Genomic DNA, 57,671 nt, shown 5'->3' on the forward strand with positions numbered 1-57,671 from the left:
ACGCTTACCAAGCTTTCTTCTTGTAATACTATTTGAAAGAAGAAAAATCAGTTTGATAAACCAAAGGAGATGACGACCGGTTTTTAGAATCTGTCAGTAGTAGCGCAGCGAAGAATCTTTTTTAAATCGAATTCCGAGATCATATTACAGGAAGATTGTTCAACCCTTTAATCTCTGCGCCTTCCTCTCCGTGCCCTTTGTAGTTAAGAGAAAATCACAAATATTAAGAACCAATTCTGCTTATTACTGTTAAAAGAAAAGTCAACAAATTAAATATGGATACACCGCAACCAAAATTATATATGCTTTTATTAGGATCGAAAGCACCGAAAAGAAATGTAGAACAGCACGATTATTTCTTCGGCATTGCCCATTCGCTTAATGCACTTGTTCCCGAAATTAAAGCATTTTGGCCCGAAGCAGGAAGCAGTATCCATATAGACGGCTGGCGGGAAGTGAAGAAGGTCGACAATTATGAAATCAACATTAAATTAAGAGATAGTAAAACGCCCAATTCTACTGATAAATTGTTTTTCATTAACCTTGGTGGTTACCAATCCAACCAATTATACGAACAACATTATATTGTTTTATCTGTGCATAGTGAACGGGCCAAGGCGATACAGGAGGCCAAGAAAACGGCATTTTTTAAAACCAATTCAATAAAAGGTGCCAATGCCCATATCGATGAAAAGTATGGCATTGATGTAGACGATATTTATAAAATTGAAGATATTTTAAGCGAAGAATCGAAACAAAAATACCATATCGAAATAAAAACATCTTCAGGCGATCTACCTGAAGATGAAATTCATTTGGGTTATCTTAAACTAGATAAACTTTAATGCCGTTATTTTTTCGACAGTTTTTTTAACCACGCCACTACATCAGCAGCCGCTTTATCATTTTCGAAACCCATTTCTTTTGGTAAACGTCCGTTAACATATTCGTCATACAACCATGGGTCGGCAATAGCAATTACGGTTCCTTTACCATATTTAGCCGAGGCGATTACTGTTGCATTAGCTGCATTTTTTAAAACTGGTTTTGCACTATTCTTGGTTTCAATAGCGCAAACATCTTTCATAAATATTTTTTGTGCAGTTTTAAATACAGGGTTATTTTTGGTAGAAATAGCACCGTCTTCAAAATGTTTATCATCAATAACATGATTTTGCATTTCATTGCTAAAGTGCATACCAAATACATTGGCTAGTTTATTAAAGTGAGGCAATTCTACGTTTGCACTATCATTAGCAAACATCACCAATACGCCTCCTTGTTTTACCCATGCAGAAATTTCAGTAATATCTGCCGCCTGTATATAATTTGGTTTTGGGTTTTCTTTTGGCCGGTCAGGATCTACAATTATATATACATCAGTTCCTTTGAGCTTGGCTGCAGTTGGAGCCGTTTCTAAAGAGTCTAACTTAAAGCCTTGTTTCTTAAAGATATTCCCTAAAATAAAGAAATTTCCATAATCGCTTTTGCCCCATAAATAATGAAAACGCTCTACCTCCCCCGCTTTATTTTTTCGGGTTTCGCGATTAAAAAAATAATCTAAGGTAACGGTTTGTGCACTTGCCAGAACAGATGAGCAGATTAAAATAGAAAGTGTGCAAACTCTAAAAAGCATTTTCATAAAATATATCGGGTTAAATTATAATTATCAATAACCCAAAAGTATAAAATTTAACTATAATCAAATTGCTATAATCAACCGCTATGGGTATAATTAACTGCAAAACTTACTCAACGTAAAGCTAAATTGATTTACCACAACAAAAAAAATACCATGCCACTGTTAAAATCAATATAACAGGTTAGAGCCAATGCAGGTAATCTTGCTCTCCATCATTTTTTTTCTTGTTTACTTTAAGGCGCTTTTTGTACAAAGCCACTAAAAAGAAAGCAATGATCAGAAAGGTAGCCCCTATCTGCGCTATACTTTCTAAATCGAGATCGAACATATCGTTTGTTTTATAGATTTAACTATTAATTTACTCTTAACTGTTCTCCTTTAGCCGTTATAGCCACCGGGCTACTCGCCATAAACCCCTGCGGGATCTTGGGTTCTATCCATGTAGATTTGGGCGGCAAAAACTCACCCATTTCTGCGGCAGTTATAAATGCATCCGCTGTCATCGGAAAAAGAGAAAAACCAATTGACGTTTCATCCTGATTCAGCGCTGCAAGAAATTGAGGCCACTTGCAATCTGGAAAGCAAGTTAATCTTTCGTCTTCCTTAGGGTTATTGATACCAAGCGCAGGTGACAGGATTTTATCTTGTAAAATCACTGTATCTGGCACTGCTGACAATGCCATAGAAGCTTTATTTAAGTCCAGTTGATACCATTCGCCTTTAAAGCAAAGGCCTAACCTATTTTTCTGATCGGGTTTATAAGCTTTGTTATTGGGAATTTTTGAGATATAATAATATGCTTTCAGTTTTTCCATCAGCAGTGAATAAGAAATATCTGCCCCCGAAACCACTCTATGAAAGGCACCTATAGAAATTACATCGGCAGAAACAAAAAGCGAACTGATTTGCTGAGACGTGTTTTTCTGTAGCGAACAGGCTGCTTCCAAACGATGATGACCATCGGCAAGGTAAACCGTATCAAGTTTCATAAATTCCGTAACAAATTTTTCAATAACATCTTCTTCCAATACCTGATAAAGAAAATGTTCCATCTGCGACCATTCACTTGCCAAAGGTTTACGCGTACGTACCACAAAATCAATAAGCGCATCTAAGGCTTTGTCTTTTTTATAGACCAATAAGATTGGCGATTTTTGCGTTGCTTTATTTTTACGGTCTATTTTAAGCGATTCTACTTTCGACGATACCGTTTCTTCGTGCCTTTTAATTGCATCTACTGGTGTTTGAGAAAGATCGGTGGCGGCCCAAATGCCCCTCATTACACCAAATTCGCTACGGAACTCATAAACATAAATAGCAGGCCGATCATCCAAAGGACATCCGAACAGATTAAGCAGGTCTTCAAACGAAAGCTGCTCATTTTTATGCACCTTACCGTGTACCTGATCAGAAATCATCAGATCAAAGATGTCTTTACCTGGCTGTAATGCCTTTAATGGAGAGATTTTTATCATCGTTTAACTGATTATCCGAGTTCAAGAACTGTTTTATCACTGTATATTTTTTCAAAACTGCTCATGGCATTTACCAATACTTCAACACTCGATAATGGGAGCGCATTGTAAAGTGAGGCCCTAAATCCACCAACAGTTCTATAGCCTTTTATGCCTACAATCCCCTGATCTGCCGCAAATTTTAAGAACTCAGTTTCTACTTCTTTATTAATGGCTAAGAAAGTAACGTTCATTCGAGAGCGGTGCTCAACATCGGCTGTACCATAAAAAAGCGGATTGCGGTCTATTTCGGCATATAATAATTTTGCCTTTTCTATATTTTTTTGTTCTATTCCATTAACACCACCCTGATCTTTCAGCCACAATAAATTAAGCATGGCCACATAAATAGAAAAAACCGGTGGTGTATTGTACGTGCTCATATTATCGCGGAATACCCGATAATCCAACATTGATGGGATTTCTTTTTTTGCCTGATCAAGAAATTCATTTTTAGCGATAACCAGCGTCATTCCTGCTGGGCCCATATTCTTTTGGGCACCTGCATAAATAAGATCAAAATCGGTGATGTTAATTTTTCTGGAAAAAATATCTGATGACATATCGCATATTAACGGCGCACCGGCAGTAGAGAAATCGAATATTTCTGTCCCCTCAATCGTATTATTTGAAGTACAATGTAGGTATGCAGCTTGTTTATCGTTATTAAAATCAACCGGGATATAAGCATAATCTTTATCTTTCGAAGATGCAACTAGTTCTACTTCGCCAAACAATTTGGCCTCTTTAATGGCTTTTTGTGCAAAATAACCGGTATCAAGATAAGCGGCTTTTTTCCCTTCACTCAAAAAATTCATCGGAACCATAGCAAATTGTGTACTGGCCCCACCCTGCAAAAAAAGTACAGCATAATGATCGGGAACAGATAATAACTCGCGCACCAAAAGCTGGGTTTTAAGTACCACATCTTCAAATTCTGGTGATCGATGAGAAACTTCTAAAATAGATAAACCTATCCCTCCCCAATTGATTACGGCCTGAGCAGCTTGTTCCATTACAGATGACGGCAATATGCACGGGCCGGCACCGAAATTGTGTTTTTTATGCATGAGAAAAATAATATTCGGTTAAATTAATTATAGCGTAAAGATCAGTAGTTAAGCAAATTATACCGCAACAACTTAATTTTTTGGTAAAAATTATTTTTTATCAAACCCTAAACATCCTAAAAATTTGGTTTAGTATACCAGGAAAATAAGCTGGCAGAATATAATTTTTATTTGCACTCCATAATTTTCACTATTATTGTAATTTATACACTAAGTATGTTTTTAAATAACGACAATAAATTATATAAATATACCTTATTTTAACTATTTTTAGGCTGCACAAAAGCGAACAAAAAATTAACAATTATACACTAAGTATTTACATGCAACCTCAAAAAGTTGATCAGACTGATATCGAAATCTTAAATCTTTTACAACGTGATGGATTATTAACCTATAAAGAAGTTTCGGGAAAGCTTAGAAAAAGCATGACCCACATTGTAGATCGCATTAAAAAACTGCGGTCAAATGGCTACATCAAATCAACAGTTGCCATTGTAGACATCGATAAACTGAGGTCGCATTTTATAGCCTTTCCTCACATTCAACTTACCATACATTCAGAAGATATTGTAAGGGCGTTTAAGGCCGAAATGGAAAAATACCCTGAAGTGATGGAATGTTATCATCTTACCGGACATTTCGATTTTATGCTCAAGGTAGCCATGCCCGATATGGTTTCTTACAACAATTTCCTGAGAGACAATATAGGCGCACTGGCTTATGTAGGAAATATCCAGAGTTTTTTGGTGCTGAATCAATCGAAGGCCGAAACCGCGTATGCACTGTAGGTGTATTAGTTCAATTAAGCGTGGCGGCAGACGTTACCATCTGCTGCTTCCGGATATTTAATTAATGAATCGCATAAACCTGTCAAGTGGCAACATCTGACAGCACGAAAAAACAGCCAAATGGAAATTGTCAACCGTTAACTGTTGATTCCCATGGCGTAAAGGATAATATTTACCCCGAACTTGGTATTGTCTTCAGCTAAAAAACGTTTGTTCCTAAAATCGTAATCCCACTCGCAGCCATAATCTTTATTGCTGTACAATACCCCTATCCTATTGTTAATGGTAATCGCTTTCAGGTAATCGTGTACCAGATCATCACCCCAGCCGTTTAACTCGAAAGAAGTGGTTGGCGGGCCTTTCTCAAACTTGAAGAAAGCGTTGTAGATACCATGGTTATTAGGGATTTTCTTCAAAGCCTGAGAACCAAAAAGGTTGCTCATCTGTGTTTCGAACGAGCGGGCAAATAAACCATCAATATCATGGTTGCAGTCATCCACAAAAACGAAACCGCCGTTATGCACATAGGTTTTAAAATTTACAGCTTCCTGCTGACTAAATTGAACGAGTTTATGCCCACTTAAATAACAGAAAGGATATTTAAATAAATCGCGGCTACTCAGCTCTACAATTTTCTCTTCTTCATCCAAAGGAATGGTTGTATACTCGAGAAGAGAATTTAAGAGGTTGGATGGCATGCGCTGATCGGTATCCCAATCGCCTGAATTATATTTTAATCTCGCAAATGTAAATTTAGCTCTCTGCATCACCCTAAAATTACCTCCATTTTTTATTATTCTGCTTTTTTATCCTAATTATCGTGTAAATTTTTTGATATTCTTTTCCATTGGGCTAAAACTATCTATCAATATGCCCTATATTGAAGCACAATATCGTTATACTAAAAAATCAACCGTTTTGGAGCGTTCAGAAAGCAACCTAAAAATATTGATCGATAAGATCTCCCTTTTAAAAAGCGAAATACAAAAAGTAATTGTGGGTCAGGATGTGATCATTGAGGAAATGCTGATTGCTTTAATGGCTGGCGGACATTGTTTACTGGAAGGTGTACCAGGTTTAGCAAAAACTTTAATGGTAAGGACCATGTCGCAGGCTTTAGATCTTTCTTTTAGGAGAATCCAGTTTACCCCCGATTTAATGCCTACCGATATTGTGGGCACCGAAATACTGGAAGAAGACCATGTAACGGGAAAACGTTTTTTTAAATTTAACAAAGGCCCATTGTTTGCCAACATTATCCTGGCAGATGAGGTGAACAGAACGCCTCCAAAAACCCAATCGGCACTATTAGAGGCCATGCAGGAATTTGAAGTAACTTATGGCGGACAAACTTATCCTTTAGACCGGCCATTTTTTATTCTGGCTACACAAAACCCGATTGAACAGGCTGGAACCTACCCCTTGCCAGAAGCACAATTAGACCGTTTTCTTTTGTACATCAAAATCGGTTACCCAACGGCAGCCGAAGAAAAACAGATTTTAAGCAGCACCACCGGAAGTAAAAAAGCGGTGATCAACCCGATTATCGGTGCAGAAGAAATCAAAGAACTGCAGGCCATTACCCGCGAAGTAAGCATCAGCGATGATTTAATTACTTATGTAAGTGAAATCATCCGCGCCACACGCCCTGATACTACGACTGTAAATTTTGTAAAAGAATGGGTACGTTGGGGCGCAGGCCCAAGAGCCGGGCAGGCATTGATTTTAACAGCAAAAGCAAGAGCCTTATTTAAAGGCAGGTATGCTGTGATCATGGAGGATTTACAGGCCATGGCTTATCCGGTATTGCGACACCGGGTATTAATGAACTTTAAAGCCGAGGCTGAAAATGTTTCATCAGACAAAGTAACCGACGAATTGATTAAAGCGATTTCGAAACCAAAAGCGAATATTTAATGCAAAAACTGCTCGATCCGAAAATATTGATGGCCATTAAAGACCTCTCCTTATCGGCTAAAATGACGATTGACGGTTTTATGAACGGCATTAATAAAAGTACCGTAAAGGGACCGGGATTGGAGTTTAGTCAATATAGAAGTTACCAGCCTGGCGATGACCTTCGCTCGCTCGATTGGAAAATGTTTGCCCGCTCCGATCGTTATTACATACGCGAATCGGAAGTGGAAACCAATATTGCCGTGCGCATATTAGTAGATGCCAGTGCCTCGATGAACCATCGTGACGGCGATTTTACCAAAATAGATTATGCAAAATATCTTGGTGCCTCACTGGCCTATCTTGCAAATTTACAGGGCGATGCCATTGGTTTATATGTACTGAAAGATTCGGAGATCTTTTCTATGGCCCCAAAGCAGGATTACCAGCATTTGGCCAGGTTGTTTTACCAGTTGGAGCAGATTAATCCTAAAGGAAAATTCACCAAACCCATTCATTATAAAGAATTATTTGCTGGTGCCCAAAAACGTGAACTGCTCATTTTCGTGACAGATCTTTATCAAAGCGATGAAGAGATTATTAAATTGTTGGACACTTTAAATACGCTTCGACACGAAATTGTAGTTTTTCACCTATTATCAAGAAACGAACAGGATCTTGATTTTAAAGGTTATAACACTTTCGAAGACCTGGAAACAGGGGAAACCATTCAAATTGATCAGGAAAAAGCCAGACAGGACTATAAAAGTAAACTAGCTTCTTATTTAGAGGAAACCAGAGTTAAAATGCTCGACAGAAGAATTTTCTACCGAACCATTTGTACCGATGAACCTTTAGACCAGACTTTGAGGGATTTTTTAAAACAGAGGAGTAAACTTAGAATTTAAACCGTGCAATTTTTATATCCCATAGGTTTACTGGCGCTTGCAGGCTTAATTATCCCGCTCATTATCCATTTATGGAACGTTAAGCAAGGCAAAACGGTTAAGATTGGCAGCATTGCACTGCTTGGCGAAAGCTCGAGGGCAAGCTCAAAAAGCTTTAAAATTAACGATTGGCTATTATTGTTGCTACGCTGCTTGCTTTTGGTACTACTGGTGTTTCTTCTGGCACAGCCTTACCTAAAAAAAAATACTTCGGGCAATAGTAAAAATGGATGGATTTTGATTGATAAAGCAACTTTTCAACAGGTTTTCATTTCGAATAAAAAGACGATTGATTCATTGCTCAAAAAAGGTTACGAAATCCATGATTTTAATGTGGGTTTTACGCCGTTAACCTTAAAAGATACTGCTGATAATCGAACAACACAGGCCAATAACCTAAATTATACAGCTTTACTGAATGCGGCTAATCAAATTGTTCCACCGGGAGCTGAAGTTTATCTTTTTGCCGATCGGCGCTTAAACCGTTTTGGCAATGAACTGCCAACCCTTAACTATAAACTAAAGTACATTCCGCTAAACCAAACCGATACGCTTAGCAGCTGGATTGCCGGATATGCAGGAAAGAAATATGAAGCAAAATCGAATCCATCCAATACTACTTATAAAGCTTTAAATTCAGGAGGCGATGCACCAATAAACATTGCCATACATGAAGCTTCTGGAATTGCAGATGGCAAATACGTCATTGCTGCATTAAAGGCTATTGAGAACTTTACAAAGCGAAAAATAATTATTAACCCTGCTTCTGCGAAGGTAGACATCGGCTTTTGGTTAGCAGATGATGCAGTTACATCAGCCTTCAAATCATTAATTGCACCGAATGGAACCCTATTTCAATATGAAAAAGGGAAAGTAGTTACTACGCCATCTACTATAAACATTTATGGGCGCCAAATTAAATTGAATAAAAGGATTGTTTCGAATAATCAATCCGAAAAAATTTGGACCGACGGTTTCGGAAATGCAATCTTAGCAAACCAAAAGGTAAACAATCTAAATACATTCTATTTTTATAGCCGCTTTAACCCACAGTGGAACGAACTGGTTTGGGATGGTGTATTTGTAAAAGCATTAATGCCGATTGTGATCAGCGCTAAAAATTCAACAGACTTTGGCTTTGAAGACAACCCTGCCGATCAGCGGAGATTATCAGTTCAGCAAAAAGAAGTTACCGAGATTTCTAAAACAGAAGCCACAAAAACCACCCAAAACGAGTCGCTTGGAATTACATTCTGGATAGCAGCTTTATTGATTTTTACCGCCGAACGTATTTTATCATTCAGAAAAAAACCGAATTATGTTAAAAACTGAAGGACAAAATTGGATCCGTAACTTAAGGATAAAGTGGGTTAGCTATTATCTGATTAGCATTACTGCAATTTCTTTGGCCATTGCTTTGGTTTTATCGGTTATTGGCGTTTACCTGCTGCATTTTTCTCCATGGCTTTTTGCAGTTATTTTCCCTGTTATTCTGGGCATTTTCTTATCCATAAAACCCATTTGGAAAACCACCGATCAGGATGTTTCGCGTTTTGTAAACAACCAATATCCCGAACTGGAAGAAAGTGCCGATCTCCTCCTGCAAAATCAGGCTGAATTATCGATGTTGCAACAATTGCAACACAGTAAAATCGAAAATATAATCCCCAACCTGTCGCAGCCAAAAGAACCTGTGAAGAAATTATATTTAGGCTTGGTAATATTGCTTGCAGCTTTATTGATCAGTTTTGGAATAACCAAAATCCCTCAGGCCAAAAAAGACGGCCTACCTATTCACGAAACTAAAACATCTGTTCCCAAGGTTAAAGAAAATATTCCGGCAGAAATTTCCGATTTCAGTGCCACCATTATTCCGCCAGCCTATACCGGAAAAGGAGAACGTAAACAAAAACAATTTACTATTGCTGCCGAAACAGGTGCCAGAATAAACTGGAAAATCGAAACAAACATTGGTATTAAAAAACTGAAAATCATCTTTAACGATAATGAAATTGTTTCGTTAAAAGCCTTAAATGCATCACATACACAATGGAACTATAGCAAAACCGTCAACAAATCAGGCTTTTACCAACTGGACCTGGATGGCAAAAAATCAGATCTCTACCAGATCGAGCTCATTCCTGATTTACCCGTTACGATTAAAATTACACAACCCAAACAGCACACTACTATTGATATCGGTCAGCCGCAAAAGATTAACCTGAACGTATCACTTACAGATGACTATGGCATCAACGACGCTTTTATATCGGCAACCATGGCCAGTGGTAAAGGTGAAGGTGTGAGTTTCACCGAGAAAAAACTATCGTTTAATACCAGTTTTGACAACAAAAAGAACCTCACGCTAAGTAAACTGATTGATTTAAAAAGCCTTGGCATGAAACCAGGCGATGAGCTTTACTTTTTCATCAAAGCGATGGATAACCATGGTCAATCGAGCCGTTCGGATGTTTATTTTGTTTCGATCGTAGATACTGCCGAACTGATGAGTTTAGCAGGAATGACCAATGGCGTTAACCTGGTTCCAGAATATTTCAGGAGCGAAAGACAGATTATTATCGATACCGAGAAACTATTGAAAGAACAATCGTCATTGTCTCCTGCAACTTTTAAAACCAGAAGCAATGATCTGGGTATCGACCAGAAGCTGTTGCGGTTACGCTACGGACAGTTTTTGGGAGAAGAAAATGAGACTGAAATCGGCGGTGATCATGATGACCACGATGAGCATGCGGAAAATAAGGGTGGAGAGGAGAAGTTTGGTGATGTGAGCACCATTATGGACAAATATGCGCACAAACATGATATCGCAGAAGACGCTACCTTTTTCGAACCAGAAATGAAGGCACAGCTAAAGGCCGTTTTAACTGAAATGTGGAATGCAGAACTCCGTTTAAGAACCTATAAGCCGCAGGAAGCATTACCTTACGAATATAAAGCACTCAGATTACTGAAAGATCTACAACAGAAATCGCGGGCTTATGTAGCCAAAACCACCGTAAAATCGGCAGCATTAAAACCCGAGAAACGTTTAAGTGGCGAGCTAGATAAAATCACGCAGCCAGTACAGAAAATGTCCTTCGAGCAAAAAGAAAAAAGGACAGCCTCGCTAAAAATAGCGCTTGCACTATTAGAAAGCAGAAAAACAGATAAAAAATTCAGTGATCAAGATCGCTTTTTACTAAGCGAAACAGAAAAATATATGATTGGTGCCGCGGCCGACAATCCTTCGACCTATTTAAATGCCCTAACCAGTTTAAGAAAGCTAAGTACAGGAAATAAATTGATGCTCAAAGAGATTGATCTGGTTCAACAGGCTATACAAAAAATGATCAATACCGAAACAGCAAAACCGCAGGCACAAAGCGCTAGTCCAGCCTCGGCCTTGTACCAAAACTATTTTAATAACCTAAACAAAACCGGCAAATAGATATGGAATTTAAATACATCGCTATTCTGCTTGGGGTATTGTTAATGGCCTTTTTGCTCTACAAAGAGGTAAACCGAACAAATCGGGCTAGATTAGTATGGCGAATTTTAGCGAATATCATTGCCGTGGGTTGTTTTATTCTGTTGATTGTACCGATCAGATATGAGACGCATGTACAACAAAATGCAGATGAAGTTATTTTACTCACCGACGGCACAAACCCCGATTCTGTTGCAAAACTAAAGGAAAAAAAATATGCATTTCGATCGGTAAATTTAAAAAATACGAAGGCCACCACCATCAATGACCTTTCTTATTTCTTAAAATCTAATCCCAATATCCGGAAACTGAATGTTTACGGTTATGGTTTAAATGCAGCTGAACTGAAAAACCTCAAAGGATACCAGATCACCTTTCATCCTTCGGCAAATCCTGGAGGGATCATTTCTGCTAACTGGCCAGCCAAATTAAAAACCAGTGAACCGCTTCAACTTCAGGGAACTTATCAAAACTCAGGGAGCGAAACGGTTAAACTTTTGTTCAAAGGTTTAGGTAAAACAGTAGATTCGATCGCTATCAGCGCAAAATCGAATAAATCCTTTTCATTTAAAACTAATCCAAAACAAACAGGCAAAGCTGTTTACGAATTAATTGCACTACAAAAAAACGATACCCTTGCCAAAGAACCCGTGCCGGTACAAGTGGGCGACCAAGCGCCGATGAAAGTGCTTATTTTAGCTTCTTTTCCCGACTTCGAATATAAATTTTTAAAAAACTGGCTGTATGAAAATCAATATCCACTAGCTTTCAGAAGTCAGATCAGTAAAAATAAATTTGCTTTCGATTTCCTTAACACAGATAGCATAAACCTTAATCAGATCAATACACCATCCTTAAAAAAATTCGATATTCTGATTATTGATGAAGAAGAATTAGCAGCAATTAGTCCCAACGAAAGGTCATCAATAGCGCTTGCGGTTAATAACGGAATGGGGTTATTGATCAGGGTTGCAAATACAAAAGCTTTGACAACACTTAGTGGTAAATTTGGCCGTTTTGAATCTCCTGTTTTAAAAGGCAAAACATTAAATTTAACCATGATGGAAGATCAACACAAATTTAATCCATTACCACTTGAACAAGCTGTATTTTTAAAGTCTAACCAAACTGATCAGCCCATTATTTCCGATGCCAGCGGCAAACCAGTGGTCAATAGTAGCATCAGCGGTTATGGCAAAGTATTAGTCTCTACACTTTCTGCCACCTATAATTGGCTACTTTCAGGGCAAAAAACTGATTATGCTACTTATTGGTCTAAACTTTTGGCCAATGCAGCAAGAAAAAGAAATGATACCCAGTCTGTAAACATCATTCCTCAATTCCCCGCTATTCACCAAAAAATGAGGATTATTGCAGATCTGACAGCGTCAGACAAGATACCGGCATTAAAAATGGATAGCATCTTACTTAGTCCACGGCAAAACATGGAGCTTCCTTTCCAATGGGATGCTTTTTACTGGCCTCAAAAATCAGGCTGGGCTAATTTAGAAGTAAATCAAGCCGTCGAGCCAGTATATATCTACAAAAAAACAGATTGGGAAGCACTCAAAAATCAACAAAAGCTTGATGGAACCCATCAGTTTATGGAAAACCTGAATACTACTGAAGCCAAAAACAAACTAACAGATGCTATTTTACAGGAAGAAGTATCACTCTGGTGGTTCTTTGCAGGGTTTCTGCTTGCAGCTGCCTCTTTATGGTACGAATCGAGGATATTGGCTTTTTAAAATCGATTCGTCATCTCGACTGAAGCAAAGCGAAATGGAGAGATCTAATAATAAAACCTCTCAAAACAGATTTCTCCGTTTCGCTACTGATGAAAAATCAGCAGCTTCAGTCGAAATGACGAAATTAAACTTTACTAAAAACACCTTTTCACAAAAAACAGCCCCTTTTTCAGTTTTGAAACTAAAATGTTATAATCAATTTCCAGTTTTAGCCTCATAATTGGCTATATTGAAAGCGTAAACTAACTAAATTCAACCAATTGAAAAGAAAAGACTTCCTCTACTTGTCCGGAATGGGTATGGGTGCCCTGCTCCTTCCCGACCTTTCTGCATTCGGAACTCCCATAGACCCTTTACAGGCCTTAGATGGAGTAGATGTAAAAATTAAAAAGGAACTTGCTGATGTCGCACTAAATGCGGCAAAATCTAAAGGTGCCACTTACGCAGATATCCGCATCGGGCGTTATTTAAACCAGTTTGTAGCCACCCGCGAAAAACGTGTTCAAGGCGTAGCCAATACCGAATCCTATGGTGTAGGTATCCGTGTTTTAGCTAACGGATGTTGGGGCTTCGCGGCCACAAACAATGTAACCAAAGATGCCATTGCCAAAGCAGCCGAACAAGCGGTTGCCGTTGCAAAAGCCAATGCTAAAATACAGGGCGAACCAGTTCAACTGGCTCCGCAAAAAGGTTACGGTGAGGTAAGCTGGAAAACACCAATCGAAATCAATGCCTTCGAAGTTCCGGTTAAGGAGAAAGTAGACCTGCTTTTGAATGTAAACGACGTGGCCATGCAAAATGGAGCCAATTTTGTAAATTCTGTTATTTTCGCAGTTAATGAACAAAAATATTTTGCTTCTACTGACGGTTCTTACATCGATCAGGATGTTCACCGCATTTACCCAACTTTTAACGTAACCAAAGTTGACCGCGAATCGGGTAAATTTAAAACGCGTAATGCCCTAAGTGCGCCTTCAGGAAAGGGTTATGAATATATGCATGCCCGTCCTGAAGATAAGGTTACCGGTGTTGTAACCCGCTATAAAGGCCGTTACGACATGCTGGAAGATGTAAAAGAAGCAGCCCGTGTAGCAACAGAAAAAGTAAAGGCAAAATCGGTTGAGCCAGGTAAATACGATCTGGTTTTAGATCCCTCACACCTTTGGCTAACCATACATGAATCTGTTGGCCACCCGACGGAATTAGACCGTGTTTTAGGCTACGAAGCCAATTACGCAGGCACCAGTTTCCTTACTTTAGATAAATGGGAATCAAAAAATTTCAAATTTGGCAGTGATAAAGTAAATATTGTGGCCGATAAAACCCAGGTAGGTTCGTTAGGTGCTGTTGGCTACGATGATGAAGGCGTAAAATGCAAAAAGTGGGATCTGATCAAGAATGGGATACTCACAAGCTATCAGGCCATCCGCGATCAGGCACATATTATCGGCTTAACAGAATCAAATGGTTGCTGTTATTCGCAAGGCTGGGATGATGTTCAGTTTCAGCGTATGCCAAATGTATCGCTGCAGCCAGGTAAAGAAAAACTGAGTGTTGATGATATGATCAAAAATGTTGAAAAAGGCATTTACATCATTGGCGATGGAAGTTTTTCTATCGATCAGCAACGTTACAATTTCCAGTTCGGCGGACAGATATTCTACGAAATTAAGGATGGTAAAATTGCAGGTATGCTGAACGATGTAGCTTACCAGGCCAATACACAGGAATTCTGGAATTCGTGTAATGCCATCTGCGATGAAAGTGATTACCGTTTAGGAGGTTCATTTAATGATGGAAAAGGGCAGCCTTCTCAAAGCAGTGCCGTATCGCATGGCAGTGCCACTACCCGGTTTAATGGAGTTAATGTTATCAATACAGCAAGAAAAATATAATTATGGCCATATTAAGTAAAGAAGAAGCCCAGGCGATATTAAAAAAAGTAATCGGTTATTCGAAAGCCGATTTCTGCGAAGTAGGTTTAAACGGTTCTGATGGTGGGAACATCCGTTATGCCCGCAATGCGGTTTCTACCGCAGGGCAGATCAGTACCATGAGTTTAGGGGTTAGCTCCACTTTTGGTAAAAAAACGGGTTCGGCAACGATAAATGAATTTGATGATGCTTCCTTACAAAAGGTGGTAAAAAGAGCAGAAGAACTGGCCATGCTGGCACCGGAAAACCCTGAATTTATGACTCCATTAGGTCCACAGACTTTTGCAGAATCGAATACATACAATGCTAAAACTGCCGCCATGACGCCTGATACCAGAGCCGAAATGGTAGGAAAAAGTTTAAGTGTATCAAAGGCAGCTGGTTTAGATGCAGCCGGTTTCTTGGAAAACTCAACCCGTTTTAACGCGATCATGAACTCTAAAGGTTTATTTGCCTACAATAAAGGTACCGATGTTTCTTTTTCGGTAACCGTTAGAAACAAGCAAGGAACGGGATCGGGCTACGTTGAGCAAGGCTTTAATGATCTCGACAAAATGGATACCCTGGCACTTAGCAAAATTGCAGCAAGTAAAGCCAATGGCTCTGCAGGTGCAAAAGCCATCGAACCAGGAAAATATACTGTTATTTTAGAACCACTTGCAGCCAGTGATATTATCGGTAATATGTTCAGGGGTTTTGATGCCAGGAGTGCTGATGAAGGCCGGAGCTTTATGAGCAAAAAGGGTGGTGGTACCCGTTTAGGAGAGCAATTGTTCTCAGAAAACGTAAATATCTACTCTGATCCAATGAATACTGAAATCCCGTCTTCGACATTCACAGGCGAAGGTTTACCGGTAAAAAGAACGCAATGGGTTGAAAAAGGAGTAGTTAAAAACCTGTCTTATTCAAGATATTGGGCTGCACAAAAAAATGTTCAACCGCTTCCTTTTAGCCGCAGCATGATCATCGAAGGTGGAACACAATCATTGGAAGATCTGATCAAAAGTACTGAAAAAGGCATATTGGTTACCCGTTTCTGGTACATCCGTTCGGTAGATCCTCAAACATTATTACTCACTGGTTTAACGCGCGACGGCACTTTTTACATCGAAAATGGTGAGATTAAATTCCCGATCAAGAATTTCAGGTTCAACGAAAGTCCGGTAATTATGCTCAACAATGTAGAGGCTTTAGGTAAACCCGTGAGAACAGGGAGTGGATTGATTCCTCCAATGAAAATCCGCGATTTTACCTTTACTTCACTATCGGATGCGATTTAATTGAATCGTCATCTCGACGGAAGTGTAACGAAATGGTAAGCTCTTTAAATAGATTTCTCCATTTCGCTACCGATGAAAAATCGGCAGCTACAGTCGAAATGACGATCTTTTTTAAGAATAATATATTTAACACCTATTCCCTCCGAAGGTCACCCTGAGCGGAGTCGAAGGGCATCATTCAATTGTTATCTCGAGCGGAGTGCAGCGAAGCCGAGAGATCTGCCTAGATAGATCTCTCCATTCCAGTCGAGATGACGACCCTTTTTTTATTAATAAAAATCAAAAAATTGAGAAGAAGAGATTTTTTATACATGACAGGTGTTGGCCTTGGTGCCAGCATGATGCCCAATATACCTGCCTTTGGCAAAATTATTTCTGTTGAAGAATCTTTAACGCCTGTTGATATTGCCCTAAAGAAAAAAATGGCCGATGTTGCCCTCAACGCTGCAAAAAGCAAAGGTGCAACTTATGCCGATGTACGTATAGGACGGTATTTAAATCAGGTAGTGGCTACTAGAGAAACAAGGGTAGAAAACATTTCCAATTCAGAATCATATGGTTTAGGTGTGCGTGTGATTGCCAACGGAAGCTGGGGTTTTGCAGCAACCAACAACATGGACAATGCCAGCATCGCCAACGCTGCAGAAGCTGCCGTAGCTATTGCCAAAGGAAATTCTAAACTCATGGAAGAACCTGTTCAATTGGCGGCACAAAAAGGATATGGGGAAGTAAGCTGGAAAACACCTATCGAAATCAATGCCTTTGAGGTACCCATCGCAGACAAAGTTGATTTGCTTTTAAAGGTAAATAGTGAGGCCATGAAAGGCGGTGCAAAATACATCAGCTCTAACCTGTTTATGATCAATGAGCAGAAATATTTTGCGTCAACCGATGGTTCTTATATCGATCAGGATATCCACAGGATATGGCCAACCTTTACCCTAACCAAAACAGATGCAGCCAGTGGTAAGTTCGAAACCAGAAATGCCTTAAGTGCACCAATGGGTATGGGCTTTGAATACCTGAAACCAAAAGACGAAGAAAAAATTAAAGGTGGGCCAGTTACGATGTACAAAAAGCGTTACGATATTTTGGAAGACGTACGTGAAGCCGCAGTACATGTTGATGAAAAACTGAAAGCCAAACCCATTGCCCCTGGCAAATACGACCTGGTTTTAGATCCTTCTCACCTATTCCTAACCATTCACGAATCTGTCGGTCACCCTACAGAGTTAGACCGCGTTTTAGGTTATGAGGCGAATTATGCAGGAACCAGTTTTTTAACGCTGGATAAATGGGAAAGCAAAAAATTCAACTTCGGGAGTAAAGAGGTAAACATCATAGGCGATAAACTAGAAACAGGTTCATTAGGCGCCGTGGGTTATGATGATGAGGGTGTAAAATGTGGCCAATGGGATATTATTAAAGATGGGATTTTGGTGAATTACCAGACCATAAGAGATCAGGCACATATTTTAGGTTTAAAAGAATCACAGGGCTGTTGCTATGCCGACAGCTGGGACAGTATTCAGTTCCAAAGGATGCCAAATGTTTCATTAACCCCTGGAAATGCAGCCCTAAGTGCTGCCGATATGGTAAAAAATGTGGAGAAAGGTATTTATATGTTTGGCCGTAACTCGTATTCTATCGATCAACAGCGTTATAATTTCCAGTTCAGCGCACAGCTGGCCTACGAAATTAAGGATGGCAAAATTGCAGGCATGTTTAAAGATGCTGCCTACCAAGCCAATACCCAAGAATTTTGGAACTCCTGTGTACAACGCTGCGATAAAAGCGACTACAGGTTGGGCGGGACATTTTCGGATGGAAAAGGTCAGCCGGGGCAAGCAAGTGCCGTTTCACACGGAAGTGCCACTACCCGTTTTAACGGCGTTAATGTGATTAATACGGGAAGGAAATTGGGGTAGAGTTTTCTCAATGCGATCGTCACCCTGAATTTATTTCAGGGTCAATTTTGAAGGAAAGATCCTTCACTATGTTCAGGATGACAGCTCCAATTTCAAATTGTTACCATTTAAGAAATATAAGGCCATTTGAGCTTATATTCCATTAAATGTCTTATGGTTGAAAAAATGATCAAATATCCTAATATCGCCCCCATTTGTAACGGGGATGCATGAGAAAGGCGATTATATCGCCATAAAATCTTCATCCTGCATTGCAAATGCAGATTTCACTGATCCTCGTTGCAAACGAGTACCATCGTTTACCATTTTATATCGGTCGGTGGGACACCAACCGCTAAAACAAAGGGGCATTCTATCCAGACATGCCCCTTTTTCTAACCAAATATAAACCTGTTATGAACCAGGAATTTCTTTATACATCTTGATGATGTTAATGATGGGTATTAACACTAGCCTACGTAAAACCATATAGCACGGCTACAAACCGTTTACAGTTGCAATTCTTTAACGAAATCCTAACGAGAAACAGTGAGTTTACTTGTTATTGTTAATTTATAATCTATTGCTAGATCAGTTTGAGCACTTTTTCCTATGGAAAGTTGCTAGAAGTTCAACGAGTAACTGACTCTCCCTTCTTCTGTATAAATCAACTAATTAATGGTGGTGAATTAATTAGAGTACTAACCTAAACTAGTGGTGGTGATTAGTTAGGCCGTTCCTGATACCCCGGCAACTTATTGACTGAAATACATGACCACCATAATATTCTATCAAAAGGCCCCGGGGTACCAGGATTTTTAAATAAGAATATCTGAATGAAAACCTTTAGCAGGTGATCTGTATCTTAGTTTATATTAGCGGCAACAGCAGTTATACTGATCCGAATAATTGATCAGGGAATATGGCTGAGGTTGTCTGCGGAGTTTCATATTGAACGTAAATTTGCTAGTGAACTATTATTTTTTTGTAAAAGTATAAACTTCGTTCAATTTAAACAATTATTCCTATAGATTTTATATACTTTATTCATAAATAACTGATTTACAGCTAAATAATTTACAATTATTGATTTAAGCAGGGCGTTTGTCATTCTGAATGTAGTGAAGAATCTTTAATTATTTAAGAATATAAAGTCAACTGTAAGATCCTTCGTTGCACTCAGGATGACAAATTTTGAGAATGCGATCGCCATCCTGATCCGATAGCTATCGGATTTTTTTCAGGATCTATCTGCTATTTATCTCACAGACACAAACAACTAAAAATCAACAAATTAAACAGCAAAACAAGTTAAACAATCACAAATTTCACAAAAAAACTACTATTTCTATAGAATTTATAGTAATTAATTTTTACTTTTGCTGAGTCTTCTTCAAAAAGTGAATCTAAAGCTGCTTGAAAAGATCATATAGTCATGTGGCCGAGTGGTTAGGTAAAGGTCTGCAAAACCTAGTACGGCGGTTCGATTCCGTCCATGACGTCTAATACTTATCAAGAAAGACGTAGGGAATGGCCCTTTGATGTCTTAGCAACCTGTTGATTAACAAGGTGCTAATTCCTTCTGCAATGGCAGAAAAGATGAGTTTGAAAACAGATCCCTTTACTGTTTTCGGCGAACGATCAATGGCTATCCCTTCCAAAATTGGTAACCTAAATTTAATAATATGTCAGTTTATTTTGATTATCCATCCATCAGGGATTTTTTCGAGATCCACGGAAACACTTCCTGCGAAAAATTAGATGATTACGAACATTGTAAGGCCGAATCAGACCGGCTTTATAATGAACAGCTTAATGAGATCAATGAAGAAATCCTACATGATCAACCCAAAACCGACACCTAAAAATTATTCAAATCCTTAGCTTAACTGCTCTTTTAAACAACAAGCTTAAAATGTATCCAACACCACCTAGACTACCCATTATATTCAAAACCTTCTTCATTATAGTATTAACCTTCTTCCTGTTTTCAACTCAAACATGGGCACAATCGAAAGATCCATCCCCTATCAGTTTTCCTACGCCCAAAAATGTAGATCATATGCTCTTTTATCTTCAGCGTGATCCGAATACCAACACCCTGATTTATGCGTTAAACCTAAAAGAAAATGGCAGCATCAATGCTAATGCTCCTATTCAGGTTTATTGGATCCGCTATGGTGAAAAAGGACAGAAAAAAGACCTGGGCTATATCCAACGGAAGTTTGCATATGGCATCGATACGAAGGAACTGGGGGCTGAAAAGTATGAATTTAGGTTTGTATCACATAAAAAATTACCATTTTACCTACAAAGGTATAGTGATAAAAGTTACCATGTTTCGGTAACCATAAACAACCGGATAATCAGGGTTTCACGATTATTTATCAGGATTCAGGGTGGCAGTTTCTGGCTTCCGAATGTAAAATATGCGGAAGTGGAAGGCACAGAAGAATCGACAGGTAAACCAGTAGTGGAACGGATAAGTGTGAAGTAAACTATTCTTCATCATCTTTAGTTAATTGCAACAAGATCCTTCGACTCCGTTGAGGATGATAACCTCATGAGAATTTCCTATGGAAAGAAAACAAAGATGGTCTGTGAGACACAGACCATGGATTCGACTGCTTTGCACCCGATAGCTCGGGTTCCGCTCGAAATAACAATCTCCTGTAATAACAATAAAGTGCTATTCTCTCGGCTCTTTTTTATTGTCTATCGCCGTACTAAATGTTTTATTAAACTCGCCTTTAATCCATTGTACTTTCCCTGCCGACTGCATGGCTGGCGCAATGATGTAATTTCCGGTTTCAGTATCGAGGATAACTACAAGATTATTGGCATTTACTTCGGTGCGGTACCTTCCACCGCTTTGATCTTGTCCGTTTTTAAAACTGATGGCTGTAAACATTAAGCCTGCGCCTAAAAACCCTAGCAAAAGGGATTTTGTGTCTAATGTAATTTTCATATCCTTAAGATTTATTTGTGTGTAAAATCAAGATAAGATTTTTCTACCTAAAACACCCGCTGTAAGCGCATTCTATCAGAAATATTTCAATTTATTCTAGCTTTAGAAAACCAGGTTCCCATCGTGGATCAATGATTTAACAGGTGAGACACGGGATACAGCCTCTGCCGAGCAACTGGCATCAACCAGTACTACATTAGCTTTATCGCCTACATTTGGCCATTGCTTTTTTCCTTTATCATCTAAAGGAAGAATATTACCTGTAGCCAGTTTCAATATTCTTGAAAGTTCAAATTCGGTACGATAGCCATAAATTTGAGCAGCTATATTGGCCTTTTGCAAAATACTTCCTGTGCCAAAAGTATTCCAATGATCAACAATACAATCATTACCCGCTACCACTTCTACACCATACTTGTATAGCGCAGGAACGGGCATTGGGTTACCAGAAAGTGGGATGGTTGAAGCTATTCCCATTTTTGCCGCGCCAAGCTTTTCGGCTATTTCTTCGGTTTTGGTTTTATCGAGATACCGCAATGCAAAAGCATGGCTCACATAGGTTTTTCCTTTCAACGCCGGGTTTTCCATTACTTTATCAATCAGGTATTCGATTGTTTTTATACCAGATTCACCCGACTCATGAAGGTGGATATCAATCCCCTTTCCATGATCCAGCGCCAACTGCACTACGAAATCCATGTGTTTTTCAATACCACCATCAATAGAAGTTGGATCTAACCCCCCGATAAAATCTATATCCATTTTGGCTGCTTCTTTCAGCAGTTCCGCAGATTTAGTATAATATATGCCATGTTGAGGAAAGGCCACCAATTCGGCCTGAAAAGATTTCTTTTTATGCAATAATGCGGTTTCCAAATGCTTCAATGAGTCTAATCCAGAGGTAGGATCGATATTTACATGCGACCTTGCATAACTTGTTCCGTAAGATTGAAGTAACTCAATTAATTTTTCACTACGTGGTATAGAAGTTTTTAACAGCTCAGGAATTATCTGTTGTTCGAAAGCAATCATATCTTTTACAGATCTGTTCTTCTTCAAATGCGCCTGCCAGGGCAATCCGTAATAGGTTTTATCCAGATGGATGTGCATATCCCTGAAAGCCGGGAGCATTAACAATCCCTTTGCATCGATTGCTTTTGCAGCAGGGTTATTAGGAAGAACACGTTTTACCTTACCTTCTTCCATCTCAACAATGAAAAGTTCAGTTTTTGTTTTGATTACCTCATCCTGATCATATTCGAATCCAGTTTCGAGCCTAACGTTTTTTAAAGTCAAGGTTTTTTCTGAGAAGCGGCCTACACTTTCATCCGCAATGGCCTGTTCTGCTGACAGTAAGCAGGTGCTTGCAAGCAAAATAGATGAGCTTTTAATAAAATCTTTTCTCGAGATCGAATTTGGGTTTGTCATAACAGGATTCTTTATTACAAAAATAGTGTTCTGTTATATTTATGAATAGTAGGATTTATATCAAAAATTGTATCATTTATAACTATCTGTACTTATTCGCCAAATTAGGCAGTTATAACTTGTGCAATTCATTACTGTTCGCGGAATGCACGTGGGGTAATGTGGGTCTGGTTTTTAAAGAATTTAGAGAAATAAGCCACATCGTAAAAGCCGAGGTCGAAAGCAATGGCTTTAATAGGCCTTTCGGTAGTGAGTAAAATCCGTTTCGCTTCGAGTATTAAACGTTCATGGATGAGCGCTGTGGCTGACACATGAAAATGTTTTTTGCAGAGCATGTTCAGGTAATTAGCCGAAATACTTAACTGATCTGCATAAAATGCAACAAGTTTTTCCTTCTTATAATGCATATCGATCAGCGAGCGGTATCTAAACAGAACAGGTTTGGTTTGGTAAACCGTTTGGTTATTGAACAGCGTTTCTGCCTCCTCGCTAAGCATCAGCGCAATAAGCCTGATCCTGGCATTGATAATTTCCCAAAGTATTATAGGCTTTGCGAGTTCGGATCTGATGCCCTGAAATTCGTACAGGATTTTTCCGTAAGCATCGGCACTTAAGTTTATTACCGGATAATTTTGGTATAAGATTAATGAAAAACGTAAAGAATTGGCCAGCGTTTCGAATATGCTCCTACTAATCATAAGTTGATGGGCATGGGTTTCTTCGCCGAGCTCCCATTTATGGATCTGCTCAGGAAACAATAAGTGCAACTGACCTCCAGCAACCTGATGATTTACAAAATCGATGGTATGCAGGCCGCTACCCTGCTCAAAAAGCATAAAAAGGAAAAAATCATGTTTATGTGGTTTTTCGATATGCCTTTCCCCGATTATTTCATGATACAGCAAGTTATTCCCCGAATCTTGCTCGGGCCAAAACTCACTAATATCAAGCGTAGGGAAATTTGCAATTACATCCATCAACGAAAAATACCATTTTTGAATAGAAGTTACGAAAAAAGAAGATGGAAAATGAATGGAGCAATGTTATTAGTCAGGTTGCGAACGCTAAAATTAAATTAGAGGCTGTATCATAAGGTGTGAATTTACTGATCCTTCGACAGGCTCAGGATGACAATCTATATTATTATACAGCCTCACAAAAATGCAAGCCTGAAACTTGCAGCATAATTTTCATAGGTAGATGAAAAATTATTAATGCCTCATTTTAACAATGGCAAATACCACGCCGATCAAAAATGACAAAACGTAGTAAGAAGCCGGAACAAGGATACTTCTGAATAACAAGGCTTTTTTACTATAGTTAAATCCAGAAAAAAACTGATAATAAAACCAGATGCTATAAAAAGGCCAAAAAAGCTCAATACTCCGAAATACAAAAATACCAGCACTTTGGTATTGGTGTAAAAAATGGTCAGTGCCGCAACAAACAGGCCAATGATCAGTTCAACGATAATCCGGTTTGAATTTAAAACCAGGTGTTCGGAAAAATTAAGCTTCGCTTTTCTAAAGCAGATAAAACTAAAAAAAGAGTAAACAGGAATGGCAATAATGAGGACCAGCTTTGGATGACCAGCGATAAATTTTTCAAGATCATTCATCATCGATCTGCTTCCCTGAGGCATCAGATCAGACATATTGCCGTGTGTATACGGCGCAATAAGACCTGATACCATCAGAATGAGCAGGATGAGCGTCACAAAACTGAAATACGGTACCCTTTTGCCCTGAATAAATTCGCGGACACTGTGCCCTGACCGCGTGAAAAGGCCTTTTAGGGTAATAAGATGCCTTTATCTACATGCCAAACACCATGAATAAAATCATGTTCAAGAAAATGTTTAATGGAATAACGGTGTGTAGTAGATTTTTGTCCGCAGTTCGCATAGTAATTCTGCGTACCGGAGTGGAACAGTTTAGGCAATCTGGAAACATCGATAACTATTATTTGGATTCTCTGTTTTTAATTTCAGTATTAATCTGGCTCAAGCTAATGAAAGCTGGCAAAAATGTTAGCGAACAGCAAATAGGAACTATGACAAGTACTTTTGGCATTTTTGATGAAAAGGCAAGATAAAATATGATCACACTGGCGGCAAGCAATACCACGCTAAGTCCAATCAGTACGCCTTGCAAACTCTGCTTCTTTTTATATAATTCTTGTACAGATAATTCGGTAATAGGAATTCCCTTTTTCATATTATTTGAGGTGGTGTTAATGTAGTTTGGTTATAGCAAAGAAATTCATCATCATTTATTCATCTCTTTTGCGAACAAATATACAATATATCACCGATTGGTGATAAAAATAATTAAAATTGATTGTGTAATTTTCCAGCACGATTATTTTGCATCACATGGAACAGAAAACGGCGGTTAAATCGGTAAGAAACAAAGAAAAAAGCAAGCAGAAGTTTTTAGATGCGGTAGAGAAAATACTCCATACCAAAGGTTTCTCGGGCCTTAAGGTTAATGATATCGCTCGTACTGCGGGTTTAGACAAAAAACTGATTTATAATTATTTTGGAGGGAAGGACGAACTCATTGATGAATATATCCGCTCGCAGGATTTCTGGAGCAATGTAAAAGATGAGCCAGGAGCGCCTGTGGTTAATGATGGAGGGAAAACATTCTCTAAAGCAATGCTCCTCTCCCAATTTGATTATGTTTTCAAAAATAAGGATTTACAGAAAATTCTGGTTTGGGGATTAATAGAGAACAGGAAATCGTTAAAAAAACTGGCAAACGACCGTGAAGAAAATGGTGCACGCTTATTTGAAAGTCTTACCGACCCACATTTTAAGGAAAAAGCCAAAAGATACCGGGCCATTATAGCACTGCTGATATCGGGAATTTACTATCTGGACATTTATGCCACTACAAACGACTGTACTTTTTGCGGATTAGACCTAAAAACGACAGAGGGACGCTCAGAAATTGAAAATGCTATTTCATTTTTAATTGATAAGACTTACGAGTAAGAAAACAGGTAAACCTGGAAGAATGTCTCGAAAAAAAATTTCTTGCAGACCACAAAAAAACGTTTCTTTGACTGTTCATATCCTATAAAATTGATTCATCGAAATTACATGAATATCTTTCCGTCTGAAGAACCAGGATTGTAAATAAAAATGCAAACTTTGTAAATAAAAAGCTGACACCATGCATCTTAGCCGAAATCTCCTCTTCGAGAAACGCAAATACTTGTTTGGATCGATAATACTTTTGTTTATCGCTGCAATCTGTGTGGCTTTCAGTATAGCGGATAGCGACGATTTTGATATTTCCAGAAGAGAAGTTTTAATCCGCAAAATCGGGCACGAATTGCTCCTGCAGTCGGGCGATAGTACATCAAGGGTTCTTCCGGTAAAAAAGATCGCCGGGAATGAATATCAGATTAGCTTTGAGCATGAGCTTACTTTTCAACCCGAATCCTTGGTCAATACAACCGTGCGCCTGTTGGCAAAAGACCCGCTGTCAAGTGATTATGTTGTTAATGTTCTGAACTGCGACGGCGGCGATGTGGTGTATGGATACGCCATCTCCAAAAATAAAAAAAATGATATTGTAACATGCAAAGGAAGAAAGCAACCCAGAGCATGTTACATGATCAACATTAAATTCAAACCGACGGGCATAAATACAGCCAAAAATAGATATCTTCTGGCTGGCCTGCCATTTTTAGCATTTATTGGTTTTATATTTTTTAGATCGGTTAAACCGCGAAGAGTTTTACCTAATGATGTCCAGAATACTAATATGCTCACCCTAGGCTCGGTGTTGTTCGATGCGAAGAATCGGAACCTTACAATAAATGGAAAAACAATAGAACTAACCGGAACAGAAACCCGGCTGCTGCTCATTTTTGCCATGTCTCCTAACGAGACGATAGAGCGAAATCGGCTACAAAAAGAGATCTGGGAAGATGAAGGTGTTATTGTAGGGCGTAGTTTAGATATGTTTATATCAAAACTTAGAAAAAAACTAGAGCTTGATCCGAATATCAACATTGTTGTTATACGCGGCAAAGGATATAAGCTTGAAATTAGCGTTTAAAAGATCTCTCCATTCCGTTGCACTTCAGTCGAGATGACAACCACTCTATCTGTTATGTGTGTAGCTTATTGATAATAAATACCATTGATATACTCCGTAAATTAAAAAAGAGCGTATTGAGGAAAAGCCGTGTTAACAATAAACCACAGCTTTTCCTACTGCATGCGTACTTTGGATAAGATTCGATTAAAATTTAATAGAAATCCCTTCGCCTTTATATTGGACTGATCGGACGTTTTTTGTTTTGGCAATGGTTTTATTAGCATTCAAAGGGATAAGCTCAACATTGAAGTTTCTCTTTGCCAACATTCCGGTATAACTTCCTTTTCGATCGGAAATATTTAATGCCCTTGATTTTTGATCCCATTTCAACACAATAGTAGTGTAAGCCCCTTTTTCATAGTTGTAATTATCATTTTCATCCTCATAAAGTGTAAAATTTCCATTTGCGCCTTCATAAACCCGAATATCAAGATTCTCCCATTTTTTTTCGGTAGAATACTGTACATCAGGACCGAATGGAATGATGGCACCAGCCTTCACATATAATGGAATGATGTCAACAGGAGCGTCTGTTTCAACAGTCTGTCCGCCCGAGCTATATTCATTCGTCCAGAAGTTATACCAGCCACTTCCTTTAGGTAGATAAACCGGAGATTTCCTTTCCTGATATTTCGTTACCGGCGCAACCAGGATCGAGCGGCCAAACATATATTCAGTACCAATTTCATGCGTACGCTGATCGGCGATAAAATCCATGATCAATGGGCGCATAAAGGTTCCGTTATTTTCGCTTACATCCCATGATGTACCATATATGTAAGGCAGCAATTTATAACGGAGTTTTATCGATTTCTCCTGGGCATCAAAACACCATGAGCCACGTTCACCGAAATTCCAGATCTCCCGTGGCAAGTCGGTTCCATGAGAACGCATCATTGGGCTGAAAGCTCCAAATTGCATCCAGCGAACATATAATTCCTGAAATTCAGGGTTTTTATTACCACCATTATCTCGCCAGCGCCCGGCAAAAAAACCACCGATATCGCTATTCCAGTTAGGTATCCCCATCAAGGTATAGTTTAAAGCTGCCGGCACCTGCTTTTGAAGCATATCCCAGCTCGATGTAACATCTCCGCTCCAGGTGTTGGATCCAAAACGCTGCTGGCCGATGAAGCCCGATCTGGTAAGGATCACCACGCGCTTGTCATGATTTGAAGCACGCTGATTACTTGCGATACCTTTATTATGCATCAGACTGAACCCGTTTTTCACACTTCTGTAGCTGCCTAAATGGGTAGGGAGGTCAAAATCAGATTCTTTAACATTTATGTGGTCAGGTTCTGTTGAATCAAGCCACCAACCATCGTTACCAATATAGCTGAATATTCCCTTATTGAGGTATTTCCAGTAGATATCAAGTGCTTTTGGATTAAATACATCATAAGGTCTTGCACCACTTTTCGGGGGCCAGGTATCAAAATTAATGATCATATTCTTACTGTCGAACTCCCTGCGCTGAGGTGTTTTCGGACCAAAGCCCGGCCATGTTACAATCAGCAGCTTCGCATTCAAACTATGAATCTCATCAACCCATTTTTTTGGATCTGGGAAACGCTCTTTATCAAAGCTTTGTGAATTCCAGGCACTATCTGTTTTATTATATTCCGGCCAATAGCGCCAATCCTGAATGATTACATCCAGTGGAACTTTCAGGTCCCGGTACTTTTTAACAACATCCAAACTTTCATCCTGTGTATGATAACGTTCCTTGCTCTGAAAGAATCCATAAGCCCATAGCGGAAGCATCGGGGCTTTACCGGTTAGTCCACGCAGTTCTGAGATTACCCCATCCGTATTATTACCAAACATGAAATAATAATCAGCGCAGTGGCCCAGGCTTTCAAAAGATAGCTCCTCTGGTTTATCCTCAAACTTAGAAATCGAGTAATTGTCCCAGAATACCGCATAACCCTTTACAGAAAGAAAATATGGCGAATAAGTTGACATATTTTCATTTTTCATCAGATGTGAGGAATTGCGCCGGTTAAATTTATTATCCATGATCTGGCCCACACCATATATAGCTTCATCTTTATCCAGCGAAAAAGCATTCCTGACCTTGAATGATGAGGTTCCGGCATCATTTACAGGCGAAAACAGTGTACCTCCGTCCTTATCCTGCAGGAGTTGCTTGCCCGAAGCATCATAGAAATAAACCCCTCCAGTCTCTACATTTACCTCGACCTGAATTTTGCTGCTTTTTACTACCGGATTCTGCCCTTTTTTTGCATACCTCACAGCTACTTTATTTGGCACTGCCACAACTGAAAGACTGGTTTTAAGATAAGGTTTGCCAATGGGTGTTTTGTAAACCCTTACCGTATTTTCTGAATAGAACTCAACTGAAATATCCATTTGCCGGGCTGTAAATTTCAGCCCTTGTGCGGTCTTTTGTATGGGTTGTGTCCACCCGTTCATGGTTAGTAAAAATGCAAAAAGCATAAACAAACCACCTGCTTTGTTGTAAAATTTCATAAGCATCATAAAGTTTTTATTTGATCATAACAAACATACCGCTGAACGGTGATGTTAAGACAACAACTATGTTGCAAAAAGTATCAATGGCGTTGATTTTTCACCTTACGGGCATACTCCGAAGGCCTGCAGCCATACCGTTCATAAAAACATTTACCCAGATAGCTTGAGCTGCTGAATCCCACCCTTTCAGTGATCTCTGAAATATTGAGTTTACCTTCCAAAATTAATTGTGCCGCTTTCTCCAGGCGAACATTGCGAATGAACAGTGATGGCGATTTATCAAGGAGTGTAATGAGTTTTCGGTAAAGTCCGGTACGGTCCATATTAAGATCACGGCTGAGCTGCTCTACAGAATAATCTGTAACCTCAATATTCATTTCTACCAGCTTCATCGCCCGTTCTAGAAATTCAGATTCGGCCTGGTTGAGGCCAGTTTTGAATTCTGAAGCGTTGATACGCTCCTCAACTGCTGCAGGGAGGTTCTCTTTTTGTGCGAGAAGCACATTTTGCTGATCAATTAAGCTACGAATCCTGAGCAACAAAAGCTCTTCCCGATGAGTGCGTTCCAATGATTTTCTGGTGTGAGAAATATAAGCAAATATTGCTGCTGATATCAAGACTGAAGCCAATACTACGAAACAGATAATTGCGGGCAAAGTCTGCCACCAGGGTGCATTAATAGTTAGATCAAGTTCTGAAACCGGCCCACTCCATTCTTTATTGTTATTAGAAGCCATTACCCTTAGCTTATAATTACCGTGAGGCAGATTGGTATACGATATTTCGAGAACACCATGCCCGTTTACGCCATCTTCCCTGCGACTGAAGGTTTCCCGCCAGGACCTGTCTATCCCTATCAGCTGATATCGATAAAAGGTTTGGGATGGATTCTGATAGTTAAGCGCTGAAAACTGAAAAGTGAGAAAGTTTTGGTTATAATCAAGCTGTATCCTCTTAATATAGGGCGCACTATTGATTAAAATTACACGATTACCATAACTTTTGCCCGGTTCAACCTTTTCTCCCTTTAAGAACAGATTAGTAAAGACAGGCTTAAAGGGCAGCTTACGTTGCAAAAGGCGACTGGGTTTCAAAATGCTAAATCCATTTATTCCTCCAAAATAAAGGTCACCACTCAAACTTTCGTAAACAGCCTGATTTGTATATTCTCCGTCTAATGTGCCAGCATTTGAATCGAAACTGGTAAAGTGAACATTTCCACTGATCGAATCAATCTGAACCTTGTTGATGCCATAACTGGTGGTGATCCAGATGTTGTTATGGCTGTCTTTTAATATCGCCTGTATAAAATTGTTTGACAGCCCATCTTTAGTATAAAACACATGCTGTTCCCCGGGAGGTTTAAATAACCTCAGCCCGTCTCCCGTTCCAATCCATTTCCAGCCTCTTGAATCAGTAAGCTCTGCAGTATGGTCTATGTTATAATCCACCAACATTTGAGGATACTCCAATTTACGGCGTACTGGTGAGGGGATCGAAAAAACATCAACTTTCTCAAGTGCATTACCATTATTTAAAGCAGTCTTACAACGATAAAATCCAGTTTTACATTTCAGGTAAATGTTCCCCGATACGTCCTCAGCAAATGCTTTCACCATGATATCGCCTAATAAGGCACCTGGAAAATACGATGCGCCGATATGCTTAAAAATATACCTTTCGGGATGATCATAAAGTATTCCTTGATTTACGGTTCCCAGCCAGAATCCGCCCTGCTTATCATAAAGCAGTGTACTGATCTCTGTATTCAGTTTACTTCCGTCGGTTTTGTTTAGCAGCGGCCAATAACGTTTTTCATTACTAAAACAATCAATTATCCAAATCCCCTTGGCGCAACTGATAGATGCTTTACCCTTAGCATCCACCACTAAGGTATTTAAGGTATATTCTGTCTCAAGGATTTTTCTCCAGGCCTGTTTTTGAAGATCAAAGAAAAAGAACCCGCCGTGGGTTCCATTTCGCAACTGATAAAAACCATTGCGCCCCTTGACGACCAAGGAAGTATTGCCAAATCTAGCATAATGCGTATCGGGATATGCAGCCGCACTGTACAACTTACTTTTCGAGCTCAGATCGTAGCAGATTACCTTTCCTGTACTGTAAAAAAGATACAGTTTTTCTTCATGAGCGCTCACATCCTGCAATCTTCCCTGATCCTGCAACAGCTCGAATTCTTGAGTATGATCGCTAAGCACAAGTTTGTCACCAATAAGCAACCACAGCCGTTGCTTTGTATCCATGAAGAAATTATCTATTGGCTTTGGAAAACCTATCTTTTTGAAATAACCCGCTAAATCTTGTGTATACTTCTCCTTGCGCAGATCAACCCTTAAAAGTTCCTTATAATCTTTTATCCAAAGTATGGAATCGCCACTAAGATAAATTCTGTAAAAACCATCGTATGTTTTTAGCGGATATTTGCGTTGCGAATCCCGGTGAATATACTTAAACCCTGCGCCATCATAGATATTGATATTACCAGTCGTTTTGAAAACCATACGTCCGTCGGGCAACTGAAGCATGTAACGAACCTGGTTGTCGCTCAGGCCGTGAAGAACATTAAGCGGTGTAAATACAAATTCTTGTGATTTAGCGCAAGAAAACAAGAAAAGAAAGATTGAAATAAGGAAGATCGTTCGCTTCATTCTGGCTTCAAAGTTCTCATTAAATATCAGTGCGATTATGAACAATTTTAGTTGAATAAGAAAATAATTTATCTCTGGCGATCAGCGAAATAAAAGACAAAAAATGGTATTTACGCAGTGTCTGTCAATCTTTGCATCATCTTCACCAGCGCAATTGATTTCATTAATGCCCCACATATTTGGGTTGAATTAAAATATTAATATCTGGTTATACGAATTTCGTAAAATAATCGATTTAAGCAATCGATTGCGCAAAAATATTTCAGTAAGCTCTGCTGATGTCTAAAGCCAACCAACAGGCCATAACATTTCCAAGATATGGGAATCCTGAATAAGAGGTTGATTAATTATTGGAACTAAACCTAGGCTTAATTCCTTTTAAGCTAAAAGATATGGGTACTGCAGGGCAAGCCTAAATAACTAAAATAGCAACCTTAAAAGAACAGGTGCTATTTTAGTTGATTTTTACTAAGCTTTTATTACTAAAATCACTTAGCTTCTTTAAGAGCATAGCGGTCTGAAATGGATAGACCTGCCAGCTTATATACAGTTGGCTTAGAGCCTATTTTATTTTAAATTATTAGTATGTCAGTCTGAGGGGTAATTTATTGTATAAAAATCAATATGAGTGACGTACCATCGTTTCCCTTTTCCTACTGCTCGGTCTTGCCTCGGCTCGCCGCCGCCGAAGGGCTCTTTCTTTTTGGCATCAAAAAGAAACAAAAACTGCCGGCTGAAAATTTTTCTTTCGAAGCTAGTGGGTTGGCTTGGACAGTGCAGCCCGAAAAATTTGTTAGGCCGGATTTAAGCAGAACGGGGGTATCGTGCTATGGCCTAGCTGGATGGAAATACTAAAGCAGCTAAAGTTTTGATTAATAATGATTTGCAAATAACGTCAATGGTAGCGGAGTCGAAGACCCGTTTTTAGATATATTAAAGCAATCGACTCCGCTACTATTGACAGTTTCTATAGAAAGGTCGTCATTGCGAGGAACGAAGCAATCTTAATGCGCACGCTGGTAGCGATCGTTGTAAGATTGCTTCGTCGGCTGAAAAAGCCTTCTCGCATCCGATAGCTATCGGATGACGATAATCGGAGGAGATTTAATCTTTTAAATTCTCCTGTCATTTATATTAATTTATAAAATAAATTACTCTCTCCGTAGGAGTCCTTTGAACTGGATGACAAATCTATATTTAAGATACAACCTCTTATACTATTTTAATTGCTTTTGGTCAATCTTTGACAGCGAAAGATTGCTTAACTTACTAACACCACTGCTTTGAATCCTGATTGTTTCAATAGCACTACCCGGGAAGAAGATATCTGTCATCACAGTTAATCCGTTATCGGCAAAAAGTTCTACAGAAGCTACATCCAGGATCAAGCTAATATTGATTTTCTTATCGGCCAGTAACCTGGGCGCACTATGTTTTTTGGCAAATCCTTTTCCAAATGATGTTTCGCCAGATAGCGCCCTGTCGATAAAGTAACTGTTGCTCTTTTTGTTATAGCCTATAATTAGCTTTTGTCCGCTAACGTTCGATAATACAATATTCAGGTCGCTGGCATTTTCAAGGCTAAGATCGAGTTTGAACTTTCCATCCAGAGGCTTGGCATATGCAGAAAGATCAATTTCCTTATCAATAGTAACAGGTCCTTTCTTATAAACAGGCTTTAATGATGGCAAAATTTCCTTTACAGGTAACGAACGAAGATAATACGCTCCATTAACATTTGCGAGCGATAGTTCTCTGGGAAGTGTCATGGCACCACGCCATGCCTTGGTAGGTACCTGGTTGGCATACTGCCAGTTGTTCATCCAGCCAAGGAATATCTTCCTGTCGCCGGTGTTAGACCAGGTAACCCCTGCATAATTATCGGTTCCATAATCCACCCATTTCTCTTTTGTAGAATTTGGCACGAATTTATTCCCATCAAAGTTTCCTGTAAAGTATTGGGTTGCAGAACCTCCGTTAGGGCCTCCGGGATTGATGCTAACTAAAAGCACCCATACCGTTTTACCATTGCTTTTGAGTGGAAATAGATCCGGGCATTCCCAAACCCCACCATGAGCACCCAGGCTGGCTCCAAATTCGCTCTCGCGTTTCCAGGCTTTAAGATCTGGGGAGGAATAGAAAGTGATCCTGTCCTTTGTAGCTAAGGTCATTACCCATTTTTTGCCTTGTTCATACCACATCACCTTAGGATCCCTGAAATCGCTTATCCCAGGGTTTGGAAGCACAGGATTACCCTTATATTTAGTCCACGTTTCGCCCCCATCATTACTATAAGCAATGCTCTGGTATTGGTGCAGGCCGGTCTTGGCCTCTTCGATTTTTTGGTTATGGTGCGTAAATATTGCAACCATTGCGTTCTTGCCAAATCCTGCGGTATTATCTTTATCAATTACGATACTTCCCGAAAAAATAGTCCCCAGGCTATCTGGATAAAGTGCTATGGGCTTTTCCTCCCAGTTAACGAAATCTTGGGTTGTGGCATGTCCCCAGTGCATAGGCCCCCAGGTTGTACCTCCGGGATGATACTGAAAGAAAAGATGGTAAACGCCATTATAATACACCATTCCGTTAGGATCATTCATCCAATGTGCCTTTGGTGAAAAATGGAAAGCTGGCCTGTATTTTTCGCCTCCTGTAGATTGGGCACTGGAACCGACAGAGAACAGGCAAAAAAGCAAAAAGAACACCGATCTTATAGATTTGTTTTTCATGTTGTATTTTTTAAAATTTAAGCTAATATCCAGGGAAGACTCCCTGGACATTAGAAATATTACCATCCGTTGTTTTGTTTATATACCCCGCTACTAAAGTTAATCTGATTTAATGGAATCGGGAAATATTCATCCCTCCCTGCCGTAAACCTGGCATCTGCAAGATGGGCAACCCTTGATTTTTCGACCGTAAAATAAGCATTCATAGTCTGCGCAGCAATCCCCCACCTCACCAAATCAAAAAAGTGATAACCTTCTGTAGCGAACTCAAGTCTTCTTTCAAATCTTAGGGCCTGCCTTGCAAAATCCTGTGTCCAGGTACAATTTACCCCAGGTTGATAAAGCTGAACGTTATAATTTGAAGTTGGGTTTCCCGCAGCATTTTTCAATAGATTACGACTTAGATTTGCACGGTTTCTAACCTGATTGATCAGCGGAACAGCTTCTAATGGCCGCCCCAGCTCTATCAGCACTTCTGCTTTCCAAAGCAGCACATCTGAATAGCGGATGATCTGCCAGTTTTTCGAACTTCCGATAAATGGTGGAACTTTCTGAAAAGAAGCGTCGTCGGGAAGTACTGCTTCTTTCATACTAGCAAACGCATCGTAAATAGCTGGTGCTCTTGACCATGAGCGCTGGAATACAAATGTTGGCTTATATTTAAAAGGTGCACCTGGTTTGGCCACGGTATGATCAAGTCGTGGATCGAATGAACTGCTCTGAAAGTCGAGAGAAGCTGCTGCATCTGTATTGTTGTAGGTGGAAAAAAGAGGCAATCCGTCGGTTCCTGTTTTAAAAGCATTGATCAGATCATGACTAGGCACATTAAAACCGCAGCATCCATACTCCTGATTCATCGGATAGTTAAGCGCATGCCCGTAATCCAGTCTCCCCTTTGGCGTACCATCATCTTTTGAATACTGGATAGCAAAAACAGATTCCGGGCCGTTATCAGAAGCAGATAAAAAGTTGTTGGCATAATCCGTGCTCAGGCTGAATTTGCCCGATGTGATGATCTCATCACATAAGGTGTTTATTTCATTTAATTTAGCAGCATCAATACCACTTACCGCATTATTTTCGCTTTGGGTATAAGCCTGGTACAACAGCACTTTAGCCAGATAAGCTTTCGCAGCATTTTTGTTTACCCTGCCCTTATCGTTCTGATCTGTAGGCAGCGCTGTAACGGCCGCTCTGAAATCATCTGCAATCTTCGTCCAAAGCGCATCATTACTCAAGGCTCTGTTGGAAATGGACGGATAGTCGGCTTTTGCCATATTCTGATCGATAAAGGGAACATATTTGAAAAGAATCTTTAGCAGAAAATAAAAATGTCCTCTCAAAAAGCGAAGTTCTCCCTGGCGTTGAACCTTGTTTGGATATTCAGCGGCAGACATGGCATCGACTCTTCTCAACGCATCATTGGCTCGACCGACACCCACATACAGCCTGAACCAAAGCTGGTCGATGAGGCCATTGTCAGGTCTGTTAAGGGAAAATGTCTCAAACAGATGGAATTCTGACAAATCTCCGGGGCCATCCCCTCCTTTATACGTGTCTCCTCCACGAACGCTTCCATACGGCCACATGCTTGAATATGGAGAAGTATAGTGATCGTTTCCAAGTGCAGAATAAGCTGCAATAACCATTTTATCAATATTCTCAGGAGTATTCAGATCATCGCCGGAAACTACGCCCTGTGCTGGCTCATCAAGTGCTTTTTCGCATGAAAAGAATAAGGTAGCGAAGAATGCCAGTGTATATATTAATTTTTTCATCTTTTGATATATCTAATTTTACAATGTAATATTTAGCCCAAGGGTACCAACAACTGGCACAGGAAATCCATAATTGGGAATCTCAGGATCAGTACCAGTAAAAGATTTGCTCTTTATGGTAAACAGGTTACTGCCCTGAACGAATATCCTGAAGTTCTGTATTTTCATATTCAGTGCCTTTTTAAGATTATAACCAACCTGCAGGTTGCGCAACTTGAGGTAAGATCCGTTTTCGATAAAGTAAGTAGAAAACCTTCCTTCGTTATTGCGGTCTACAAGCGTGAGCGCTGGAATGGTAGAACCTGGATTTGAAGGGCTCCACGCATCAAGCGTCCTGCTGCCCCAGTTCGTACCTGTCCAAAGCGAAGAAAAATCGGTATAGGTCTTAAAGTCGTTCACCACATCTACATTGATGGCCTGTAGGAAAAAACTCATATCGAAATTCTTATAGCTAAGGGAAACGTTAAGTCCATAGGTGAACTTAGGGCTGTTATCGCCTATAAAGTCGCGGTCCAGATCGTTAATCACGCCATCATTGTTTATATCCTTATATTTAATCCTGCCTAATCCTTTTCCAGGCTGGCTGGCATAAGCATCTACTTCTGCCTGTGAGGTAAAGAGGCCATCGGCAACATATCCAAAGTAGGAATTTATGGGTCTTCCGAGTACGTTTTTGTCGGTACCATTGCCAGGATAGGAAGCCAGTACATCTTTAGGCAGATCGGTTACCTTGTTCCGGTAGAGCGAAAAGTTACCCGTCAGGCTGAAGCTAAAATCATCACCAATCTTATCTTCATAGGTAAGAATCGCATCAAGCCCTTTGTTCTGGAGCGAAGCCCCATTACTGTAGCTGTTCCCTCCATCTCCAAGTACTGCCAGGTAAGCGGGACTGATTAGAATATCTGAGGTTTTCTTAATAAAATAATCAACAGAACCAGTAAGCTTATTGTTCCATAAACCAAAGTCCAAACCAAAATTCGACTCTCTTAAAGACTCCCATTTCAGGTTGTCGTTCCCCTGCTGGATAAGAGCAAAACCAGATGGCAGCTGGCCTGTGCCTGCACCTGTGATATCATATGCAGTACCTTTATCAAAGTCCCATGTCGGGTCAGTCCCATAAATAGCAGAGTACAATGAGCGTGTAGCATTGTTGGGGATTTCCTGGTTTCCAGACCTGCCCCAGCCATATCTCAATTTTAGGTCAGAAAACAGACCTAGATCCTTGATAAACTTTTCTTCGCTCATTCTCCATCCAAGTGAGAAAGCTGGGAAAGTACCGTATCGGTTATCTTTACCAAAACGCGAAGAGCCATCTCTTCTCAAAGTTACAGAGGCAATATAACGGTCGTTGTAACTATAGTTGACCTTACCGAAATAAGACAACAGTTTGTTTCCCGCCCCACTTCCCCCGTTGAGGGTATTTGAGCTACCTGCATTAAGGTAGGCATAATCAATATTTTCTATCGCAAGCCCTTGCCTGCTTGCAGAAAACTCCTGACTGATGTTCTTTATGTATTCCTGACCAGCAAGTATTTCCAGGTTATGTTTATCCTTGGTGATCTTATAGTTAAGGGTATTCTGCCAGATGATATTACCCTGATAGGTCTGTGCATTGCTCACCTGGTTTGCAGGATCAGCCAAAAAACCAGAAACATATGATTTCTTTAACAGGCGCTGATAGCTACCGTTATAGTCTACACCGAAATTTGTCCTGAAGTTCAGTCCAGGAATGATCTGGTAATCTGCATATGCATTTCCAAAGAGCCTATAAAAATTGTAATCATTCTGCTTATTGTCTTCTATTAGTCTAACCGGGTTCTGTCTATCGGTCATTCCTGCCGCAGGGCCTCCCCAGCCACCGCTTGTGGTATATACCGGCACAATAGGTTGCTGTACAAGCGAGGCAAATAGAATATCGCTTGATGGGATCTGGGCATTCTTAATGTAGCTTGCTGAAAAATTCTCCCCAATCTTTAACTTGCCGTCTAGATAATTATAATCAGAATTGAATCTTGCAGTATATTTTCGGCTTCTAGACTCCTTTACGATACCCTTATTATCATAATAACCCACCGAAAAAAGACTGTTTCCCTTTTCACCGCCATTGGAAAGGGCTGCATCATAGGACTGGATAATCGAATTTTGTGCAATCTCATCAAACCAGTAAGTATCTGCTGCCTTCATGGTCTTTGCCGCATCGATATACTCCGGAAAGATTACGCGGTTGAGTACTGGGTTGTTAAAATTATTGTTCCAGTCATACTGATAAATCTGGTTATTATTGGGGTTGGCCTTATCGTTTACCGCCGCCTGCCAATAGGCACGGCCTCTTTCCTCGGCATTAAGCGTTTTAAGTTTGGTGGCGTAATTCTGAATGGATGTCGAGGCATTGAAGTCGATCTTTGAATAACCTTTTTTGGCTTTTTTTGTAGTGATGATGATTACACCATTCGCTGCACGCGAGCCATAAATAGTTGCTGATGACGCATCTTTAAGCACCTGAATAGATTCAATATCGTTCTGGTTTAACTGTTCCAACCCGTTTTTGGTTGGCACTCCATCGATTACATAAAGCGGGTCGTTATTGCCCAGGGTTCCAATGCCGCGGATTCTTACCGTTGCCTGGCCAGTTGGAGAACCGTCGGTGGTAATCAGTACACCCGGAACCCTTCCCTGAAGAGACTTTACAGCATTACCAGAAGGAATATCCCTGATCTTCGAAACATCAACTACATTGACCGCTCCGGTGATGTCTTTCTTGCGTTCCTTCTGATACCCCGTAACCACGACCTCGTTGAGCTTATTGATCGCGATGTCGAGTTTGACCTTAAGATTGGCCGACTCTGCGGTAATCGGAATGGTTAATGGTTCAGCTCCGATATAAATGAACCTTAGCGACTGACCGGCAGAAGCTTCAATTTTAAAACTACCATTAGCATCTGTAGTCACCGTTTTTTGGGTACCTACGATAACTACAGTTACAGCCTCCAGAGGAATGGATTCATTGTCGGTGACAACGCCACTGATTACCCTGGTCTGGCTAAATGCCAGGCCCGTTACCATACAGGCAAAAAGCCAGGTAAGGAAAATTTTTCTCATAAAAATTCAGATTTGGTTAGTATTAATGTTCAGTTAAAATATTTCGTCAATAAACTTTTTGTATTCTTCAATCTCATATTCCGGACAGCCACCCTTTTTGGTGGCGATAAAAGCGCCCATTCCGATCGCATTTTTTATAATGTTTTTTGGTGCCAGTCCCAATTGGTGATTGGCAATGAAGGCTGCAAGAAATGAATCTCCACTCCCAATGGTATCGTTAACCTTTACCTCAGATCCCCAGGCGTGGTAGGATTGATCCATTCTATAATAGGAAGCCCCAAATTCTCCTTTAGTTACGATTACCTCTGGAACACTGAAGCGTTCCTGTATAAAACGGACCTGCTCCCTCTCATTTATGAACCTTCCCCCGAAAAGGATCTGGGCCATGTGTAGCTCCGACTCGTTAAATTTTATGATATCTGCCCGTTCCATCAGATTTGCCAAAAGGCTCTTATCAAAGAAAGGAGGACGGAGATTGATATCAAATACCTTTATTGCATCGCTTTCCAGGAATTTGAACAGCGTTTCTCTGGAAAGCGTATTTCTGGAGGCCAGGCTTCCGTATACAAAATATGTGGATGATTGCAGTGCGCTATCGATCGTGGACTGGTGATCTATAAAATCCCATGCCACGGGAAACACGATTTCATAGGAAACCTCATTTCTGCTGCCCACGCGGGCGATCACTTCACTGGTAGGGTGGACTGTATCGCGCTGAAGGAGGCTTTTGTTAATTTGCCAACCGTCAAGCAAACGTTCCAGTTTTACTCCGTTTTCATCATCTCCGATTTTACTGATGATACTACTGGACAGTCCAAGCTTATTGAGGTGATAGGCCACATTTAGCGGTGCACCACCTGGCATGCGCCCATCAGGCAGCACATCCCATAATATTTCGCCAAAGCATATAGCAGGTGTGATCATATTCTTGTCTTTCTTTTTTATTTAGTGCATTACAATTCCAGTCTCTATCTGCTCCAGAGATTTCCCCTTTGTCTCAGGCATCATCTTCCAAACGAATACCAGCTGCAATACCATCATGGCACAGAAAAAGAAAAATATGTTTGCACCTCCAAACGACTCTGCCAGATAGGGAAAACAGAATGCAATCAGTGCTGCCATTACCCAATGGGTAGAACTGCCGAGTGTTTGCCCTTTTGCCCTGACCTGATTTGGGAAAATCTCTGAAATAAATACCCAGATAACTGCCCCCTGCGAAAAAGCAAAAAAAGCAATGAAGAGCATTACGTAAATCGGGATCTCAAACCCGTTGGATGAACCACCCAGAAATGCGATTGCAACAAGTCCAAGAGAAATGATCAGTCCGAAAGAGCCGATCAGCATCAGTGTTTTTCTCCCAACTTTATCTATAATATTGATCGCAAGCAGCGTAAATATAAAATTGACCATTCCGATACCAACAGTTGATAAAAGTGAAGAATGCGCACCAAGCCCTGCCATTTCAAAAATTCTTGGTGCGTAATAGATAATGGCATTTATACCAGATACCTGATTGAAGAAGGCAAACAGCACGGCCAGGACAATAGGCCTGTTGTACTTTCCTGAAAAAAGTCCATCCGAAGATTTGTCTTTCAGCATATCCTGGCCTGACTTCTTGATGGCGGCAAGTTCTTCATCGCAGTTTAGTGGATTTATGATGCGTAGGATTTCCAACGCTTTATCGTATGCACCACGTTTAAGTATAAGCCATCTTGGACTTTCAGGAATAAAGTAGATTAGCACAAGGAATATTATAGATGGAAATGCCTGAACACCAAGCATCCATCTCCAGGATGCCTCTCCTCCCTGGCTTAGCAAATAGTTTGAAAGATAAGATATCAATATTCCCAGTACAACATTGAACTGAAAAAGCCCTACAAGCCGACCCCTTCTATGTGCCGGAGACACCTCTGAAATATAAATGGGTGCAGTAACAGAAGAGATTCCCACACCTAAACCACCCAAAAAGCGGAATGCTAAAAAGATATACCAATTATCTGCCAGTGCGGTACCCAGTGAAGAAAGTAAGTATGCTGCGGCTACGAAATAAAGTGTATTTTTTCTTCCGAAATAATCAGATGGGCGGGATCCTACCAGAGAGCCGATTACTGTACCGATAAGTGCAATAGATATGGTAAGTCCATGTGCAAATGCTGAAAGGTTCCAAAACTGTTGAATGGATTTTTCAGCTCCTGATATAACGGCTGTATCGAATCCAAACAGAAAGCCGCCTAGGGCTACGACCATGGACCAAGCCAGGACGGAATGTTTTTTCATAAGGGTTTATTTATTGGTTGAGGATTGCAAATTGGTCAAAAACGGGAAGGGAGGATAACAAATCTGTTCCAAAAAAATACAATCTTGACACATCAGTTAAAACACTGACTAACAGATGATTAAAATTTATTATTTTTACCTGATCTGATATAGTTACACTTTTGAAACATCAATATTAAGATTTTGATGCATCTGCACCTTTCATCCTACCACTCGCAGCCGAGCGCTAATTCATTAAAGTTTCAAATTTGATTATCTTTAAAATTATTTTGTTACAAACAGGATCCTAACCAGATACAACCGGTGCCAGACACTGCCCTTATTAAAATGATAAATATGACCGCAAGACTTCACTTCCTTTATAGGATACTTATAATGGTCATCCTAACGGCTATTCTTTGTGGCTGTAGCAACAAGAAAAAGGAAGCAAAATACGTTATAGGATTTTCACAATGCGTTGGCTCGGATCTGTGGCGGAGAACCATGCTGGAAGAGATGAAAATGGAGCTTTCGTTGCATCCAGGTGCCACATTGATATATAGAGATGCAAACAACAGCAATAGAAAACAAATCTCGCAGGTAGGGGAACTATTAAAAATGAATATTGACCTGTTGATTATATCTCCTAACGAGGCACGGCCGCTCACTCCAATCGTTGAACAGGCTTATAATAGTGGCATTCCTGTGGTTATTATCGATAGGAAAACATCATCTTCGGCTTATACCGCCTATGTCGGTGCAGACAACTATCAGATTGGCAAGATGGCCGGGCAGTATGTATCCGGTCTGCTAAAAGGGAAAGGAAATATTTTAGAAATTATGGGACTTCCAGGTTCCTCTCCCACAATAGAGCGCCAGAGGGGATTCGCTGAAGGGCTCCAAAAATCTGCTAATATTAGAATTTCGAATCAGATCTATGGAGATTGGTTAAAATCGCACGCTATTGACGAGCTATTGAAAATGAAGGAGGCATTGCGTACCACGGACCTAATTTTTGCTCATAATGACCAGATGGCTTCTGCAGCCAGGGAGGCGTTAGATAAACTCGGAATAAAAAGGAAGGTGGCCATTATTGGAATAGATGCGCTACCTGGACAAGGGGGCGGCCTTCAGATGATTGATGGCAAAGTGATAGATGCCAGCTTGCTTTATCCAACGGGAGGCAAAGAGGCAATTTCCACAGCATTCCGTATTCTTGGAAAAGAATCCATCCTCAAAGAAAATATCCTTCAGTCTGTGGTGATAGATTCATCGAATGTTCAGCTCATGAAACTGCAGTGGAATAAATTTAGCAGCCAGCAGAGAGATATCGAACGGCAGCAATCACTCCTGGCTGAACAACGTTCTTTATTTGACAACCAACAGCTTACATTAAACGTCACCGTGGTTACCCTGGTGCTATCTGTGGTTTTCGGGGGACTGGCTTTTTTCTCCCTACTGGAAAACAGGAAGATCAACAAAAACCTGGAGGCGAATAACCTCGAAATCCTTAACCAGCGTAATAAGCTTATTGAGATGTCTGAAAAGGCTAAAGAGGCGACTGAGGCCAAACTGAACTTCTTCACCAATATATCTCATGAATTCCGCACGCCCCTTACCTTGATACTCTCTCCCCTGGAAGATCTGATTAATAATGAAAAAATTAATGCACTTGCAGGAAAAAACCTGAAGCTGATCAATAAAAATGTTTTTCGCCTGTTGCGCCTGATCAACCAGCTCATTGAGTACAGAAGGATTGAATATGGTAAGATGCGCATAAGATCGACATCGAACAATCTTATAGATTTTATTGCAGACATCATTGAGACCTTTCAGCTCGCTGCAAAAAAACAGAATATAGACCTCAGACTCTTCACTAAAGAATCGGATATAACAGTATGGTTTGACGTGAACATGTTTGATAAGGTAATTTTCAACCTGATATCTAACGCACTAAAATTTACTCCAGCCAATGGAATAGTTCACGTTACAGTGAGTAAAGACGATGCTCATATCTCTATCAAAGTGGAGGACAATGGACCAGGAATGGATCAGGAAGAAATCCTCCATATATTTGAACATTTTTATCAGGCAGATTCGAACGCAAGAAAAGGATCCGGATTGGGCCTTTCCCTTTCGAAGGAACTGATGAATCTTTTACATGGAGACCTAACCGTAGAAAGCAGGAAATGGCACGGTACTATCTTCACCGTCACCCTGCCCCTTGGGTCATCACACCTTCGCGAAGAAGAGAAACACACCCAACAGGCAGAAAGAGAAGAGCTTTATGAAAATGCGAAAATTTATACGAGCGAACTAGAGCATCTCAAGAGAGAAAAGAACCATGATTTGTTGCGTGAATTAAAGGAACGGTCGGTATTGATCATCGAAGACAATGCAGACCTTTTGCATTATCTGGCTGAGAAACTTGATGAGGAATACGAGGTATTTATTGCAAATACCGGAGAGAGCGGGATCACTTCTGCCTACGAGCAGGTACCAGACCTGATCATCTGCGATGTGGTACTGCCAGATCTTTCCGGGAAGAAAATTACAGAGAAGCTCAAATCCGACATTCGTACATCCCATATCCCCATCATCCTGCTCACCGCACAGGGCAGTGTAGAACAGCAGATCAATGGCTTCGAGAGTATGGCAGATGCCTATATCGTTAAACCTTTCAACTATGAATATTTACTGGCAACTGTGCGGAACCTGATGAAAAACAGACTCCTGCTAAAGTCTCATTACACAAGCGATATCAGTTCTGGAAACAGGCAGCCTATTTCAAAAAGTCTGGATAAAAAATTTGTAAATGATTTCTCCGGTCTCGTGGAGCAGAACCTGGGCAATGAAAACTTCAGTGTAGAGGAGATCAGCAAAGCCCTGGGGGTTTCAAGGGTGCAGCTATACAGAAAAGTAAAGGCCTTGCTGGATTGCAGTGTAACGGACTACATCGTTAACAGAAGGCTAAAAAAAGCAAAATTTCTATTGATCAATGAAAGGTATACAATCGCAGAAATCACCTATATGGTCGGATTCTCCTCGCCAAATTATTTTTCGACGGTATTCAAATCGAAATATGGCATGAGGCCAAGTGAGTTTAAGAGAAATCAATCCCCAACCCAATAGCCAAACATGAAAAATGGGTTCCATTTTACCTTCAGACTTAGCGCCTGTTTAAATTTTATTATAAATTATTAGTATGTCAGTCTGTCCAAAGGACTCCTGTAGAGAGCGTAGTCGAAGACCCGTTTTTCGATATATTAAAAGCAATCGACTCCACTACCATTGACAGACCTCCATAGAAAGGTCGTCATTGCGAGGAGGAACGACGAAGCAATCTTTCATGCTAGTGATCCTTTCCATAAAGATTGCTTCGTCGGCTGAAAAAGCCTTCTCGCAATGACGATTCCTCGCAGCTTACAATACACTAAAAATCCTTATGTCATTTATATTGATTTTTATACAATAAATTACCCCTCAGGGTGACAAAAATGTTAGATAAGTAAAATAATTGTATCAAATTTAAACAGGCTCTTAAACTATTTTAATTATAAACCGTTAGTTCCCGATCGAGCATAAATGAAGAAAACGGCCTCTATTTTACCGTCCAATAAGGCGAATCTGTTCTGGCGGTTAAAAGATAATCCTCAATTTTCTTCACAATATCAGGATGGGCAGCAGCTACATCATTGGTTTCGCCAATATCCGTTTTAATGTCGTAAAGTTCGAGTTTATGGTTTCTTTTCACCCCTTTCCACCGACCATAACGCACGCCCTGCTCAAAGCCCAATTCAAAAAATTCCCAATATAAAAAACGGTCGGTTTTAACCTTACCACCCTTAATAACCGGATATATACTAGTGCCATCTGTACGGAATCCAGTAGTTTTACCGGCAATCTCTCCAAAAGTTGGCATAATGTCAGGGAAATACCCCGGCACATCACTTGTTTTCGGCGCATTTTTAATAAAAGGCGCCCATGCAATAAACGGAATCCTGATCCCTCCATCGTACATATCCCTTTTGTACCCTTTAAGTTTACCGTTCGAATCAAAGAATTCGGATACCGCTTTCAGCTGACTGGTAGGCTCCGACCTTGGGCCATTATCTGATGCAAAAAACACAATTGTATTCTCCGACAGGCCACTTTTGATCAGGTAATCTTTTATTGTACCTACCGACTGGTCTAAATAATACACCATAGCCGCATAGGTCTTCATATCTTCAGGCCAGTTTTTATTCTTATAGATGGCCTGGTCTGGCACATCCAGTGGTGAATGCGGATTATTAAAGTTCAGCATTAAAAAGAAAGGCTTTTTGTTATCTTTTTGGGTTTCCAGATAAGCAAGGGCCTCATCTGTACAGATATTGGTTTCATAATAGCCTTTTCTTGCATTGGTATTTGCTTCTACCGTGAGGAGCTTGCCATTTACATAACGGTGATCAGGCCAATAGGTGCTTGCATAAGTTGAGGGAATATTGATCAGCCATCCCGAAAATTTATCAAAGCCCCTTTGTAAAGGTGTAGCGAGCGAATCATACCCATCCACATGCCATTTTCCAACTAACGAAGTATTATAACCGGCATCCTGCATCAGGTTTCCTATAGTATAATCATCCTTGTTAAGATTGGCCCGGTACACCACATTTTTCCCTTTTTTCCCCGCAAGCCCTCCTTGTTCGGTTGCATTGCCCCTAATTGTAGCATGCCCGGTGTTCAGGCCTGTAAGAATGGATCCCCGTGAGGGTGAACAGACCGGAGCACCGGCATAAAAATCGGTAAACCGCGTTCCTTCATTGGCCAATTTATCAATATTTGGCGTGAGAATCTGTTTTTGCCCGTAAACACCAACATCTCCATAACCCAGGTCATCAGCCAGAATAAAAACAATGTTGGGCTTTTGCCCAGCCTTTCGCTGGGCAAATATTGCTCCATTATACAGTAACGAAAAACCAATGATGATTAAACTTCTCTTGATCATTTTATTGAATTAAAACCTTATTCTTACCATAATATACTAGTTATAACCCGGATTTTGAGTATAAAGGCCAGGTGCAGTCTGAATTTCTGCTGCAGGCACCGGATAAATAACATAGTTCGGTACAATTTCATTAATTTTCGTAATCGCATCTGCCACTCTCCAGGCATTCATCTGTGAAACTGCTAATCCTTCCCGAACAAGGTCATTCCAGCGAAGTCCCTCCCCTAAAAATTCTCTTTGTCTTTCCTGCATCAAAATCGGAATTGTTACGTTAGATAAAGCACCAACTCCAGCTCTGGCCCTTACCCTATTTACACTGGCATCAACATCTGCCTGAGAACCTGCTGCACCATGAAGGATACATTCGGCTTTCATGAGCAATATATCGGTATAACGCAGTACGATAAAATTAATCGGCCAATCTCTTCCCGATAAGCCCTTTTTAGCTACATCGATATATTTTTTAATAAAAGGACCAGCAGTATAGGTAGTGGCTACATTGAAAGGATATCGCACATCGGTGCCACTTACCGTATTGGTGGTGTAAGAATTGACCAGACTTTTTGATACCGGAAAAGTACTGGCTCCATAGCCGTTCCCAAAACTGTTAGAAATCCCATTACTGGTCCAATAAGCTACAGGCACCAAATGGGAAGGAAAACCTGCTCCGTTTAAACTCGAAGCAAACTGTATGTCGAACACCACTTCACTATTGTTTTCGTTGGTGTAAGAAAATATTGATGCATAATTGGAGGCAAAACTGTAAGGACTCCCGGTAAGTACGGCATCGAACAAAGCCGCAGCCTTATCATATTCATTGCTGTTAAGGCCAGGTCCGTTTATACCATAAGTAGGCCCCGATTTGGTAAGATAAACCAGTCCCAACAGACCTTTTGCAGCATAGGAAGTTGGCCTACCAAGATCAGTTCCGGTAAAAGTTGCGGGTAAATTGGCTGCCGCATACTGCAGATCAGATTCGATCAGTGCATAAACATCGGCTACAGGACTACGTGGAATGCTTGCTACTTCCACAGCGCTCTTTACCGTCGATATTAATGGCACCTGGCCAAAAGTCCGTACCAGGGAAAAATAATAAAATGCCCTTAAGAAACGGATTTCGGCGGCATACCTTGTTGCATTTGCGGCAGTGAGCACGCTTCCTTTGGTTTCTAATGCTGCCAGAACCGTATTCGCATTATATATGCCATTGAAATTGGCTTTCCAGGCAGTAGTGATAAACCCAGTGGTGGTAATACTCGGGGTAAAATTATTGATCCCGTCCCAATCGCGGTTACCATCAGAAGTCGCGTTTAAGTTGTCGCTGCGCGTTTCACCAAGCCACAATGCCTGGCTGGGATAATTGCTCAACTGGGAATACACCCCATTTACAGCCTGAAGAAAGTCGTTATTATTGGTAAAAAAATTCTCTGTAGCCAAACTCGACTCTGGTGTTTGATTTAATTGTTTTTCGCAACTGCCCAACAGCAGCATTGCGGAGAACAGGGTTAAATATATTTTCGTTTTCATCTTATTCTACTAAAAACCAATGTTTATTCCAATTGAAGCTGTTTTACTTAATGGTGCCGAACCGTAATCGCCTGATATTGCATAGCTTGCATCGCCACTTACGTTCGTATTCTGCGCCTCGGGATTCGCTCCCCCCTTATATTTGTCATGGGAGAAATAGTTTTCCAATGCAACAAATATCCTTGCCGAAGAAATGCCGGGAGTTTTAATCAATCCCTTCAGGTTATAGCCCAAAGTAATGTTCTGCACCCGAAAGAAATCGCTGGAGTAAACCCAATCAGAGGTTACGTTTGGATAGGTATAAGTAGCGCCCAACCTGCCCCTTGGCGCATCCGGATTAGGATCTGCTGCGGTCCAGTGGTCTCTCCATACCCCAAGAACATTTGCGGTTGTACTTCCAGAAAAGTCGATTGCACGGCCCAGATAAGAAAGTATCGAACCTCCATGCTGACCATACAGCTGTATACCAAGGTCGAAATTCCCGTATTTAAAATTGTTTGTCAACCCCCAGGTATATTTGGGAGAAGGCTGGCCACCTACTACCCTGTCGGCAGCACTGATTTTTCCATCGCCATTGGTGTCAACGTATTTCGCGTCGCCAACTTTCTGTCCGGATACTTTTGCTATAGCCGGATTGGCGATATCTGCAGCTGTTAAAATTCCATCGGTTTTAGTGATGTAATAGCTGAAAGCAGGGAGTCCTTCCCTCAGCAGATATGGTGCATTGCTACCGCTATAAGCAGAAGCGATTTCGATATCGGCATGTGTTGGACCAAGATCGGTTATGGCATTTTTGTTAAAGGCAATGTTGGCATTCATCGTCCAGGTGAAATTGGCTGTTTTTACGTTTACCGTATTCAGTCCGAATTCCAATCCTTTGTTTACCACCGCACCTATATTTTGTAAACTTGTACTGAAACCACTTGCAGATAGTACCGGCAGGTTTAACAACAGATCGGTATTCTTTTTATGATAGGCATCGAAGGTGAAATTGATTCTGTTGGCCAAAAGACTGAGGTCTAAACCAAGATCATAGGTGTTGGATGTTTCCCATTTCAGCGCTTTATTGGCAAGGCCCGAAACCACCTGCCCGGTAGCCGTTGTTGGTGTATTACCACCAAATACGTAATTCGAATTTACCAGGGTACTTATGGCATTATAGTCGCCAATGTTGTTATTGCCCGATTTACCCCAGCTTAATCTTAGTTTTAACTCACTAATGGCTTTAACATCCTTAAGAAAAGATTCTTCTGAAACTTTCCATCCGGCAGATACTGAAGGAAAGGTTCCCCAGCGGTTTTCGGATCCAAATTTAGAAGACGCATCTCTTCTGATGGTACCAGATAAGAGGTATCTGTCTTTAAAAGCATATTGAAGCCTGCTATAGTACGAAAACAGGGTATTATTAGCTGCGGTTGAAGTTCCTGTAGTGGTTACCCCTGCAGCGTTGGCAATGGCATTACTAAGGGTTTTGATGATATCGTTGGCAAAACCTCCGGCCGTTGCAAGGCTTACCCCTTCGGTATGCACTATATTGTACGACACCCCCGCAATGGCAGAAATCTTATGGACACCGGCAATTGTTGTGGTATAGTTAAGGGTATTCTCGTTAAGAAAGTTTTGTTTCTTGGTTACCGCGTAAGAGCCGGTTGAGTAAAGACCTGGATTCGTTAATAAAGCTGATGCTGCACCAACGGTAACCTGATCGGATGTATATTTTGAAGTATTTCTGTCTACGTTATCATAATTTAAGCTCGATCTTACTGAAAGGCCTTTAACTATTTGATAATCTGCATATATTGAAGCCAATAATCTCGAGGTTTTTACCTTGTTCATTGCAGTTTCGAGATAGGCATACGGACTGATTAGCCTTGGGCTCGCCCAGGTGTAGGTGCTGTTGCCGTAAGCGCCAGAATTTAAGCCTGCCGAACTTTCAACTACCGGCACCATCTGTAAAGCATTCATGAGCTGGTTATCCTTACCTTCGCCCGGAGGTGCATTATTAACAGAATAAGATGGCGCAAGGTTGATACCGAATTTAAGTTTCTTACTCGCATTGGCCTCCACATTGGCCCTTAAACCATAATTTTTAAAATTGGAATTAATCAACATTCCGTTTTGGTTAAGTACGTTACCTGAAATAAAGTAGGTCACATTTTCTGCTCCTCCGCTTGCTGAAACCTCATAATTTTGATAAGGTGCATTGGTAAAGATGGCATCCTGCCAGTCTACATAATCAAGACCGGGGTGTCCGGGCTGTGCCCATCTCGGATCGGTCATAAAAGAGGTGTTAATGGTACCTGGAGCAAGGCCTAAAATAGCGGCTCTTTCAGCATTGGTTTGAGTAGCAGTTCTTCCAGTACCAGAAGCTAACCATGCAGCGTTGGCCAGTTCTGTTGCCTGGGCAACCCACTCATCAGCACTAAGCACATCGATCTTTCTGGCTACCGAACTAATACCTGCGTTGGCATTCACACTAATTCTTGGTTTGCCCGCAACACCTTTTTTGGTTGTGATAATCACCACTCCATTTGCGGCACGAGAACCATAAATAGCTCCCGCAGCAGCATCTTTTAATACCTGAACACTCTCGATATCGTTAGGGTTAAGGTTGTCGAGCGGACTGTTCGAAATACCTCCGGAGGCATTCTGGCTGGCTACATCCAAAGGAAAGCCATCCAATACATAAAGGGGTTCATTACCTGCCGTGATTGAGCCAGCCCCGCGTACCTGGATACTTAAACCAGCTCCTGGTGTACCGCTTTGCTGCCTTACCTGAACGCCGGCCATCTGGCCGATAAGCGCCTGTTCAACTCTTGATATCGGCTTTTCTTCTACTGCTTTTGCATTAAAAGTGGCCACTGAGCCTAATACATCGCTTTTTCTTTGCGTACCATATCCTACCACAAGTACTTCTTCAAGCTTACTTTGATCAGGATCAAGTTTTATAGAGAGTGGTTGGCCTTTATAAACCACTTCCTGTGTTTTATAACCTACATAGGTAAAAACTAAAGTAGGCTGATTTAGTTCGGTAACCAGTTGAAATTCGCCGTTGGGATTTGTTGATACCACCTGAGCAGTTCCTTTTAACCTAACACTTACCCCAGGCAGGGGAAGGTTCTTTTCGTCTGTTACTTTTCCTTTAATTGTGACAGTCTGCGAGCGTAGAACTGAGATATTTGAAATCTCCAAAGAACTACCTGGAAAATTATATGTTATCAAATTTGCCACAACGGCTACCTTTGAATGAGAGTGGGGGTTAATATTTTGTCCTTCGCCGCTTCTTTTTGCCCTGGCCTGCAGAACGGAGGAAACCAGAAGAATTCCTGTTAGGCAGGGCAATAAAAGTATTTTTGACAAAGGTGTATTATGCGAGTCCTTCCAGGACTTTCCGCTTATTTTCATAATTTATATTGTTTTATGCCAATCATGAAACTGCAACAAGCTTCAGCAATATGAAAAATTCCCGTGCAGAATTCATAATTTTGACATGATCATTGAATGAACTGACCGGATGCAACGCCAATTGATCTCCGGTAATGGTCGAAATCTGGGGAGAATGCGGAAACGCATTTTCCCTTATTTGTATTCAGTAACTATTCTATTTTTTGCAAGCTCCTTTCTATACCTTTGGGTACTATATTTTATCATTGATTTTAGATTTATCCATTCAACATTTTCGGTTAGCCACTCCTTTATTTCATTCCCACATCATGTTAAGATTATACAGAGGTTGTGACTTTAGTGTATCTACTTACGTTTGATTATTTCCCTTACACATGGTCATTAAAAAAATAAAACTAGAGAAGAGACTAACACCAGAGGATCAACAACAGCAACAAAAGTTATTACAGGATGTATTAGAGGTCGGATTAAGGAGATAAGCAACTGTTTTGGGTATCATAATATATTAAATCTATAGTATTAGTAGACAAAATTATATTATCTTAACATAGCCTACAAACATTTAACAAATTTTACGACTTTGATAATTTTTCAACTTCCGGCAACGATGGCATAACAATTTATACGCGTAAAAATTATTCTATTCGTAAAACTATCTGTGTTATTGTGTATAAAAATTTGTTTTTTCAGCTAATTTGTTCAACAATCCGAATTAGCGTGCTACAAAGCCCAAAACCTAACTCCCTCTTTACTATTAAACCATAATTGGATAAATTTTAGCTAAAAATAAACACCTGTTGAAAGACTGAGCCTGAAATACATCTGAACATTTATCCTATTAACTGTTTGTTCACATTACAGCTGTATAAAATATCAGCGAGGCTTAAATCCTAAATCTAAACAGTGGAAACAGCTGCATCATGCTTAGTACCAGACCTTTCTTGCTTTTCTGAATTTCAAAGTATATATTTATCGCCTGCTTTAATCTATATTAATGGAGATCTCTGACCAAATATTATTGAATGACCTCAAGAACGGCAAAAAGACTGCCTACGAACAGGTATTTAAAAAATATTACAAACCACTCGCGCTAAAAGCATATATGATGCTGGAAGACGAAATGGAGGCGGAAGATCTGGTCCAAAACCTGTTTATTTCCATGTGGCAAAAATCACATTACCACGCTGTAAACAGCTCCCTTAAAGCTTACCTTTTCAGGGCTGTGCATAATCAATGCCTAATGGCCTTAAGGACAAGAAAAGTTACCCAGCAAAAAATGGATGAATATACGGAAAGGATAAACCTGGAGGAGGATATTGAACAATCAGAACAGACCGGCAGCGAAAACACCATTAACCTTGCCCTTAACGAGCTTCCTGCCCAGCGCCAAAAAGCATTTAAGCTGGTTTACATGGAAAATAAAAAATATCAGGATGCAGCCAATGAAATGGGGCTTTCTGTTAATTCAATAAAAACGCATTTGAAGCTTGCGGTTAAAATGTTACAGGAAAAATTGATCACATTCAGATGAGCGTTCACCTAATGATACTATAACTGCATCTATAAATAAGAGATGGAATATAACGAGGATTTTATAAAAGGGCTTTTATTTGAAAAGATTGCAGGCACGATAAGTGAGGGCGATGACTTTATTGCTGAAGAAGCGATTCTGGCAGACCCCGATACCAGGGAATTCTGGGAAGAGCTGAAATCAAAAATGAAAAAACCGGGTACAGCATCTTTCCTCTCGGGTCTTGACGAAACAAAAGCATGGGAAAATGTTGACACTCAACTTCCGCAAATACCAGTTAGCTCTTTTTATGAGCGGAACCGGCGGTATATCAGTGCCGCTGCAATGCTACTGATCGGATTGCCTTTGATATGGTATTTTTTTAATAAACAGCAGTTAACACCTCAAGAAAAAAGTACTGTACAACAACAGGTATATCTCAAAACAGATAATGGCAAGATAATCGAACTCACAGCAGGTCGTACCATTAACATGGACGGTGCCACAGTACACACCAAACAAAAAGAATTAAGTTATGCCCCAGTAGGCGCTGGCAATAAAGATTGGGCAACCCTGCACGTACCACCAACTAAAGATTACAAGATTACCTTGCCCGATGGAACAGAAGTCTGGATGAACTCTGCTTCCAGTCTGCGCTTTCCCTACAGCTTTGATAAAAAAACAAGGGAAGTCTATTTAACAGGGGAAGCTTATTTTGAAGTGTCCCACAATCCACAATTGGAATTTATCGTACATACCGGATTTGCGGACATCAAGGTTCATGGTACTTCTTTCAATGTAAACGCTTATAATGTGAAAAATTTTGCCACATCCCTTATAACCGGATCGGTTTCGGCCACTAAAGGAAATGAATCCATCATGTTAAAGCCAGAGCAACAGGTAAGCTATGACGATGGTAAACTTATCATCAAAACTTTTGATCCCCAGGAGGTACTGTCGTGGCGAAACGGCACTTATTATTTCCATAACCAATCTCTGGCCGAAATTGCACAGGTACTGGCCCGTTGGTATGATGTAAAAATCAACTGGAAATCGCCTTCTATATCGGAACAGACCTTTACCGGTGAAATCGATAAGAAACTTCCCCTGGGTGTTGTACTATCAAATTTAGAATTGTCATCAGGCATAAAGGCTAAACTGGAAAGCGGAATATTAACATTCAGATAATTTTTTCAGGTTCCGTTCACCCATTTTGGTTAAAGCTGCATCTTAAGGGAAACCAATATAAACTTTAACTGTTATGAACAAAAACCTTACCCGAACGGGCCGGATTTCATTGCCGGTTGCTTTCATGCTGCTGTTCATCCTCATTACCGGGGCAAGCCCCCAAACAATAGGCAGAATCAGTATTGAAGGCAAAAACATCACCATTGCTTCTGTATTCAGGACAATCAAAAAACAAACAGGCTTTACTGTTTTCTACAGCAACAAGCTCCTTGATGATTCTGAAAAAATTTCTGTCAGTTTTAAACAGGCTGAGCTTCCTGATGTGATGAACCTGACTTTAAAGGGAAAAAAGCTCGACTGGGTTTTAAAGGAGAATTACATTGTACTGCAAAAGGCTGCATCTCCCGAAAAGAGTGAAGAGCGCATTCAAAACAAGCCCATCGGGGAACAAAAAAAAGAAGATCGGACGGGCGTTGTTACCGATGAGACCGGGAAACCAGTCCCAGGGGTGAGTGTAAAGATAAAGGGAACTAGTGGCGGAACGGTAACCGATGAAAGCGGTCAGTATAAGATCAATGCCAATACAGGAGATGTTTTGGTATTTTCATACATAGGATTCGCAGTACAGGAAATACCCGTTGGAACGGAAGGCCGGATAAACATTAAACTCTTGCCCCTTGATGAGAACCTGAACGATGTTGTTATTGTGGGCTACGGCATCCAGAAAAAGGTAAACCTGACCGGAGCGGTTTCACAGGTTTCTGGCAAAGATCTTGCCGCCCGCCCCATGGGACAAACATCTGCTTCGTTGCAGGGAATGGCACCGGGTGTTACTGTGAGACAGAGTTCTGGAAGACCTGGAGGTGACGGCGGGACCATTAGGATCAGGGGAATCGGAACTTTCTTCGATCCCAATCCCCTGGTAATGATCGATGGGATCGAAGGTTCGATGAACAACATTGACCCTAACCTGATCGAGTCTATCTCCATTTTAAAAGATGCCGCATCATCCTCTATTTATGGTTCAAGGGCCGCAAATGGCGTAATTCTGATCACCACAAAAAGGGCGGTTGCCGACCAAGTGAATGTATCTTACAACAACTATATCGGCTGGCAGGAAGCTACGAATATGCCCGATCTTGTTGATGCACTGGACCATATGCTTTTGACCAATGAGGCCTATGTGAACACCGGACGCACACCGTTATATTCTGAAGCACTGATACAAAAATACCGCGAGCAAGGTGGAGTTAGTTCCGATCTGTATCCAAATACCGATTGGCAAAAAGAGACCTTAACTGGCTCAGGCTTACAGCAAAGCCATTTTCTAACCATCCAGGGTGGCACTCAAAAAGTAAGGCTCTTAGGTTCATTCGGTCTTTTTGATCAGAAAGGGATTATTGAAAATTCGAGCTTCAAACGCTATACTATCCGGAACAATGCGGACATTACTTTCTCTGACAAACTTAAGGCAAGAATAGACCTGCAGTTTGTGAATGCCATCACCACCGATCCCGCAGCATCATCGAGTGAAATTTTTCAATGGATGAACGGAATCCCTGCAAATCAGATCGGCATTAACCAAAACGGCCAGTGGGGCGTTGGATGGAATGGTTCCAATCCGATTTCGGCCAGTAAAGATGGCGGCACCAATCGTACCCGGGGGCCTTTTGGGAGCATTAATGCCACCCTAAACTACAAACCGGTAGAATGGCTCGAGGCCGAGGCCGCATATTCACCAAAATATGCGCTATCCTCATCAAAAAATTTCAGAAAAGCAATCCAGTCCTATCTCCCAAATGGTGCCACAAGTTTCCTCACCCCTGCCCTAACTTCACTCTCGCAAAATAAAAGTGAATCATTTTTTAACAATATACGTGCAACGCTTACTGCTTCAAAAACATTTGGGAACCACAGCTTAAAATTTTTAGCCGGGGCATCACGCGAGGATTATTTCAATGAATGGACCAATGCTTTCCGTGATACATACATCTTGCCAGATTATCCGGTGTTGAACGCCGGTTCTGCCCTAAACCAACAGGCAACAGGCAGTGAAGAAGAATGGGCATTACAATCGCTGTTCAGCAGGTTTAATTATGTATATAAAAACAAGTATCTCCTGGAAGTCAATGCCCGTTATGATGGCTCCTCGCGCTTTTCATCTGGAAATAAATACGGCTTTTTTCCATCTGCATCGGCGGGCTGGCGCATCTCGGAAGAAAACTTTATGGCCGGCTTAAAAAAAGTGGTCAACGAAGCTAAATTAAGGCTTTCATGGGGAAGATTGGGCAATCAGAACATCGGTACCTATCCTTCTATTACCACGATCCTGCTTGAATCCTATACGCTTGGAAAGCAAATTGTAAATACTGCTGCCTTAAACACGCTGGCCAACAAGATGATTTCCTGGGAAACCACAGAAGAAAAAAATATTGGTATTGATCTTACCCTGTTCAACAACTTGAGCATTACTGCAGATTATTACAGGCGGAGAACAAGCGATATATTGCTTCAGTTAGATATTCCATTGATAGTAGGCGTCGGCAAACCTTTTCAGAATGCGGGTATTGTAGATAATAACGGTTGGGAACTTGGTCTTGCCTACAAAGGAAAGATAAAAGATTTTAACTATAACGTCAGCTTCAACATTTCAGACGTAAAAAACACCATTGTGGACACCAAAGGTGTCAATCAAACCGGATTGACCGTTAACCGTGAAGGTTATTCCATTGGTTCTCTTTTCGGTTACCAGGCTGAGGGGCTTTTTGCTTCTAATGCAGAAGTTGCCGCTCATGCCAAGCAGTTTGGTACGGTAAAGGCCGGAGATATCCGCTATAAGGACCAGAATGGAGATAACCTGATCAATGAGGCTGATAAAATCGTTATCGGCAGCACCTTGCCAAGGTTCACTTATGCTTCAACCTTAAGCGGCTCTTATAAAGGTTTTGACTTTTCGATACTGGTACAAGGGGTTGGTAAAGCAAACGGTTATCTTGCAGGCCCTGGTATCTTACCATTTAATGTTGGCGGCGCAATTGGCGGAACCATCAGGGAAGACAATAAAGACCGATGGACACCGGATAATCCCAATGCAAAATATCCACGTCTTGCTTTCGGCGAAACCAATAACGAACAGGTTTCTACCTTCTTTTTAAAAGACGCATCATACCTGAGGATAAAAAACGTCCAGATCGGTTATACTTTGCCAGTTGGCATTGCCCAGAAAATTACACTTAAAAGGCTCCGGATTTTTGCAAACGGATCCAATCTGTCATCATTCGACAGGTTCTGGGA

Annotated in this window: 38 protein-coding genes, 1 tRNA gene and 2 riboswitches (1 of these 41 running past the window's edge); of the genes, 19 read left to right on the forward strand and 20 right to left on the reverse strand. The window is 40.5% G+C overall.

Features of this window, described 5'->3' with window-relative positions; genetic code table 11:
* Window positions 1-275 precede the first annotated feature (275 nt).
* Entirely contained in the window at window positions 276-845 is a 570-nt protein-coding gene (locus AC1RJ8_RS14785) for a DUF1543 domain-containing protein (RefSeq protein ID WP_492954744.1), read from the forward strand.
* Window positions 846-850: 5 nt separating this feature from the next.
* Here AC1RJ8_RS14785 and AC1RJ8_RS14790 read toward each other — a convergent pair whose 3' ends face one another.
* The 4 genes from AC1RJ8_RS14790 to serC all read right to left on the reverse strand — a co-directional run bounded on the left by AC1RJ8_RS14790 (window position 851) and on the right by serC (window position 4,226).
* Window positions 851-1,642: a lacto-N-biose phosphorylase central domain-containing protein gene (locus tag AC1RJ8_RS14790; protein WP_493008053.1), complete on the reverse strand. Its 792-nt coding sequence runs from the start codon at window positions 1,640-1,642 to the stop codon at window positions 851-853.
* A gap of 181 nt (window positions 1,643-1,823) precedes the next feature.
* On the reverse strand, window positions 1,824-1,970 hold the full coding sequence (locus AC1RJ8_RS14795) for a hypothetical protein (RefSeq protein ID WP_165456383.1): 147 nt from the start codon (window positions 1,968-1,970) through the stop codon (window positions 1,824-1,826).
* A 25-nt stretch (window positions 1,971-1,995) separates the two neighbouring features.
* Window positions 1,996-3,117 carry a DUF1015 family protein gene (locus AC1RJ8_RS14800; protein WP_492954742.1) on the reverse strand — a complete coding sequence of 374 codons (1,122 nt, stop codon included), beginning with the start codon at window positions 3,115-3,117 and terminating at the stop codon, window positions 1,996-1,998.
* Window positions 3,118-3,128: 11 nt separating this feature from the next.
* Complete coding sequence (gene serC, locus AC1RJ8_RS14805) at window positions 3,129-4,226, reverse strand: 3-phosphoserine/phosphohydroxythreonine transaminase (RefSeq protein WP_492954741.1); 1,098 nt, start codon at window positions 4,224-4,226, stop codon at window positions 3,129-3,131.
* Between the two features lie 323 nt (window positions 4,227-4,549).
* Here serC and AC1RJ8_RS14810 point away from each other — a divergent pair, with 323 nt between their 5' ends.
* Window positions 4,550-5,017: an Lrp/AsnC family transcriptional regulator gene (locus tag AC1RJ8_RS14810; RefSeq protein WP_057932837.1), complete on the forward strand. Its 468-nt coding sequence runs from the start codon at window positions 4,550-4,552 to the stop codon at window positions 5,015-5,017.
* 137 nt (window positions 5,018-5,154) lie between these two features.
* Here the strand turns inward: AC1RJ8_RS14810 and AC1RJ8_RS14815 are convergent, their stop codons facing one another.
* Window positions 5,155-5,784 carry a DUF4159 domain-containing protein gene (locus AC1RJ8_RS14815; protein ID WP_492954740.1) on the reverse strand — a complete coding sequence of 210 codons (630 nt, stop codon included), beginning with the start codon at window positions 5,782-5,784 and terminating at the stop codon, window positions 5,155-5,157.
* Window positions 5,785-5,887: 103 nt separating this feature from the next.
* Here AC1RJ8_RS14815 and AC1RJ8_RS14820 point away from each other — a divergent pair, with 103 nt between their 5' ends.
* The 11 genes from AC1RJ8_RS14820 to AC1RJ8_RS14870 all read left to right on the forward strand — a co-directional run bounded on the left by AC1RJ8_RS14820 (window position 5,888) and on the right by AC1RJ8_RS14870 (window position 20,716).
* Window positions 5,888-6,934, forward strand: coding sequence for an AAA family ATPase (locus tag AC1RJ8_RS14820; RefSeq protein ID WP_492954739.1), 1,047 nt, complete (start codon window positions 5,888-5,890; stop codon window positions 6,932-6,934).
* Window positions 6,934-7,821: a DUF58 domain-containing protein gene (locus AC1RJ8_RS14825; protein ID WP_492954738.1), complete on the forward strand. Its 888-nt coding sequence runs from the start codon at window positions 6,934-6,936 to the stop codon at window positions 7,819-7,821. The genes AC1RJ8_RS14820 and AC1RJ8_RS14825 overlap by 1 nt, the downstream gene beginning before the upstream one ends.
* A 3-nt stretch (window positions 7,822-7,824) precedes the next feature.
* Complete coding sequence (locus AC1RJ8_RS14830; RefSeq protein WP_492954737.1) at window positions 7,825-9,192, forward strand: BatA domain-containing protein; 1,368 nt, start codon at window positions 7,825-7,827, stop codon at window positions 9,190-9,192.
* A complete protein-coding gene (locus tag AC1RJ8_RS14835; protein ID WP_492954736.1) occupies window positions 9,179-11,311 on the forward strand; it encodes a hypothetical protein in 2,133 nt (710 codons plus the stop codon). The genes AC1RJ8_RS14830 and AC1RJ8_RS14835 overlap by 14 nt, the downstream gene beginning before the upstream one ends.
* A gap of 2 nt (window positions 11,312-11,313) precedes the next feature.
* Window positions 11,314-13,098, forward strand: a complete 1,785-nt coding sequence (locus AC1RJ8_RS14840; protein WP_492954735.1) for a hypothetical protein — start codon at window positions 11,314-11,316, stop codon at window positions 13,096-13,098.
* Between the two features lie 260 nt (window positions 13,099-13,358).
* Window positions 13,359-14,993, forward strand: coding sequence for a TldD/PmbA family protein (locus AC1RJ8_RS14845; protein WP_230148029.1), 1,635 nt, complete (start codon window positions 13,359-13,361; stop codon window positions 14,991-14,993).
* 2 nt (window positions 14,994-14,995) lie between these two features.
* Complete coding sequence (locus AC1RJ8_RS14850) at window positions 14,996-16,312, forward strand: TldD/PmbA family protein (RefSeq protein ID WP_492954734.1); 1,317 nt, start codon at window positions 14,996-14,998, stop codon at window positions 16,310-16,312.
* Window positions 16,313-16,599: 287 nt separating this feature from the next.
* Window positions 16,600-18,240 (forward strand): TldD/PmbA family protein, encoded by a 1,641-nt coding sequence (locus tag AC1RJ8_RS14855; protein WP_492954733.1) that lies wholly within the window; start codon window positions 16,600-16,602, stop codon window positions 18,238-18,240.
* 549 nt (window positions 18,241-18,789) lie between these two features.
* Window positions 18,790-18,888: riboswitch (SAM riboswitch) on the reverse strand.
* A gap of 762 nt (window positions 18,889-19,650) precedes the next feature.
* A tRNA-Cys gene (locus AC1RJ8_RS14860) sits at window positions 19,651-19,721 on the forward strand.
* 4 nt (window positions 19,722-19,725) lie between these two features.
* Window positions 19,726-19,825: riboswitch (SAM riboswitch) on the forward strand.
* A gap of 79 nt (window positions 19,826-19,904) precedes the next feature.
* Window positions 19,905-20,084 carry a hypothetical protein gene (locus tag AC1RJ8_RS14865; RefSeq protein WP_492954732.1) on the forward strand — a complete coding sequence of 60 codons (180 nt, stop codon included), beginning with the start codon at window positions 19,905-19,907 and terminating at the stop codon, window positions 20,082-20,084.
* A 50-nt stretch (window positions 20,085-20,134) separates the two neighbouring features.
* Complete coding sequence (locus tag AC1RJ8_RS14870) at window positions 20,135-20,716, forward strand: DUF4833 domain-containing protein (protein WP_492954731.1); 582 nt, start codon at window positions 20,135-20,137, stop codon at window positions 20,714-20,716.
* Between the two features lie 192 nt (window positions 20,717-20,908).
* Here AC1RJ8_RS14870 and AC1RJ8_RS14875 read toward each other — a convergent pair whose 3' ends face one another.
* The 5 genes from AC1RJ8_RS14875 to AC1RJ8_RS14895 form a co-directional block, all read right to left on the reverse strand.
* A complete protein-coding gene (locus AC1RJ8_RS14875; protein WP_492954730.1) occupies window positions 20,909-21,187 on the reverse strand; it encodes a hypothetical protein in 279 nt (92 codons plus the stop codon).
* A 102-nt stretch (window positions 21,188-21,289) separates the two neighbouring features.
* Entirely contained in the window at window positions 21,290-22,615 is a 1,326-nt protein-coding gene (locus tag AC1RJ8_RS14880) for an amidohydrolase (protein ID WP_492954729.1), read from the reverse strand.
* A gap of 131 nt (window positions 22,616-22,746) precedes the next feature.
* On the reverse strand, window positions 22,747-23,592 hold the full coding sequence (locus AC1RJ8_RS14885) for an AraC family transcriptional regulator (RefSeq protein ID WP_492954728.1): 846 nt from the start codon (window positions 23,590-23,592) through the stop codon (window positions 22,747-22,749).
* 272 nt (window positions 23,593-23,864) lie between these two features.
* Window positions 23,865-24,308 carry a hypothetical protein gene (locus AC1RJ8_RS14890; protein WP_492954727.1) on the reverse strand — a complete coding sequence of 148 codons (444 nt, stop codon included), beginning with the start codon at window positions 24,306-24,308 and terminating at the stop codon, window positions 23,865-23,867.
* Window positions 24,309-24,576: 268 nt separating this feature from the next.
* Window positions 24,577-24,831 carry a hypothetical protein gene (locus AC1RJ8_RS14895; protein ID WP_492954726.1) on the reverse strand — a complete coding sequence of 85 codons (255 nt, stop codon included), beginning with the start codon at window positions 24,829-24,831 and terminating at the stop codon, window positions 24,577-24,579.
* A gap of 158 nt (window positions 24,832-24,989) precedes the next feature.
* Between AC1RJ8_RS14895 and AC1RJ8_RS14900 the strand changes: the two genes are divergently transcribed.
* Complete coding sequence (locus AC1RJ8_RS14900) at window positions 24,990-25,613, forward strand: TetR/AcrR family transcriptional regulator (RefSeq protein WP_492954725.1); 624 nt, start codon at window positions 24,990-24,992, stop codon at window positions 25,611-25,613.
* A gap of 181 nt (window positions 25,614-25,794) precedes the next feature.
* Window positions 25,795-26,688, forward strand: a complete 894-nt coding sequence (locus tag AC1RJ8_RS14905) for a winged helix-turn-helix domain-containing protein (protein ID WP_492954724.1) — start codon at window positions 25,795-25,797, stop codon at window positions 26,686-26,688.
* Between the two features lie 186 nt (window positions 26,689-26,874).
* On the opposite strand, the gene AC1RJ8_RS14910 is transcribed toward AC1RJ8_RS14905, so the two are convergent.
* From AC1RJ8_RS14910 to AC1RJ8_RS14940, 7 genes are all read right to left on the reverse strand, one after another.
* Complete coding sequence (locus AC1RJ8_RS14910) at window positions 26,875-29,226, reverse strand: glycoside hydrolase family 31 protein (RefSeq protein WP_492954723.1); 2,352 nt, start codon at window positions 29,224-29,226, stop codon at window positions 26,875-26,877.
* A gap of 83 nt (window positions 29,227-29,309) precedes the next feature.
* Complete coding sequence (locus tag AC1RJ8_RS14915; protein ID WP_493008054.1) at window positions 29,310-31,940, reverse strand: ligand-binding sensor domain-containing protein; 2,631 nt, start codon at window positions 31,938-31,940, stop codon at window positions 29,310-29,312.
* Window positions 31,941-33,112: 1,172 nt separating this feature from the next.
* Window positions 33,113-34,627, reverse strand: a complete 1,515-nt coding sequence (locus AC1RJ8_RS14920; RefSeq protein WP_492954721.1) for a glycoside hydrolase family 32 protein — start codon at window positions 34,625-34,627, stop codon at window positions 33,113-33,115.
* A gap of 59 nt (window positions 34,628-34,686) precedes the next feature.
* The gene (locus AC1RJ8_RS14925) at window positions 34,687-36,405 is read right to left on the reverse strand and encodes a RagB/SusD family nutrient uptake outer membrane protein (protein ID WP_492954720.1); all 1,719 of its coding nucleotides are present in this window, start codon (window positions 36,403-36,405) and stop codon (window positions 34,687-34,689) included.
* 18 nt (window positions 36,406-36,423) lie between these two features.
* Entirely contained in the window at window positions 36,424-39,504 is a 3,081-nt protein-coding gene (locus AC1RJ8_RS14930; RefSeq protein WP_492954719.1) for a SusC/RagA family TonB-linked outer membrane protein, read from the reverse strand.
* 33 nt (window positions 39,505-39,537) lie between these two features.
* Window positions 39,538-40,428, reverse strand: coding sequence for a carbohydrate kinase family protein (locus AC1RJ8_RS14935; protein WP_492954718.1), 891 nt, complete (start codon window positions 40,426-40,428; stop codon window positions 39,538-39,540).
* A 21-nt stretch (window positions 40,429-40,449) separates the two neighbouring features.
* Entirely contained in the window at window positions 40,450-41,781 is a 1,332-nt protein-coding gene (locus tag AC1RJ8_RS14940; protein WP_492954717.1) for a sugar porter family MFS transporter, read from the reverse strand.
* A 336-nt stretch (window positions 41,782-42,117) separates the two neighbouring features.
* On the opposite strand from AC1RJ8_RS14940, the gene AC1RJ8_RS14945 reads away from it, so the two are divergent.
* On the forward strand, window positions 42,118-44,892 hold the full coding sequence (locus AC1RJ8_RS14945; RefSeq protein ID WP_492954716.1) for a substrate-binding domain-containing protein: 2,775 nt from the start codon (window positions 42,118-42,120) through the stop codon (window positions 44,890-44,892).
* 469 nt (window positions 44,893-45,361) lie between these two features.
* On the opposite strand, the gene AC1RJ8_RS14950 is transcribed toward AC1RJ8_RS14945, so the two are convergent.
* Genes AC1RJ8_RS14950 through AC1RJ8_RS14960 form a run of 3 tightly spaced genes read right to left on the reverse strand, consistent with a single transcriptional unit; the run spans window position 45,362 to window position 51,679 of the window.
* The gene (locus AC1RJ8_RS14950) at window positions 45,362-46,747 is read right to left on the reverse strand and encodes an arylsulfatase (protein ID WP_492954715.1); all 1,386 of its coding nucleotides are present in this window, start codon (window positions 46,745-46,747) and stop codon (window positions 45,362-45,364) included.
* 36 nt (window positions 46,748-46,783) lie between these two features.
* Window positions 46,784-48,274, reverse strand: a complete 1,491-nt coding sequence (locus AC1RJ8_RS14955; RefSeq protein WP_492954714.1) for a RagB/SusD family nutrient uptake outer membrane protein — start codon at window positions 48,272-48,274, stop codon at window positions 46,784-46,786.
* Between the two features lie 9 nt (window positions 48,275-48,283).
* The gene (locus AC1RJ8_RS14960; RefSeq protein WP_492954713.1) at window positions 48,284-51,679 is read right to left on the reverse strand and encodes a SusC/RagA family TonB-linked outer membrane protein; all 3,396 of its coding nucleotides are present in this window, start codon (window positions 51,677-51,679) and stop codon (window positions 48,284-48,286) included.
* Window positions 51,680-52,673: 994 nt separating this feature from the next.
* Between AC1RJ8_RS14960 and AC1RJ8_RS14965 the strand changes: the two genes are divergently transcribed.
* The 3 genes from AC1RJ8_RS14965 to AC1RJ8_RS14975 all read left to right on the forward strand — a co-directional run.
* A complete protein-coding gene (locus AC1RJ8_RS14965; protein WP_492954712.1) occupies window positions 52,674-53,210 on the forward strand; it encodes an RNA polymerase sigma factor in 537 nt (178 codons plus the stop codon).
* Between the two features lie 42 nt (window positions 53,211-53,252).
* Window positions 53,253-54,377, forward strand: a complete 1,125-nt coding sequence (locus AC1RJ8_RS14970) for a FecR family protein (RefSeq protein ID WP_492954711.1) — start codon at window positions 53,253-53,255, stop codon at window positions 54,375-54,377.
* A 73-nt stretch (window positions 54,378-54,450) separates the two neighbouring features.
* Window positions 54,451-57,671, forward strand: partial view of a TonB-dependent receptor gene (locus tag AC1RJ8_RS14975; RefSeq protein ID WP_492954710.1) — the 5' portion only. 88 nt of this gene lie beyond the right edge of the window; 3,221 of the gene's 3,309 nt are visible here — the first part of the coding sequence; it begins with the start codon at window positions 54,451-54,453; the stop codon falls past the right edge of the window.

The sequence above is a fragment of the Pedobacter sp. GW822-FHT03F06 genome, from assembly GCF_058801365.1.

Coding starts and splice junctions, on each gene's coding strand:
- AC1RJ8_RS14785 (WP_492954744.1), top strand. CDS start 276: ATGGATACACCGCAACCAAAATTATATATGCTTTTATTAGGATCGAAA.
- AC1RJ8_RS14790 (WP_493008053.1), bottom strand. CDS start 1,642: ATGAAAATGCTTTTTAGAGTTTGCACACTTTCTATTTTAATCTGCTCA.
- AC1RJ8_RS14795 (WP_165456383.1), bottom strand. CDS start 1,970: ATGTTCGATCTCGATTTAGAAAGTATAGCGCAGATAGGGGCTACCTTT.
- AC1RJ8_RS14800 (WP_492954742.1), bottom strand. CDS start 3,117: ATGATAAAAATCTCTCCATTAAAGGCATTACAGCCAGGTAAAGACATC.
- serC (WP_492954741.1), bottom strand. CDS start 4,226: ATGCATAAAAAACACAATTTCGGTGCCGGCCCGTGCATATTGCCGTCA.
- AC1RJ8_RS14810 (WP_057932837.1), top strand. CDS start 4,550: ATGCAACCTCAAAAAGTTGATCAGACTGATATCGAAATCTTAAATCTT.
- AC1RJ8_RS14815 (WP_492954740.1), bottom strand. CDS start 5,784: ATGCAGAGAGCTAAATTTACATTTGCGAGATTAAAATATAATTCAGGC.
- AC1RJ8_RS14820 (WP_492954739.1), top strand. CDS start 5,888: ATGCCCTATATTGAAGCACAATATCGTTATACTAAAAAATCAACCGTT.
- AC1RJ8_RS14825 (WP_492954738.1), top strand. CDS start 6,934: ATGCAAAAACTGCTCGATCCGAAAATATTGATGGCCATTAAAGACCTC.
- AC1RJ8_RS14835 (WP_492954736.1), top strand. CDS start 9,179: ATGTTAAAAACTGAAGGACAAAATTGGATCCGTAACTTAAGGATAAAG.
- AC1RJ8_RS14840 (WP_492954735.1), top strand. CDS start 11,314: ATGGAATTTAAATACATCGCTATTCTGCTTGGGGTATTGTTAATGGCC.
- AC1RJ8_RS14850 (WP_492954734.1), top strand. CDS start 14,996: ATGGCCATATTAAGTAAAGAAGAAGCCCAGGCGATATTAAAAAAAGTA.
- AC1RJ8_RS14865 (WP_492954732.1), top strand. CDS start 19,905: ATGTCAGTTTATTTTGATTATCCATCCATCAGGGATTTTTTCGAGATC.
- AC1RJ8_RS14870 (WP_492954731.1), top strand. CDS start 20,135: ATGTATCCAACACCACCTAGACTACCCATTATATTCAAAACCTTCTTC.
- AC1RJ8_RS14875 (WP_492954730.1), bottom strand. CDS start 21,187: ATGAAAATTACATTAGACACAAAATCCCTTTTGCTAGGGTTTTTAGGC.
- AC1RJ8_RS14880 (WP_492954729.1), bottom strand. CDS start 22,615: ATGACAAACCCAAATTCGATCTCGAGAAAAGATTTTATTAAAAGCTCA.
- AC1RJ8_RS14885 (WP_492954728.1), bottom strand. CDS start 23,592: ATGGATGTAATTGCAAATTTCCCTACGCTTGATATTAGTGAGTTTTGG.
- AC1RJ8_RS14890 (WP_492954727.1), bottom strand. CDS start 24,308: ATGGTATCAGGTCTTATTGCGCCGTATACACACGGCAATATGTCTGAT.
- AC1RJ8_RS14895 (WP_492954726.1), bottom strand. CDS start 24,831: ATGAAAAAGGGAATTCCTATTACCGAATTATCTGTACAAGAATTATAT.
- AC1RJ8_RS14900 (WP_492954725.1), top strand. CDS start 24,990: ATGGAACAGAAAACGGCGGTTAAATCGGTAAGAAACAAAGAAAAAAGC.
- AC1RJ8_RS14905 (WP_492954724.1), top strand. CDS start 25,795: ATGCATCTTAGCCGAAATCTCCTCTTCGAGAAACGCAAATACTTGTTT.
- AC1RJ8_RS14910 (WP_492954723.1), bottom strand. CDS start 29,226: ATGAAATTTTACAACAAAGCAGGTGGTTTGTTTATGCTTTTTGCATTT.
- AC1RJ8_RS14920 (WP_492954721.1), bottom strand. CDS start 34,627: ATGAAAAACAAATCTATAAGATCGGTGTTCTTTTTGCTTTTTTGCCTG.
- AC1RJ8_RS14925 (WP_492954720.1), bottom strand. CDS start 36,405: ATGAAAAAATTAATATATACACTGGCATTCTTCGCTACCTTATTCTTT.
- AC1RJ8_RS14930 (WP_492954719.1), bottom strand. CDS start 39,504: ATGAGAAAAATTTTCCTTACCTGGCTTTTTGCCTGTATGGTAACGGGC.
- AC1RJ8_RS14935 (WP_492954718.1), bottom strand. CDS start 40,428: ATGATCACACCTGCTATATGCTTTGGCGAAATATTATGGGATGTGCTG.
- AC1RJ8_RS14940 (WP_492954717.1), bottom strand. CDS start 41,781: ATGAAAAAACATTCCGTCCTGGCTTGGTCCATGGTCGTAGCCCTAGGC.
- AC1RJ8_RS14945 (WP_492954716.1), top strand. CDS start 42,118: ATGACCGCAAGACTTCACTTCCTTTATAGGATACTTATAATGGTCATC.
- AC1RJ8_RS14950 (WP_492954715.1), bottom strand. CDS start 46,747: ATGATCAAGAGAAGTTTAATCATCATTGGTTTTTCGTTACTGTATAAT.
- AC1RJ8_RS14955 (WP_492954714.1), bottom strand. CDS start 48,274: ATGAAAACGAAAATATATTTAACCCTGTTCTCCGCAATGCTGCTGTTG.
- AC1RJ8_RS14960 (WP_492954713.1), bottom strand. CDS start 51,679: ATGAAAATAAGCGGAAAGTCCTGGAAGGACTCGCATAATACACCTTTG.
- AC1RJ8_RS14965 (WP_492954712.1), top strand. CDS start 52,674: ATGGAGATCTCTGACCAAATATTATTGAATGACCTCAAGAACGGCAAA.
- AC1RJ8_RS14970 (WP_492954711.1), top strand. CDS start 53,253: ATGGAATATAACGAGGATTTTATAAAAGGGCTTTTATTTGAAAAGATT.